This window comes from Mucilaginibacter gotjawali (assembly GCF_002355435.1).
Classification (GTDB): Bacteria; Bacteroidota; Bacteroidia; order Sphingobacteriales; family Sphingobacteriaceae; genus Mucilaginibacter; species Mucilaginibacter gotjawali.
On sequence record NZ_AP017313.1, the window covers coordinates 2,128,675 to 2,186,345 of the forward strand.

A 57,671-nucleotide genomic window follows, 5' to 3' on the forward strand; every position below is an offset into this window, starting at 1 on the left:
TTTGGATGGTCGAATTCAGATCGCTTCCGAACAAACCATCATCGTCCGGATTAAATGCCCGGGCACCCATCAGGATCATTTCAACATGATGCTTCTGTATAATACCGGGAATGATAATACCGAGCTTGCCTTCCCCATTATCGCAGTAAATGACAGGTTTATGGTCTTCGGACCCTAGTTTTTCAACATCGGTCTTAAGGGCGGTGGCGAGTTTATTTAAATTATCCTTACTGTCATCATCTCCCCAAAAAATGTCTTCCGCAACCCATGGCTCAGCTACATAGGCCTCGGCTGAATTGGTAACATAAGTATTAAACAATAGCAGGTTGGTGTTAAGTTTTGCGCAAAGCTTAACACCCAATTCCGCGGCGTTTTCTGAGTTGTCGGAAAAGTCTGTTAGAACAAGGATGGATTTCATATCGGGTCGTCAATTTAAATAATATGTAAATTTTAAAATACCGGGCGGATTAAAGAATGATCAGCATCACATATAAAAAGTTAAGAATCACACTTTAGAGTGAGTAATATCATTATTTTATGTTTTTGTTTTAGTGAATTTTACATAGGAAATATTATACAGTTAAATAAAAAAACGACAATGAAAACTTTACTTATAGCGACTGATTTCTCAGCCAGGGCCAGGCATGCTGCTGAATATGCAAATAAGCTGGCGGTTCAATTGAGAGCCAACCTTGTTTTGTGTAATGCTTTTATTGTACCTGCGGAAGTGCCTGAAGCCGGGCTGGTTACCTGGCCGATGATGGAATACGAAGAGATGCTAAAAGACAGTGAGGAAGAGTTAAAGGTACTTAGGGCTGCTCTTGAAAAACAAAATAATGATACTGATTTCAGGCCATCCATTCAATGTGAAAATGACGTTGGTGCTGTAACAGCTGTTATAAATGATATTGTAGAACATCAAAGCATTCAACTGGTGGTTATGGCTACCCATGGAAACAACGGTTTAAGCCAATTTTTGGTAGGCAACCATACCAGGAGGATGATTGACGAGACCATTTGCCCGTTGTTGCTTGTTCCGGAAACCGCGCAGATAAAATCAGTAAAAAAGATTGCTTTCGCAACCGACTTTCTGCATCATGAAAAAGACCTGGAAACAATTTATAAATTAATTGAACTGATCAGGCCGTTAAATGCCGAATTGCTGATTACGCATATCCTGGATGAAAAGGAGCATAGCCCTGAATTTAAACAGTGGCTCGATCATTTCCTGGTTGAATTATCCAACAAAGCCGATTATCCGAATATTTATTACAGGGTAGTAAAAAACGATAATCCCGAACGCGGGCTCGAGTGGTTGTGTGAACATGGACATGTGGATATGCTCGCCATGGTACACAGAGGGCATAATATTTTGGAAAAGATATTTACCGGCAGCCATACCCAAAAAATGGCAGGGCATTCAACCATACCCTTGCTGGTGATTCCGGAACGGAAATAATGATCCTAAAAAAGGAAGTGTTCCTAATGGGATGTTACGGGGATTTGAATCAATAAATTTGCACCCGGTTTAATCTACATATAAATAAAGCTGCCCCATTTACGGGGCAGCTTCTTTTTGGTTATAATATTCAGGTGATTGGCGCTAGAGAGAAATGCCGCTCAGTTTTTTTTCTGCCGAGTACAGGTCCTCCAAAATGGTGGCCAGGCTTTGCGCCTGGGATGTTATTTGAGGGAAAAGCTGTTTATAGTAGTCGATCCCCGTTTCCAGTTCGGTTTTAAATTTGAGCAGGTATTTTTGTTTTTTATCAGTAAAATTTTTAACCTGGGCCGAAATCTCTTTTTGAAAATGATCAATATACAGGTTAAGTTCATTGATAAATACATGTGGGCGTTTTACATTTTGTAACAGATCAATTGACCCATAGATATGCTTCACCATTTCATCCAGGGAGTATGATCTTGAAAAATAGGCCAGGTTTGGACCCGGGCAGATCGTTACCGCTTTGTTTTCCTTTGGTTTACTGATGCCGTATTTTAAATAGGAAGATGAGCAAAGGCCTTCGCAAAGGCAAATCTTTTCCGTTACTGCTTCCACCTGCTCTTCATATTGTTCAGGGCTCAGGTCAAGTGTTTTTAATTGTTTTATTTTTAAGTTCTGATACTCTCTTGAGGCGGTACAGATAGGTTCGGTGGTAAATTCCGTATTGGTAACCAGGTATTTCTTCGTACACGGGCTCCCCGGTCTGCCTTTACTTATACGTTCCAGTCGTTGTTTTTCACTGGTGGTACCTTTGAAATTATTAAACAATATGCCTAACGGAGAGGAGTTGCTTACATAAAAAGCGTCCTCGCCGGCATTTTCGAGAATTTTTAAAGTGTCTTCATCAACATTTGTAGCTTCCGGAACCAGCAAAAAAGGGCTGCCCCAACCAGTAACATCCAATTGATAATAGGTGAGTAAAAAGTTATTCTCATCCGCAGTGCCAATTCCACCCTGTACACTAATGCGCTGTTGGGGGATATGGGTAATAGTAATTCCTTTGGTTAGTAACGCCGCCTTATACATTTCAAATAATTCAAGGTGCAGCGCTTCTCTTTTATTTTTAAACTCTTCCAAAACCGGGCCCAGCAAATAGCCATCAGATGCAAATGCATGGCCACCGCAATTAAGTCCTGATTCTATCCTGAATTCAGAAATCCACAGCCCTTTTTTTGCCAAAAACTTAGCCTGAATGAGCCCGGAACGAAAGTCGCTTACTTTTAAAATAACTTTTTTGCGGGTTGAGCCGCTTTCATCCGGCAGGAAATCAGCAAAAGACTCAATATAGCTGTAAAGCCGCGGGTTCATGCCGGCAGATAAGATGACAGATGAGCGTAAGCTACTGTGCGCAAATCCGCGCAGGGCGGTTAATGCGTCTGTATTTTCCTCCCCGGTTGATTCGTGGTTTGCAGTATAATTCGTTTTATCAACTTTCGACATGATATTTACATCGATCTCGCCTTTTTTTAGCTCATTTCGCAGCCTGTTTTGGAAAACCCGGCGGGTTTCTTCGTCAGTATATTCCTGCATCAGGTCGTATCCCTGTTTTAGCGGCGAAGCCTCAGGCAGCAGCTCAAAATACCGGCATATATCACTGCCAGGCTCAAATGGCTCATTTTTCAATTGCTCAAATTGCTGATTCACCAGCTTTTCGAGCAAATTGAGATAGGAAGTAATACGCTTTTCCCTGAAACCGGGCTCAGCTTTGGTTATGGCCTCGTAGGGTTCGTTGTTCTTTTTCGCATGGTATTCGCGCATGCGCTCAATGAGTTCGTCATCAACAACCGATACAACTGATGATATTCCGTAACGGGCAACTTTTAGTGGAGTATCAACTGAATAACCTAATCCTAATACGGGTATATGAAATTTATGGATCATGAATAATTAATAATAGAGTGCAAAACAGTAATAGTTATGTTTTCCCCCAAAGCTACGGGTTGTTATAAATCCAAAAACTGACGAAGGTCACTTTTTTATAAATTTTAGATCATTATTTACCCCGTTTCGAGGTGGCATCTTTGGAATAATAAAATTAAACTATGAAAGAAAGCGCCATAGAGGGGCAAACCTTGTGCTATCATTGCGGTAATGAATGTATTGAAGAACTCCATCTTGTTGATGCGAAACCGTTTTGTTGCCAGGGATGTAAAAGCGTTTATGAAGTATTAAATGCAAATAATCTTTGTAATTATTACAACTATAACCAACACCCCGGGGCAAACAGGGCAATTGTTGATGCACGTTTTGAATACCTTGATAATCTGACCATTATCAGCGACCTGGTTGACTATTCGGATGATAAGATAACTATTGTAAGTTTTTATATTCCTGCTATTCATTGCAGTTCCTGCATCTGGCTGCTTGAACAGCTTAACAGGATAAACCCTTCAATTCATTACAGCAGGATTGATTTTTTAAAAAAGCAGGTAACAATAAGGTTCAGTAATGCCGGAATAAGTTTAAGGCAGGTAGTTGAATTGTTATTTAATATTGGATACGAACCGGTGATCAGCCTGCAGGACGTTATTAAGAAGCAGGAAAAGAGCAGTAAAGATAACCTGGTTCAAAAAATTGCCGTAGCAGGTTTTTGTTTTGGCAACGTTATGCTGCTAAGCTTTCCTGAATACTTTGGCCTTTCGGGCGTAGAGCAAACGTTTAAACATTTTTTTGGATGGTTAAATGTTTTGTTTTGTTTGCCGGTGGTTTTTTATAGCGGAACCGAATACTTTGTTTCGGCCTGGAACAACCTCCGCAATAAAGTATTAAACATTGATTTTCCGCTGGCGTTAGGGATTGCTGTGCTGTTTATCCGCACAGTAACTGAAGTATACACCCGTACGGGCGCCGGTTTTGGCGACACTCTGTGCGGGCTGGTGTTCTTTTTGCTGATCGGTAAATTTGTTCAGCGAAAAACATATCATCACATTTCATTCGAGCGTGATTACCGGTCATTTTTTCCCGTAGCCGTATCAGTAATTGAAAATGACGCGGAAATACAGCTTCCGCTGTCACAGCTACAAACCGGGCATCGCATCGTCATCCGGCATAATGAGATCATTCCGGCAGACGCCATTTTACTGAAAGGGGAAGCTTTAATTGATTTTAGTTTTGTAACGGGCGAGGCAAATCCTGTAAGTAAAATACTGGGCGAAATCATTTATGCAGGCGGCAGGCAAACGGGGCAAGCTGTAGAGATGGAAGTAATAAAACCTGTTTCGCAAAGCTACTTAACGCAATTGTGGAATAATGAAGCTTTTGCACGCAGCCGCGGAAAAGATATGCAAACCTTTAGCCAGAAAGTGAGCAAATACTTTACCGTGGTACTACTGGTTATCGCCTTCGGCACATTATTATATTGGTTGCCGGTTGATTATAAAAAAGGGCTTGCAGCTTTTACAGCAGTGCTTATTGTAGCTTGCCCGTGTGCTTTGGCTTTAAGCACCCCGTTCACCATGTCAGCAGCGCTGAGCGTTTTTGACAAGAACTTTTTCTACCTGAAAAATACAGCGATTGTAGAACACCTGGCCAGGATAAATGCCATTGTTTTAGACAAAACGGGTACGATTACAACAGGCGACAGCAAAACAATAAAATTTGAAGGCGCTTTAACCGGGCGGGAGAAACAGCTGATCTATAGCGCTTGTATCAATTCCAGCCATCCGCTTAGCCGTATGATCTACACTCACCTAAGCGGGCATGAGCGTTTAAAAACAGAAGAATATGCCGAAATTCCGGGGCAGGGGATCCTGGCGGTAGTTGACGGGCATTACCTGAGGATTGGCAATGCCAAATTGGTGCTTGGCCAAAATGAAGATGAAACGCAACTAACAAGGGTGCATATTTTGCTTGACAATGTTTACCTGGGATATTTTGCATTTATCCATCAATACCGCCAGGGGCTCGATAATATCAGTGAACTGGCGCCGCAGTACAAACTTTTTTTACTATCGGGTGACAAGGATCATGAAAAGTACGAATTGCTCAGGTTTTTCAAAAACCAGGGAGCTATGCATTTTAATCAATCGCCACAGGAAAAACTCGATTTTATAAATTCCCTGCAGCAGTCAGGAGCTACGGTAATGATGATAGGGGATGGGCTGAATGATGCCGGCGCGTTAAAACAAAGTGACCTGGGTGTTGCCCTTACCGATAATGTAAATAACTTTTCGCCCGGCAGCGATGCCATTTTAGACGGGCGCTCACTGATAAAGCTGCCGGTTTTTCTTAAATTCTCAAAAGACACAGTACATATTATCTATTTATCCTTCCTGATATCATTAACCTATAATGTAATAGGTTTAAGCTACGCGGTAACAGGAAATTTATCGCCGCTGGTTGCGGCTATTTTAATGCCATTAAGCACAGCCACCATTATTTCATTCACCAGTATAGCCACACGCCTGGCTGCCAAAAGGCGAAAATTGATATGACAATAATATTTTTCCTCATCGGGTGCAGTATTTTGCTTGCCCTTGTTTTTTTGGGAGCGTTTTTCTGGGCGCAAAAAAGCGGACAGAATGATGACCTGTACACGCCATCGGTAAGAATATTATTGGATGATGATGAAAAAACCAACGGGAATAAAACAAAAAGTGACGAAGGTCACCTTTTTGAGTAATTGTCATCATTCTGTCACCACAGGCACAAAACTAATTTTACGCCATTAAAAACAACTAATTAATTACTTTATGCAACCCGAAAAATTTTACTATGACAACAAAATAGTCCGGAATTTTGGTATTGCCACCATTATTTGGGGTATTGTTGGGATGACAGTGGGGCTGTTTATAGCTATACAGCTATATCATCCGGCCGCAAACCTTGACACCCAATACACTACCTTCGGCCGGATCAGGCCATTACACACCAATGCGGTTATTTTTGCATTTGTGGGTAATGCTATCTTTATGGGTGTATACTATTCATTACAACGCTTGTTAAAAGCGCGTATGTTTAGTGATGTACTCAGCAATATCCATTTTTGGGGCTGGCAGCTCATTATTGTTTCAGCTGCTATTACCCTTCCGCTTGGATTTACCACCTCGCATGAATATGCTGAACTGGAATGGCCTATTGATATCCTGATTACCGTCATTTGGGTGGTTTTTGGTATTAATATGTTTGGCACTATTATCAAAAGGCGCGAGCGCCATTTGTATGTAGCTATCTGGTTTTACATTGCCACCTTTGTTACCATCGCAGTATTGCACATTGTTAACTCTATTGAATTGCCGGTGTCATTAACAAAAAGTTACATGATATATGCAGGCGTTCAGGACGCACTTGTTCAGTGGTGGTACGGACATAACGCGGTTGCCTTCTTCCTAACAACACCTTACCTGGGTATGATGTATTACTTTTTGCCTAAAATGGCAAACCGCCCGGTGTATTCATATAAATTAAGTATCCTCCATTTTTGGGCGCTTATCTTCATTTATATCTGGGCCGGCCCTCACCATTTGTTATATACCACTTTACCCGGTTGGGCACAATCATTGGGCGTAGCCTTTTCAATTATGCTGATCGCTCCAAGCTGGGGTGGCATGATCAATGGTTTGCTAACATTGCGCGGTGCATGGGATAAAGTGAGGGATGATGTTACTTTGAAATTTATGGTTGTGGGCTTAACCGCCTATGGTATGGCCACTTTCGAAGGTCCTATGCTTTCGTTGAAACAAGTGAACGGTTTCGCACACTTTACCGACTGGATCATTGCCCACGTACACGTTGGCGCTATGGGCTGGAACGGTTTCCTTACCTTTGCTATTTTGTATTGGTTAATACCGCGAATCTACAAAACCGAGCTGTTTTCCAAAAAATTGGCTTCCATCCACTTCTGGATCGGAACACTCGGTATCTTATTTTATGTGATCCCTATTTATTGGGCAGGTTTCACCCAGTCATTAATGCTTAAGGAGTTCACACCTGAAGGTTTATTAAAATATCCAAATTTCCTGGAAACTACTTTGCGGATTTTACCAATGTACGTAATGCGCTCAATTGGCGGTACGCTATATTTAGGTGGTGTTATTTTAATGGCCTATAACCTGTTTAAAACAATGGCACAGGGAAGCCTGGTTGCCAATGAAGCTGCACAAGCTATGCCGCTTGAACCATTGCCACAGCACGTAAACGAGCATTCATGGCACCGCGCATTGGAACGCAAGCCAATTCAATTTATGATAATTGCGTTATTGGTAATTTTGGTAGGCTCATTTGTTGAACTGATGCCAACCTTAACTATCAAATCAAACATCCCTACTATAGCCAGTGTAAAACCTTACACACCGTTGGAACTGCAGGGAAGAGATTTGTATATAAGGGAGGGTTGTCTGGCTTGCCACTCGCAAACCATCAGGCCATTCAGGTCAGAAACTGAACGTTATGGCGAATACAGCAAAGCTGGTGAGTTTGTATACGACCATCCATTCCTGTGGGGGTCAAAACGTATCGGTCCGGATCTTGCCCGCGAAGGTGGTAAATACCCTAACGCATGGCATTATAATCACCTGATGGACCCCCGATTAATGTCTCCCGGAAGTATCATGCCGAATTACGATTGGTTTATTACCCAAACGCTGGATACTTCACTAACAGCTAAAAAAATCAATGCGATGCGAACTTTGGGCGTTCCTTATCCGGCAGGCTACGATAAAATAGCCAACCGCGACCTGGACATACAAGCCAAAGGCATAGCGGCTGACCTTGCTAAAAACCACGTTAAGGTGAGCAGCGACAAAGAAGTGATAGCCATTATCGCCTATTTGCAACGCCTTGGTACCGATATTAAAGCAGACAAATCAGCTAACAATAATTAATATTTTCAAATCATGTTTAGCCAGTATTTAGATAAATTTTCAGGAGGTCAGATCTATCTGATCTCCTCATTAGGGATATTCTTCGTGTTTTTCATTGTTGTTACTATCCTTATGTTCAGGCTTAAAAAAGCTCATGTAAACTATATGAGCGATTTACCACTGGAAGAAGACAATACATCAAACACATTTAAACCATTACAGTCATGAAATATTTCCGTATATTTTTATTGTTGACTTTAACAACATTCGGCGTGCCGGCATTTGCCCAGGACGACCATAGTTTACTGACTCCGGAAACGGAGAATTTTATAGGATATGGCATTGTAGTGGTTGCGCTGCTGCTTTTCATTGTAGTAATGCTGGTTTTGCTCCGTACTTTCAAAGTACTTACCAAAATCATCATGAAATATGAAGGCCAATCGGATGAGCAGATAGAGGCTGAATTAAAACCAGGCAAACAAAAAGAAAGTAAACTCTGGCTTAAACTGCTCTCATTAAAGCCAATGTCCGAAGAAAGCAATTTGCTGCTTGAAGACGAATATGACGGTATAAGGGAGTTGGATAACCCAACACCCGCCTGGTTTATGTATTTGTTTTATGGTACTATACTTTTCGCGGTAGGTTACCTGCTTAATTACCACGTATTTGGCACAGGGCAGCTTCAATATGCTGAGTATAAAACTGAAATGGCACAGGCTGACGCTGCTAAAAAAGTTTACTTAAGCCACCAGGCCAGCCAGGTTGATGAAAACACAGTTAAACTGGTGACAGATCCAACTGTTCTTGCTTCCGGGAAGACGGTTTTCATGACAACCTGCTCTCCGTGTCATGGGGCACAGGGACAAGGCGTGGTTGGGCCAAACCTAACCGATGATTACTGGTTGCACGGCGGAAAGATCAATGATATTTTTAAAACGATAAAATACGGCGTACTTGCAAAGGGAATGCCTACATGGGAAAAGCAATTATCGCCAAAACAAATATCTGACGTTGCTAATTATATCAAATCGTTGCACGGGACCAACCCTCCGGGAGCAAAGGAACCTCAGGGAACTAAAGAAACAGAAAGTGTAACAGCACCGGCACCAAAAGGATAAAATCTCAACTAAAAATATATTATACCAGGATGGATGGACTATTAGAGGGTGCGAAAAGTGGTAAGCGGCAGTGGATATATCCGTTGATACGTAAAGGGCCATTTTACAAATGGCGCAGCTGGATAAGTTATTTTTATCTTATCTTCCTGTTCTCGGGGCCATTTATACGGATTAACGGGCAGCCCCTGCTGCTGCTTAATTTTATCGATCGGCAGTTTGTATTGTTGGGACAGGTTTTTTGGCCCCAGGATATTTTTCTTTTCGTGATTGCAACGCTGATATTTATTATTTGTATTGTATTGTTCACCATTGCGTTTGGCCGCGTGTTTTGCGGCTGGATCTGCCCTCAAACCATTTTTATGGAAATGGTATTTCGCAAAGTGGAAGAATGGATTGAAGGTGACGCAAGGAAAAGAAAAAAACTTGATGCCGGCCCATGGACAAGAGAGAAAATTATAAGAAAAACAAGTAAGACGGCTGCTTTTATTATCATTTCTTTTTTGATTGCCAATACCTTCCTGGCCTACATTATAGGTAGCGAAAGTTTAATAAAAATTATTACTGAACCCATAGCAACACATGTAGTTGGTTTTATAAGTATTTGGGTTTTTACAATAGTTTTTTACACTGTATATAGCAGGATACGTGAACAGGTTTGTACCCTGTTTTGCCCCTATGGCAGGCTGCAGGGCGTTATGATAGATGAGCATACACTGGTAGTTGCTTATGATGATGTAAGGGGCGAACCCCGTGGTAAGATTGATAAGAAACACGATATACCCGGCCAGAAGGGTGATTGCATTGACTGCGGCCTGTGTGTTGATGTTTGCCCTACCGGGATAGATATCAGGAAAGGGACACAACTTGAATGCATTAACTGCACTGCATGTATTGATGTATGCGACGAGGTGATGGATAAAATCCACAAACCGAAAAAGCTGATAGGCTATTTTTCAGAAAACATGATCCACATGAAAGAGAAGCCGTCGTTTACAATCAGGATGAAGGCCTATACCGGGGTGATTGTTGTTTTGCTATCGGTGCTGTGCTATTTCATATTTACGCGCAGTGACCTTGATGTAACAGTGATGCGCAGCGCTGGAATGCTGTACCAGGAACAACCCGGGGGATACATCAGTAATATTTATAACGCGGAATTTATAAACAAAACAAATCAGCAGAAGAAATTTACACTTCAGGCTGATGATCCATCAATAAAAATTAAATATATACAGGCGCCGGGTATAATGGGCAAAGAGGGGTCAGTTAAGGCTATATTTTTTGTAATGATACCAGCTTCAAAAATACATGAAGCTAAAACAGATGTGCATTTACAACTGGTTGTTGGAAATAGAGTAGTAAAAACGGTTGAAACCGAATTTGTGGGACCAATAAATTAATTAAAACGATGAACTGGGGAAAAGGAATTGTATTGACAATGGTGGCTTTTATGCTGTTTATTGTTACGATGGTGTATTTTATGTTTACAGCGCCTGTTGATGATTACGACCATCAGTATTATGAAAAAGGACTCACTTTTGATAAAGATTATAACCAGGAAAAACAGGTGTATAAAGATCATGCGGTCCCTTTGATAAAAACGGATGCTGATAACTTAAAAATAACTTTTGCACAACAAGTTACCAGCGGAAAGGTGACATTGGGCCGCCCTTCCGACTATACGATGGACAGGGTTTATAATGTGAAAGTGAATGCGCAAAACGAATTTATTATCCCGCTTGAAAAAGTTAGCAGGGGCCACTGGTTATTGGTTTTTAATTGGGAGAGCAATCATAAAAAATATTTATACCAGCAGGGTATAAACCTGAAATGAACAGCAGCGAAATTGCATTTTTTATAGGTTTATTTGGCAGTGCACATTGCGTTGGCATGTGCGGGCCGCTTGCCCTTGCCGTGCCTTCTTTTCAAACCCGATGGTGGCTTGTAGTTGCCGACAAGTTGGTTTATAATTTAGGCCGTGTAATTACTTACACTTTTTTAGGTTTCCTCATAGGCTTTATCGGGCGGCAGCTATGGCTTTCGGGCCTGCAGCAGGGCATAAGCCTGCTGAGTGGCATTTTTATCCTGATGGCTGGCTTTTCAAGAATATTTAAGTTAAGGCTATCCGATGGTGAATTTATGGCGAAAATGTTAGCCCCTTTTAATCGTTTGTTAAATTACGCGTTGCGGCATCGTGCGGGCAACCTGGTTGTAGGTTTGCTTAACGGATTTTTGCCATGCGGGTTTGTGTACCTTGCCCTTGCGGGAGCAATTAACGCAGGTTCGCCGTTAACGTCGGCGCAGTTTATGTTTTGGTTTGGTATGGGTACGTTTCCATTGATGCTCATTGCCACGGTAAGTACCGGGTTTATGGGGCCTGCAATACGCCGGCGCATCAACAAAACAATACCATATTTTATGATATTTCTTGGCTTTTGGTTTTTACTGCGCGGCCTTCAGCTCAATATTCCTTACCTGAGCCCGGCGGTATTCAACCCTGCCACCGGCGTTTGCCGGTAAAACAGCTACCGTTCGATTTTGAAAAAGATAAAAGCCGTTTCTGCTCTCCGCGTTACAGCTTTTGAAATGGATGTAAAAGCCTGTAATGATTTAACAATGTGACAATGATCATATTTTAACCTGAGGTGCGTCATGTGTTAACGTTGTAAAATAGCCCAACTTTACGTTAGTAAAATAAATCAGAAGATGAGAGCAATTAAGATGCAAAAGCCGGTTTTTTGGCAACATAAGGCAGCGCCAGGTTCCTGGAATTCCGGTATTTTAGAGGATTTGATTTTTTCAGTTAATGAAAGTTCAATAAGCAAAACTGCCTGGGTATATATCCGGATTGTTGTTCAATGTGTGCTTTTTATTCCATTGCTGGCATTATTGGTAACGTACTATCACGCTCATTTTAGCATTGTTGCCGTTAGCTGCCTGGCATTTTTTACCAATATTATAGCTTGTTTGGATAGGCCCGCACGTGCCCTTACTTCGATAGTAGCCTTTTGTGTAATTGATGCCTTTGTGCTCGTCATCTTTTTAATTTGATTGTTTTTTTAGTTCTAATAAGGTTAATTTTTAATGTTGATTTGAAGCTGTTGCCAGTAACGCAACAGCTTTATTTATACCAGCCGTTTTTCTAAAGATAATGTGGTCAAAAATAGTTGGTAAAACATTTGTAACTATATTGATTATCAAATAAATGTATTAAGTCAATTGAAAGTGGTTTCAATTGACTTTTTTCGTTTATGAAAAAGTGCTTCAAATCATGTTTTGCCTGTTTAAGGTCATGTTTTTGGCAGCAACGGTATGTTATATTTGAATTGTAATAATTGATTTAGGTAAAAGGCAGCATATAGCGATGCTGTTAATTTTTAATCGGTTTTTTTAACATTAATTGTTTAGTTAATTTTTAGCTGTTGCCTGGCAGGGTAACAGCTTTTTTTATGGTATCACATGTTGATAGCGATGCATACCAAAACCTGATTACTGTAAATACGGATAGCTATAGTTCCTCAAAAAACCTTTGGGACAATTCAACTACTGTTTCAGGTTTAAGCGGTTTATGTAAAAAACAGGCAATTTCGGCGATCGACTTTGCATGTGCTTCATCTGCGGGATTAAGTGAAGTGGTGAGCATTATAATAATCACATGGATTTTAAATCGGCTATCGAGTTTCCGATATTCTTCAATAAAATCCCAGCCACTTAGCCCCGGCATGTTAATGTCTAAAAAAATGATGCCCGGCTGCATCATTTTGTCGGGTGTATGCTCGTACGCGCCGGTATGGGTAATATAATCAAGGGCCTCCTGGGCGCTCGTTACTGCTTTAATCGCTACATCAACACCCGATTTTTGTATCATTTTAGTATGAATAAAATTGGTCGGGGCATCGTCATCAACTAATAGTATACACTCAAGATCTTTAAATTTTTTCATAAAGCTTTGTTTTTTCACTCCGAAGGGATGGTAAAATAAAAAGTGCTGCCTTTACCGGGTTCGGAATCAGCAAAAATTTCACCCCCATGGGTTTGCACAATTTTTTTGCAGTAGGCCAATCCGATACCATTTCCCTCAAAAATGTCCCGGTTATTTAAGCGTTGAAATATCAAAAATATTTTATTTTTAAATTTAAGGTCAAAGCCTATACCATTATCCGTTATAGAGAACTTCCAAAATCTGCCCTCCAGAGCGGCATGAATGTTTATAATAGGAGACGCATCTGATTTTCTAAACTTTATTGCATTGGACAACAGGTTTTGAAATAACTGTTTAAGCTCGTTTGGATAACCATTTACGGAAGGTAAATTATGATAAATAATTTGGGCGCCGGATTTTTGCATACTTGCGTCAATGTCATGGCGCACCTCATCTATCAATTGGTTGCAATCTATAAGTGACATTTTTTTTTCAATGCCGATCCGCGAATAATCCAGCAGACCTTTTATCAGGTTTTTCATCCGCACAGCTGCCTGGGTAATAAATTCAAAGTATAGCTTTGTTTCTTTGTCGATCTTTTCGCGCCATTCTTCCTGTGCTAATTCCAGGAAATTGGTTATTGTTAACAAAGGCTCCTGTAAATCGTGCGAGGCGATGTACACGAATTGCTCAAGTTCCTGGTTTTTCATTTCGAGTTCGTGCGCGTGCTTTATTGCCGCTTCTTCCGCAATCTTTCTTTCCGTTAAATCGCGGGTAATTTTTGCATACCCAATCACATTGTCACTTTCGTCAAATAGCGCATTGATTGTTATCGATCCCCAAAAAAATGTCTTGTCTTTCCTTACTCTCCAGCTTTCATTATATACGCTGCCCTTTTGCGCCGCTTCACTTAATAACCTGCCAGGTAAATCTGCGTCCTGATCTTCTTTGGTGTAAAAAATGCTAAAGTGTTCTCCGATAATTTCATCGGCATTATATCCTTTGATGTTTTCGGCTCCTTTATTCCATGTCTCAATATTTCCCTGGCTGTCCAAAAGCAAAATTGCATAGCCTTCAATTTCCTCCATCATTTTTAACAGACGCAATTGGTTTGTTTTAACCTGCATCTTTTTGCTGTTGGTTGGAACTGAGCCAATCACAATTTTGTTTTGCTGCATATTTTTTCCGATTTATAATAAGCGTTGCAATGTTAAATCTACACTACTTATTTATTTAATAGAAATATTTATCAATATCATCGTGGTTATCAAAAAATGATAATTATTTGAAAATAATATTCCACTATCCTCATTTTTGTTGATTATATGTAAAATAACCTTAAAATGGAGGGTTTAAATCTTTACCGAGCAGTTTTAAAAAACGTGTTAACCTGCCATGCTGAAGAGCTGCGAAGTAGGTTGATTTTTCCACAGTCTGGCATCCAGCGCCATACAAATATTCCGCAGGTAACGTTTGCCTTCCGGGGTTACTTTAAGGCTCCACGAATTTAGTTCAATAAGGCCGTCATGCGCAAGTGTTTGCAGCCGGCCGATGCCGGCGAATATGGATTCAAAAGGTTCATTATGGTAATTCCACGTGGTTTCGCCTTTACACATTATATCCAAAATATGTCTGCGGATTACCAGGTCCTCCTTTGTCAAAATATGCCCTTTAAAAACCGGTAGCTTGTCCTGGTTTACCAATTCGATATAGTCTTCTACCTTTTTTACGTTTTGTGCAAAAGCATACCACGAATCGCTGATAGACGATACGCCAAGCCCAATCATAAGTTTGGTGTACTGGTGGGTATAGCCCATAAAATTGCGATGCAATTTGCCGGTAACTGATGCCTGGTATAAACTGTCTGCGGGTAAAGCAAAATGATCCATTCCAATTTCATAGTATCCATAACTTTTCAGCAGGCTCCTGCCGGTTTCGTACAGCTTTTGTTTTGCTGCTGCATCCGGCAGATCATTTTCGGTATAATGACGCTGGCCGGGCTTTAACCATGGCACATGTGCATAACTATAAAAGGCTATCCTGTCGGGCATTAATTGGCCCACCAGCCTTATTGTTTCTGCAAGCCCGCCCTCTGTTTGCAAGGGCAAACCGTATATAAGATCGAAATTAACAGAAGTGTAGCCAATTGCGCGGGCGGTATTGGTTGCCTGTTCAACCTGTTCAAAGCTTTGGATCCTGTTGATGATAAATTGAACTTTCGGGTCAAAGTCCTGTATGCCCAGGCTTAATCTCCTGAATCCAAGATCATAAAGTGTTGTTAAATGTAATTCGGTCGTATTTCCGGGGTGAGCCTCAAAACTAAACTCAGCGTCCTGATGAATTTCGGCATCCTTTAACACACCATTTATCAGCAGCTGTAAATTTTCTGCGCTGAAAAAAGTTGGCGTGCCTCCACCTAAATGAATTTCGCGTATAACCGGTTTTGCGCCGAAGATCTTTAAATACTGCTTCCATTCTTTTAAAACAGCATGTATATAGGGCTCTTCAACTTTATGGTTTTTTGTAATGCGGGTATTACAGCCGCAATAGGTACATAAGCTTTCGCAAAACGGCAAATGTATATAGATGCTTATACCATCTTCTGTGTTGCTTTCATTAAATGAGCGCTTGACAGAATTTTTCCATTGTTCTGCCGAAAATATCTCATTATCCCAATACGGAACAGTTGGATAGCTGGTATAACGGGGGGCGGCTACGTTATACTTTTCTGCCTTATCGGTATGCAGTTGTTTAGTTAACATGGGCTTTCTTTAACTGAGTCTGGTTTACTTCATGATCCTGGCATTTTTTGATACCTGTACAGGCATTGCCAACGCAAGTGTTGTTTTGCCATTGATCAAGATTTTTTATGGTTTGGTTGGCAATTTCCTGCAGGGCTTCCCTGGTAAGATAAGCCTGGTGCGGGGTTACCAGCACGTTGGGATGATCCATTAACCGTGAAAGAATGGGATCTTTGTCAATGTCATTTTTGTGGTCTTCAAAAAACAGGCCTTTTTCATATTCATATACATCGATACCTAAATAACCAATTTTACCGTTATCCAGCGCTACCACAACATCTTTGGTATTAATAAGTTCACCTCTCGACGTGTTGATCAGCATTACACCGTGCTTCATTTTTTCAAGGGCTGCTTTATTGATAATGTGCTTCGTGCCCGGGGTTAGAGGCAAATGGAGCGAGATGATATCTGCCGAGGCAAATAAAGTATCCAGGTCAACTTCCCTGATATTGTTGGTGTTTTCTGGAAAAGCAGGGTCGTACCCGATGACAACGCAACCCATACCATTAAAAATATTGGCCACTGCAAGCCCGCTTTTACCCAGCCCAACCAGGCCAACAGTTTTGCCATAAAAATTGAAACCGATTAATTCATCGTTTCTGAAATCAAAATGCTTGCTCTGTTCTTCGGCTTTAACGATATGCCTGTTTAATGCGAATGCAAGGGCCATTGTAAGTTCAGCAACGGCCTGCGGCGAGTAATATGGAACATTTGCGAGTTTTATGCCGAATTTATCGGCGGCCGCAACATTAATCTGATCGACGCTGGAAGACCGGGTAGTGATGTATTTTATACCAAATCCGGCAAGACGTTCAATAACAGGGGCTGAAACATCATCATTGGTGAAAACAATTACCGCATCCTTTCCTTCAGCATAAATTGCTGTTTCAAGGCTTAAACTGTTAGATATTAGGGTTATATCATGTTTTTTTTGATTGGCTTTGGCCAGGAATTCTTTTTCAAAAGGTTTTATACTATAAGCTACGGCCTTCATTCAGCTATTGTTTTATATTACAAAGCTATTTAAAGGGCAATTTTTATTGTGTGAGCAATATCAGGGAAAAAAGTGACATTGGTCAGTTTTTCATTTTTGTTAAACGGGGCAGGTCAAGTAAACGGATGGTGCTTCCCTTTTTTTCAATCAGCCCCTCATCCTTAAAGTCAGATAGCGTACGGCTAACCGTTTCGGTGGCCATGCCTGCCATAGCGGCCAGATCTTCACGTGTAATTTTAAAGCCATCCTCGTCATCATGGCCGGGCTGTTTGTGTAAACGTAGTATTGAATCTGCCAGTCTTTTCCGTACAGAGTTATAAGCAAGTTGCAATAGCTGTTCTTCTTTTTCGCGGATATCGTTTGATAACAGTTTGATAAACTCCTTGGCAACATCGGGGTATAAATTTAACAATTTCTCGAGGCTGTCTTTCGGGATGAGACATACGGATGTGTCTTCCAGTGCAGTTGCAGTATCGCTATACGGCTCATTGGCAAGCAGGGCCTGTATGCCTAAATAATTATCTGCAGTAAATATGCCGGTCATTAATTCGCGCCCGTCTTCGGCAAGTTTAACTGTTTTTACACGCCCCGCAAGCATCAGGTAAAGGCCGTTGCCGCGGTCGCCTTCGTAATAAATCACCTGGTTCTTTTTAAATTGCCTGGTTTTGCGTTCGCTAATTATTTTTTTCAGTTCAGAAAGCCCATCGTTCTTGGAGATCAGGCTATCCAAACGATCAAGTGATTTACTGTAAAAGGTTTGCTGTATTTCTTTTTTCTTCAACCTGCTTTCGATGGCATTAAGCAATTCAATATCATCAAAAGGCTTTGTCAGGTAATCATCTGCGCCCATTTCCATCCCTTTTCTCAGGTCAACTTTTTCAGCTTTTGCTGTTAAAAATATAAAAGGGATAGCAGCGGCTTCTGTGTTTTTACTCAACAGATATAAAACGCCGTAACCGTCAAGTTCGGGCATCATAATGTCGCATAAGATAATATCCGGCAAATGCTTTAGCGCAAGTTCAACGCCTATTTTGCCATTATCGGCTTCAAAAACGGTAAAATCTGCCAGTTGTAAAATTTCAACAACATTTTCTCTGATATCGGTATTGTCTTCAATTACAAGTACTTTTTTCTTCATGACATTGGAAATGATAGGGTAAATATAGTCCCATGGTTAACACTGCTCTTAAAATCAATATGACCATACATCAGGTTGGTATAGCGGGCCACAATATTAAGCCCTAAACCGGTACCCGGAATGTTGCCGGTGTTGTGTGCTCTGAAAAAAGCCTCGAACAAATGTTTCTGGTCATTTTCAGGTATGCCTATGCCGTCATCTTTAATTATTATGGTACAGTATTGGTCGTTTATTTCGGTATTAAATTCGATAAAAGTATTTTCACCCGAATATTTTATGGCGTTGCCAATGAGGTTAAATATACAGTTTTTTAATAAATTAGGGTCGAGGGTGACAATATTATTGATACCGGTATGTTGGTAAATAATATTCTGGTTTTGTTTGGCAACCATTTGCATCTCTTCCGTAATATCTTCCGCCAGTTTAACAAGGTCGAATCTGATAAATGTCGGTTCCACCTTTCCTGCTTCCAGCTTTTCGAGCGATAAAAAATCATTCAAAATAGTGGTTAGGTTACCAACAGCATTTTTAATCTTTCCTACGTGTTTGGTAATATGGTCGTTTTCAAAAGGCTCGGCATATTTATCAATAAGTGATGCTGATAGTTGTACAGCACTTAAGGGTGTTCTGAATTCATGCGAAGCCATCGAAACAAACCTGCTTTTTAACTGGCTTAATTCTTTTTCTTTTTCTAATGATACGCTCACCTCTTCTTTTGCCCGGTGCAATTCAGTAACCGTATTCTTTAAAGATAGCGTACGTTCTTCCACAAGTTCTTCCAGGTGGGAGGCATAATCCTTTAGCTGTTCTTCCGCTTCCTTTTGTCTGCTAAGGTCATGAATAAACCCGGTAAATATTTTCCGCCCGGAATACTGCACCTCGCTAACACCCAGCCTGAACGGGAATTTGGTTCCGTCTTTTCGTAACCCTGTAACTTCGCGCCCGATTCCAATAATATGCGGCACACGTGTTTGCTGGTACCTGCTGATATAATTATCGTGGTTGGTTCTGTCGGGGGGCGGCATCAATACAGATATATTTTTCCCAATAACCTCCTCGGGCGTATAATCAAATAATTTACAGGCCGAAGGATTGATCAGTTCAATGATTCCCCGGTCACTTATGGTTATTATGCCGTCAATAGCGTTTTGTATTATAGCATTCAGCAAGGCCGCATTCTCCATATTGTTCAAATTAACACAAACTTATCTTAAGATAAAAAGGTTAATTTAAAGTGTAAAAATATTATAGCCGAAGGTATATCAGCAAAGGGCCTAAAAAAGTGATATTTATCACCTTTTTAAATGAGTTTGATTGGTGTTTGAAATGGATTTTGCGTGTATTGTTTTAGCTTTTATTTTGTTGTTCTTCCCTTTCAACGGTAATGGTACACTCGCCTACCAGGGCGGCCAGTGCGCCAATTGCAGCTAACACAGGGGCAACTAACACGCCTACTACGCCAATAGTAAGGGGGAAGGACATCAGTTCTTTTCCGGATTTATCGGTGATGGTTATTTTTCGGATGTTGCCTTCAGCAATGAGCTCTTTTATTTTATTCAGCAGGTTTTCCCCGTGAATTGAAAATGATTCTTTTGTCATAACCGTTGTTTGTTTTATGACTTAAAAGTGGCCCGATTGTTACAAAAAACTGCCGGTTAAAAGTATAGCCCGTTTATACGCTCATTGCTGGTTGTTCACTAACAACAAGACTGGCGTAAGATTGCATAAAGGTTTGTCCGGATGTTTGACCCGGAATAAGGCTTTTAGATTTGATATTGCTTTTCTGTTTTCCGTTTTCAAAGCTAAAAATCGTTTTACCTACCATCAGCCCATTATAAGCTGCGGGGCTGATCAATACCTCGTGCTTTAACTTGTTCATTTTAATGATCGTACCTCTTACCAGAAAACGATTGTGGCCGCTAATGATCATGTCAATTTGAGAGGAATGTTGCGCCAGTTTTTGGTCATCCGGCTGATCACCGGGCTGGTTGTACCCGAGGTGTGAAAGGCAAATAACCAGGTCGCACTTTTCTTTTTCTTTCAGAATTTTTGCTGTATTGTTGGCACACTCAATGGCATCGGCATAAGCAACCCCTTTTAGTTGATGCCCGACGCCGGTAATGCCAACTTTAAATTTACCCGTGCTGATGGTAATGTAAGGTTTTACTAATTTACCCAGTTTGCCCTCCAGTCCGTAGTTACAGTTTACGAGGCTGAAATTCATCAGAGGTACAAGCGAGGCGAGTTGATCCTGCCCCATTTCGAGTTCTTCATTACCAATAGCAGCCGCATGATAACCCATTTTATTCATTGTATCAATTACCTTTAACCGGGTGCCGCTGCTTTGTGAATGGCCCAAAAAATCACCACCATCCAATAATAATCCACTAGTATCCTGGTTGTTTAAAACCTTTTGAATGTTGGTAAGGCCACCCAACTTTCCATCGAAAGGCGTTAGATTTCCATGCAGGTCGCAGGTGTGATAAATAGTTACCTGGTTACGCGAAGAATGCAGGGAATTGATCTTTTTACTTACCCTGGCAAATGTCATAGTTGGCTTACTCAATGTGCCCAGGGCAGAGAGAACTGAAAATTGGTTAATAAATAACCTACGCTCCTTATTCATAAGTGATTGTTAAGTGCATAAATATATAAATAAATAGTACGTAAATAAACAATTTTTTTGTTAGTAAAACTAAGCAGGCTATTTATTATTTGAGCCGCTAATATTGATTTATATTGCCAACAGGCTAACAATTAGTTTTGCAGGTAGCTCCTTGTTTAATAAATTGTTAACACGTTAATTCCTGGTTTTTCATCCATTCTGTTTGAATGGTTTTATTTTTTTAAATTATAACTAAAAATCCTAAAAAAATCTTATTATTGGTGTATAATTCATAAAGTAATTTTTCAACTAATCTTTCTGCCTTATGACTCCAGATTTAGCAATGATTTTTTTGTTCGCCGGCAATTTTGCTCCCAAGGGCTATGCTACATGCGATGGACAGATTTTATCAATTAGTCAAAATACAGCATTATTTTCGCTAATCGGCACCTATTATGGGGGGAATGGCCAAAATACTTTTGGCTTGCCTGACCTGCGTGGCCGCGTACCTAATCATCAGGGCCAGGGTCCGGGCCTTTCGCCATATACCGTGGGACAGATGGGCGGAACTGAAACAACTACCTTATTGGTTAATCAAATGCCCTCGCATTCGCACGCAGTTAATGTAAATAATGCAGCTGGTACAACAGCTACGCCCGGCAGCACCACCTACCTGGCAGCAGGTCCGTCAACAGGTTCAGGCCCCAATGCGTCTGCTTTAAAAACATATACTACCGTTGCCAATAATGCATCGCTCATTCCCAATACAATTGGGGCAACAGGCGGTGGGCAGCCATTTAATATCCTTTCGCCGTATTTAACCATTACCTATGTTATAGCCTTACAAGGTGTATTCCCATCCAGAAACTAAGCTGATATGAATGGTCCGATAAAAATCGGTTTTTTAGCGCCCTATTCCGGCGTGTACCCATTTTATGGACATCATTTAATGGCCGGGATCCTCTTGGGTTTATACCCCGCTGTTACAAACCAGGCGGAGTTTCAGTTCATACCCGCCTATACGCAAATGGGCGACCCGAAAAGTACATTGGACGCAGTAAATAAGCTTGTTTTTTTTGACCAGGTGGATATGATCTCCGGTTTAATCAGTTATAAATCCATTCCTGATATTATTCCCGTTATTGAAACCTATAATAAACTGGCGTTCTTTTTTGATATGGGGGAGTTTATTCCGCATTTTGAAAATTTGAGCCCCCGGATATTTTATTCATCACAACAGATCTGGCAATCGCAATTTGCTTTGGGGCAATGGGCGCAAAAGGAGTTTGGTGGCGCAGGGATGATGGTGATGCCGGTTTATGAAGCCGGGTACCATTTAAGCAGTGCTTTCCATAAAGGCGCAGGGGCAGGTGGTGCAACCCAGTTAGGATTGCATGTTTTGCCGAGGGACCCCGCGAACATTAAAAAACTGGATCTCGGTAAATTTTTTCACGATATTAAAAAAAACCCGCCTACTTACATACATGCCCTTTTTTCGGGAAATTTTGGAAGGGAGTTTTTAGTGCAATGGAAAAAGTCGGAATTTTATGACAGTATCCCTTTAACAGTTGTCGAGAATATGGTGTATGATGACTTATTTGATGATTTAGCTGAATTGGATATTGAATTATTTGCTGCCTTATCATGGAGCAGGCACGCCGAAAATGCCCGAAACAAAGAGTTTGTGAGCAGGTACGAGGGTAGCGGCGGGCAAATGGCAAATATCTATGGCTTACTTGGCTATGAGGCAGGCCTCGCACTTAGGGAGGTTAAGCCTTATCTTTTGAAACGGGACTGGCAGAGCACCATTTCACTTCTTCAGAAAGAATCAGTAAACGGGCCGCGCGGCGAAAGAAATTTTTATCCTTTGTCGGGCTTTTCACTACCGGTGATTGATATAGTACGTGTTAAGACATCTTCAAAAAAAGTTTATAAAACGGTTATAAGCCAGGGAAAAGGGTTAAAGTTCGACTCAGTGGATTTTAAGGAAATTCATGAGGGCAGCGTTAGCGGCTGGCAAAATCCATACTTGTGTATCTAAAACTACGCTTATGAAAAAATTATTTACAAAAGGTTTTTATGTGTTGCCTGCAATTATCTTTTTTTTGTGCGCCGCGCTATCGGCAAAGGCCCAATACAGCGGCACCAACCTTGAAACCGGCGGGCTATATACGGCATTGGCTAAAGATGGCAGTAATAATTTATATGTTACCAGGGTAACCAGCGGCACTGGCGGCGCTTTATACGAAGTGGATAAATATACAGGCGGCACAGGCACCCCCGTAAGCATATACAGCGGGCTTACGCACGAAACAGGCGATTACCCATGGGGACTGGCTGTTACCAGCACCGGGAATGTATTTATATCAACTGATTTTACAGCCGGCGGAGGTTCTATTATTAAATTAACATACAGCGGGGGAGTATATACCAGTTCAATAATTCAAACCGGCAGGTATTTCTCGGCACTTGCTGTAGATACCCATGACAATTTATACACGGCAGAATATGATGCAGGCAACAGTTCTTACGCTGTTGTTGAATATACAGCGAGCTCGTCCTATGCCACAGGCACGAAATTATATGACAATTTGAAAACAGGGGCAGGTTACACTTATCCAACTGGCCTGGCAGTTGCTTCAAATGGTAATGTTTACGTAGCTGATGCTTTTAGTAATGATCCATCGATAACAGACGGGGGGCATGTTTATAAATTAACAGCCGCTTCGGCATATGCCGTTTCAACGTTATCAAGCGGCAATTACGTTACCGCGTTAAACTTTAGCGCTTCCGGCAATCTTTTTAGCAGTGAAAACAGGGGAGCAGGGTATAGTTTAGTTGAATATGCCGGCGGCACTGGTAGTGGCGTGCCGATATCTACACCATTGCACACCAATGGCATCTACTATCCGTGGGGGATAGCTTTCATCAGCATTGGTAAAATTTTTGTGGCAGACGGGGATGACGGCGTAAATGGGGGGGCGGTCATCAAAATGGTTCCAAATCCGCCAACTGTTACTACAACAGCCGTTACATCTTCCACATCAACAGGCACTACGCTAAACGGCATCGTTAACGACAACGGCAATACGACCACAGTCAATTTTATTTATGGGACCTCGTCAACACTCACAGGGGCAACCACTACACCGGCTACAACAGGAGGAACCATCAGCGCCGGTTCCGGCAACACCAATGCTGCCCTCAATATATCAGGTCTTACAGCGTCAACAAAATATTACTATGCTGTATCTGCTACAAATTCCGGCGGTACCCGGCAAGGGGCAATATTGAATTTTTTTACAACGCCATCACTCAGCTATACCAGCCCGATAGTTTATAATTCGGGCACAAATATCCCGATTCTTTCACCGGTCAGCAGTGTGGTTCCATTACCCGCGTATGGCAATCCTGTTACCGTAGGTTCGGGTTTTTTAACCCCTTTTGGTGTTGCAGCTGATGTATCAGGCAATGTTTACGTGGCCGATTACGGCAATCATTCGTTAAAAGAAATTCCTGCCGGTGGAGGCGCGCCCATCACATTAGCAACGGGATATACTACACTGCTTGGAGTGGCCGTGGATGCAGCAAATAATGTTTATACATGCGATGCAGGGACAGCGACAGTACAAAAAATTCCGAACGGAGGAACAGGCACCCCCGTCACTATTGGTTCCGGTTTTTCTGCGCCATATGGTCTGACGGTAGATGCAGCCGGCAATGTTTATGTGGCAGATTACTCCAATAACGCCGTTTATAAAATTGCTGCTGCCGGAGGTGCCACCACAAGTATTGGTTCAGGCTTTGCTAGTCCGACAGGCGTAGCCGTTGATGCGGCTGGCAATGTGTATGTGGCAGATTATGGTAATAACGTGGTAAAGGAAATTCCTGTTGGTGGCGGCGCTCCGGTGACTATCGGTTCGGGTTTTAGTGCTCCTGTTGGCGTCGGGGTTGATCCTTCTGGTAATATTTTTGTCGCTGATTATGGTAACAGTACTTTGCAGGAGATTCCGACAGGAGGAGGCACCCAGGTCGCTCTTGGGGCAGGCTATGTAAACCCGACGGGTGTAGCTATTGATGGCTTTGGGAAATTATTTGTAGCAGGCTATTTAAGTGGCCTTATTAATCAGCTCACGCCAGTTGGTGGTTATTATATAAGCACTGCGTTGCCACTGGGTTTAGGTTTAAGTAACAAAACCGGAAAGATATCGGGCATTGCCAATGCCATTAGCCCTGCCAAAAATTATACCGTCACAGCATATAATACGGGTGGTGGCACATCAGCTGTTGTAAATATTAAAGTTGTTGCAAATGCCAGACTTAGTAATTTAACAATTAGTCAGGGCACATTAACGCCGGTTTTTGCCATAGCAACTACCAGTTATACGGCAACGGTGCCAAATGATGTGAGCTCAATAACCTTAACGCCCACAACAAACGATGCCATGGCAACCGTAACGGTAAACGGCACAGCCGTAACCTCTGGTACGGCCTCGGCAAATATCCCATTAAATTTTGGCACCAATGCTATTACAACGGTCGTAACGGCCCGTGACGGAACAACTACGAAAACTTATACAGTAACGATTACCCGGGTAGCATTAACAAATGCCGACCTTGCAAACTTAGCTGTAAGCGCAGGAACATTAACCCCGGCATTTACCACCGCAACCACCAGCTATACGGCATCGGTACCCAATTCGGTAACTTCGGTAACCGTAACGCCAACTACCGCCGATGCTACTGCAACGGTTACGGTAAATGGTATACCCGTAAATTCGGGGATAGCCTCAGGTGCCATTCCTTTAAGTGTTGGCCCTAATACCATTACAACTGTTTCTACTGCGCAGGACGGGGTAACCACCAAAACCTATACAATCACCATAACGCGGTCATTGCCTGCCAATCCCAATCTTTCCAATTTAACCCTAAGCGCCGGTACATTAACACCTGCATTTGCAACGGCAACAATTAACTACACGGCATCTGTAGCTAATTCGGTAAGCTCAATAACCGTGACGCCAAAAGCCAGTGATGCGCTGGCAACAATAACAGTTAATGGTACTGCGGTAAGTAACAACACCGCATCAGGCGCTATATCTTTAAACGTGGGTAGCAATGTTATTACCACAGTGGTAACAGCTCAGAACGGTACAACCACCAAAACCTATACGGTTACCGTAACGCGCGCCGCTTCAAGCAATGCTGATTTATCAAACTTAAGCTTGAGCAGCGGAACCTTAACACCCGTATTTGCATCAGGCACCACCAGTTATAACGGATCAGTGGTGAATTCGGTTACTTCGGTAACCGTAACGCCAACCACCAGTGACGCTACCGCAACCCTAACAGTAAATGGTACGGCCGTAAGCTCTGGTACCGCCTCAGGTGCTATTGCTTTAAATGTAGGGCCCAATACCATTACCACTGTAGTTACAGCACAGGATGGGGTAACCACCAAAACCTATACGGTAACGCTAACACGGATGCTGCCCGCCAATGCCAATCTTTCCGGTTTAAGCCTCAGCGCAGGGGCATTAACGCCTGCCTTTGCAACCGCTACTACCAGTTATACCCTATCAGTTGCCAATGCGGTAACATCAACTACGGTGACGCCCAAAGCAAGCGATGCCCTGGCAACCATAACAGTGAACGGTGTGGCGGTAAATTCAGGCACGGCCTCGGGTGCAATTGCTTTAAATGTGGGTACCAATGTGATCACGACCATCGTTACGGCCCAAAACGGAACGACCACCAAAACCTATACGGTAACGGTAACCCGTGCAGCGGGCTCATTGAACAGCGTTTATGAACCGATAAGCGTAACAAACCCGGCCGGAAAGGCACAAATGATGGGCGAGGAGCTTGTAGTACGCCAGGGATTATCGCCCAATGGTGATGGTATCAATGACTTTTTGCAGATAGACGGGATCACCAATTACCCGGATAACAAACTGACGATAATGAACCGCAGCGGGCAATTGATCTTCGAAGCCAAAGGGTATGACAACAGCACGAAGGTGTTTGACGGGCACTCCAACAAAACCGGCGCTATGCAATTGCCGGGTACTTATTTTTATTCGCTTGATTTTACCGTAAACGGCACAGCAAAGCATAAAACAGGGTTTATTGTGCTAAAATATTGATGTGGTGACGGGAATTTGCGATTAAAGGTTAGCCGATCATTGAATTGGTTGCTAAAAAAACAATTGCTATACTAAACCAAACCGTTTTCAATGGCGTATTTAATAAGCATTGCGGTGTTTTTGGTGTTTAATTTTGTCATGATACTTTTTCTGTGACTATCAATTGTCCATTGGCTCACAAATAGTTTCTCAGCCATTTCAGCATTGGTAAGGCCTTCAGCAATTAATATCAGTATTTCTTTTTCACGGCGGGTGAGTATCGGCTTGCCGGTTTCACTGTTATACATGTGTTTCACTACTTCAAGGGCTTCCAGGCATAGATGCGTTTTTCCGGCTGCAACGTCCTTAATAGCAACTAATAATTCTTCCTTATCTGCATTTTTTAAAATATAACCGCCCGCGCCGTTCTCAATCATTTTACGGATATAGGAAGGTTGGTTCAGGGTGCTAAGCGCTAATATTTGAATATCCGGTTTGTTCTTTTTGATTTCGGCACACAGCTCTATCCCGCTCTTGTCGGGTAAGTTAATGTCCATTAATATAACGTCAACGGTAATTTTTTCCAAATAAGAAATGCAGGATGCCGCGTTCAATGCATGCCCGGCCCAGAAAATCCCTTCTTCGTTAATTAATAATGAACGAATGCCTTCAACCACTACAGGGTGGTCGTCCACAATAAAAACGCTGATCATGTTTTTGGAATTTGTATTTCAATGTTTACCGAAGTGCCCGTGCCCTCCTGCGATTTAAGATCAATATTCCCTTTAAGATAGTCTACACGGCTTTTGATATTACCCCAACCCGCACCTGTTGAATCTTTCAGCGCATTTACATCGAAACCCTTACCATTATCTTCAACACTCAACGTTATCCAGTCATCTCCTTTTACCAGTTGTACCATTAATTGAGTTGCGTGGGCATGCTTAAGTGCATTGTTCACCAACTCTTGTATAATCCGGTAAATAATGATCTCTGCTGCATTTTCAATCTGCAGGTCATTGCCAAACGATTGGAAAATAACTTTAAATGATGTTGTACTTGATGACGCGCAATAATCTTTCAAAGCTTCTTCCAGTCCAAATTTTGCCAGCGCTTCCGGCATCATGTTCTGGGCCACTCTGCGCAGCTCCTTCATGGCGGTGTCTATCATATTGAGCGATTTTTCAAATACCTCAACATGGCCGCTACTGATTACAATGTTTTCTTTCATATTTATAATGGAATGTTTAACTCCTGATAATAATCCGCCAAGGCCATCGTGAAGGTCTTTTGCCAGGCGGCTTCTTTCATCTTCCTGCCCTTTTAATACACCCTGCGATGCTAAAATTTGTTTTTCGTTTTCAAGCTCCCTTATTTTTTGTTCCTGCATGGTGGAATTTTGCAATGCCACGATGTTCTTTTTCTCCAAAAGCTTGCTCCGGCTATACCAGATAACTGACAGTAAGACCGCCGCTAATAACAGCAGTATAGATACATAAAGTCTGTTCCTGGACGCAGTGGCTTTTTCTTCGCTCGCATTGATGTGCGACTGAAATACCAGGCTGTCTTTTAATGTCTTTTGTTTATATTCATATTCCAGCGCAATTTTCTCGTTTTGTATATTAATTTTCTCCTTAAAAATAGAATCATTTGCCGCATTTAGTTTTTCAAGAAAATCAAATGCCTTTGCTGTATTGCCTTTTTGCTTATAATACTGGTACATCAGTTTAAAATGTTCCTGTAAAAATGCATAGTCGGTAATTTGCGAAACGAAGGCATCTGCTAATGAAAGATATTTCCAGGCGTTTTTCAGATCGCGCTTTAGCATATAGCTTTCAGCCAGTTCGTCCTCAATGTTGGCAGTGTTCTCCGCGTTACTTAATTTTTGCGCAATGATTACAGCCCGCAACGAGTAATTAATGGACGAGTCGAGCATTTTTTTCATTTTGTATATATTGCCAATATCGCCCAAAGCAATGGCCATACCCTCTCTGTCATGCACTGACGTGTATAACTTGTATGACCGCAGTTCATAAAATAATGCACTGTCGGGCATTTCCTTGTTAGTGAACGCATCGCCGATATTGCCGTAAGTACGGGCTAACGAAAGCAGGTCTTTTGATTTCATTTTAAAATACAAAGACCTTTTTTCGTATAAAATTGCATTGTCGGGATCACCTATACTCTCATAAACCAATCCAATGTTATTTAAGACCTTGCCGGTAAGATTTTTATTGTGCAACTCATTGGTGATGTTCAGGCATTCAAAAAAAGCCAGTAACGCTTTATGATATTCAGAATTGTACATTAAAGCATTTGCCTTATCATTCAACGATTTGAAATAATTTAACCGGTTTGTTTTTTTCCATAGTTGAGCAGCACTGTCAAACACCATTGCTGATCTTTTGTAATTTCCGGCATAAAAGTTACAAAACCCCTCTGCATCATAGGCTTTCGCGGTTAATGTGTCAATCTTTAGCCTCGCGCATATATCCTTTAGGTGCTTTATTAATATCAAAGCAGTTTTGGTATCCGTGTCTTCAATAGTGTTAATTTGTTTCAGTAATTGGCTAATCTCCCTGTTATCACCGGATGTTTTTTGTGATTGCGCCAGTGATGGGTTTATCGCAAAAAGCAGCAGCATCGCTATTGTTGAAATCGTATGTAGGAGTTTATTTGAATAATATTTCATAAAAAAGATAGCATAGGCCAATTTCCTGATCATCTAAAGTTGCCCTTTTATTTAACAGGATAAAATTTTATTTTAAAAATCACTGTTTTAGGGGATTATGCTATTATATCGGTGGACATAAATTTATATGCTAAGGCTAAGCCTGTGAATTACTTTTTATTAATATTTATATGTTTTATTAAACATTATTTTTTATTTTTAACGTAATAATACGTATCGGATTCAGTACAACTACGCTTGAGATAATCAGGTCGCCGTGATAGTTTTGCCTGGTGAAAGGTTGTGATTAATTATACACTTTTTTTATTAAGAATTAAAAATCACTGTTTTAGGGGATTGTGCCATCAGGCCGCTTAATGTAATTTTACAAGTACAACCTGTAAATCGCCGGGAGTGCACATTTAATATATTACATAGTTTAATTATACATACCGATACTTTTAATATTGATGATTTTTGGAACTCTTGCCGGACGAGAAAAAAAACAAGTTTCTTTTATAAAGTCAATTATTTTGAATACATAAAACCTGTCAAATTCAACGAATCAATAAAACCATTGTCATGAGATTAACACTACCTTTTTCAAGCAGATCTTTTTTCCAATTAATTACCGGCAACATATTTTTGCTGATCATCTCGATTTTGTTTTTTGTCCCCAATAATTTATCCGCAGGAGTGAAACCTGTAAATAAATCGGGCAACAACGTTAAGGAAGAACTAAGAAACAAAAAGGTTGCCGACCCGGTTGTTAAGCCGGAAAAAAATGAACCGGGCGCAAAATTCAAAAGCGCTTATTTTTCCGGACCACCAACGGTAAGCTATGCGGGGCCGCAAACCTATTTAGCCGGAACAGCCATAACACCGCTTTCGCCCACCAGTCTTGGTGTTGCTACGCCTTCATACAGTAGTAGTACAACTACATTGGGGTCGGGGTTTAACATTCCTGCGGGCGTGGCTGTAGATGCGCAAGGAAATGTTTATATCGGTGACCAAAACAATAACGTGGTAAAGAAGATCCCGGCTGGTTCTAATACGCCGGTTGTAATTGCTAGCGGTTTTTCGACCCCTGACGGTGTGGCGGTAGATGCACAGGGGAATGTGTTCGTGGCTGACGATGGTAATAATCTTGTTAAAGAGGTTCCATTCTTCAATGGCAACTATGGCACGCCGATAGTGTTAGGCGTGGGTTTTAGTTTTCTGCAACCGTTTGATGTAGCAGTTGATACCAAGGGTAACGTTTATGTTGCTGATCGCGGAAATAATGCTGTGGAAGAGATCCCCGTGGGCGGCGGAACTCCGTTTGCAATCGGATCGGGATTTTCTACCCCCACCGGCGTAGCCGTTGATGCTTTTGGAAATGTATACGTAGCCGATAATGGCAATAGTGCTGTAAAAAAGATTCCCGTTGGAGGAGGTGCACCAATTACTTTAGGTTCTGGCTTCGCAAACCCTTTTACAGTGTCAGTTGATGGGTCAGGTAATGTATTTGTTGCCGACTACGGGCATAAACTAGTAAAGGAAATTCCGGCTGACGGAAGCCCGATAATCACTTTAGGCTCCGGATACAGCTTTATCTTTGGTACCGCTGTCGACATTTTTAATAATGTTTATGTAACCGATTACGGCAATAACGCAGTGAAAAAGATCCAGCCTACCGGCGGCTACTATATCAACCCTGCTTTGCCGGCAGGATTAACTTTTAACAATACTACCGGAGTAATCTCGGGTACTCCAATAGCATCATCACCGGCAACAAACTATACTATTACTGCCTATAATCAATATGGCGGCAATTCAACCATATTAAATATTACTGTTAACGCAGTAGCAATGAGTTATGCCGGCCCTAAAATATATAAGGCGGGTAATGCTATCGCCCCGTTAAGCCCTACCGGCGGCGGTGCAGCCGCGCCCGGGTATAGTACAAGCACTACAACATTAGGTTCAGGCTTTAACATCCCTGCCGGTGTTGCGGTAGATGCTGCAGGCAATGTTTATATTGGCGACCAAAATAACAACGTAGTAAAAAAGATTCCGGGGGGAACAGGTACGCCGATAGTTATAGCCAGTGGATTTTCTACACCGGATGGTGTAGCGGTTGACGCCCAGGGCAATATATACGTTGCAGATGATGGTAACAACCTGGTAAAAGAGATACCGTACAGCAATGGTATATATGGTACGCCAATAGTTTTAGGGGTAGGCTTTAGCTTCCTGCAGCCATTTGATGTGGCGGTGGATACCAAAGGAAATGTATACGTGGCAGATCGCGGCAATAATGCGGTTGAAGAGATCCCTGTAGGCGGCGGTACTCCGTTTGCCATTGGATCGGGCTTTTCAACACCAACAGGCGTAGCCGTAGATGCTTATGGCAATGTTTATGTTGCGGATAACGGTCACAGTGCAGTTAAAATGATACCGGTAGGAGGCGGAGCGCCAATCACTTTAGGTTCTGGTTTTGCGAATCCTTTTACAGTGAGTGTTGACGGTTCAGGTAATGTATTTGTGGCCGATTACGGCAATAAACTGGTAAAGGAGATTCCTGTTAATGGAGGACCTATTATTACGTTAGGCTCTGGTTACAGCTTTATATTTGGTACAGCTACAGATAATTTAAATAATGTTTATGTGACCGATTATGGCCATAATGCTGTAAAAAAGATACAGCCCACCGGCGGTTATTATATCAACCCCGCATTACCTTTAGGTTTAAGCTTCAATAACACAACCGGAACGATCAGTGGTACGCCAGTGCTTGCGTCCCCGGCAACTAATTATACCGTAACGGCATATAATCAATACGGTTATAATTCAACAACAATAAATATTACGGTGAATGCCGTGGCAATGAGTTACGGCAATTCCAGAATTTATAAGGCAGGGGTTGCAATTACCCCAACAACCCCTACCGGCAGTGGTGGCGTTGCGCCTCCTGGTTACAGCAGCAGTACAACAACATTAGGGTCGGGCTTTAATATCCCTGCCGGTGTTGCCGTTGATGCGGCCGGCAACGTGTACATAGGCGATCAGAATAATAACGTAGTAAAAAAGATTCCGGGCGGCACTGGTACACCGATAGTTATCGGCACTGGCTTTAATACGCCGGATGGAATAGCAATAGACGCACAGGGCAACGTTTTTGTAGCTGATGACGGCAATAACCTGGTAAAGGAGATCCCTGCTAACGGCGGTGCTATCATTACTTTAGGTTCTGGCTTTTTGCAGCCCTTTGATGTGGCTGTAGACACCAAAGGAAATGTTTACGTGGCAGACCGCGGCAACAATGCGGTAAAAGAGATTCCTGTGGGCGGTGGCGCTCCGTTCGCTATAGGCTCTGGCTTTACCACGCCGACGGGTGTAGCAGTTGATGCATATGGGAATGTTTATGTAGCTGATTTTGGCAATAGCGCGATCAAAAAGATTCCTGTGGGCGGCGGCGCACCGATAACCCTTGGTTCTGGTTTTAGCACGCCATTTGGCGTGGCTGTGGACGGCACAGGTAATGTATTTGTAACGGATTATGGCAACAAACTGGTAAAGGAAATACCGGCGAATGGGTTAGGGATTACTACGGTAGGCTCAGGGTATAGTTTTATCTTTGGCGTAGCAACAGATAATTTAAATAATGTATACGTAACCGATTACGGACACAATGCAGTTAAAAAGATCCAGCCAACCGGCGGCTTTTATATCAACCCGGCATTGCCATTAGGCTTAAGCTTCGACAATACTACCGGAACGATCAGCGGAACGCCATTGGTTGCATCTCCTTCAACTGACTATAAAATAACAGCGTATAATCAATACGGTGGCAATTCATACACACTCAATATTACAGTTACAGCGGTAACGATGAGTTATGCCGGCCCAAAGACATATGTGGCGGGAACAACCATCACACCGTTAAACCCTGCAGGCAGCGGTGGCGCCGCAGCGCCAGCGTACAGCAGCAGCACAACGACATTGGGGTCGGGCTTTAATATCCCGGCCGGGGTGGCGGTAGATGCGGCAGGCAATGTTTATATAGGTGATCAGAATAATAACGTAGTAAAAAAGATTCCGGGCGGAACCGGTACGCCAATCGTTATCGGCACTGGCTTTAATACGCCGGATGGAATAGCAATCGATGCACAGGGCAACGTCTTTGTGGCTGATGACGGCAATAACCTGGTAAAAGAGATCCCGGCCAATGGCGGTGCGATCATTACTTTAGGTTCAGGGTTTTTGCAGCCATTCAACGTGGCTGTAGATACCAAAGGTAATGTGTATGTGGCCGACCGCGGCAACAACGCTGTAAAAGTAATCCCTGTTGGCGGAGGCGCTACATATGCTATAGGTTCCGGCTTTACCACCCCAACAGGCGTAGCGGTAGACGCATATGGAAATGTTTACGTAGCTGATTTTGGCAACAGTGCGATCAAAAAGATCCCAGTTGGAGGCGGCGCACCAATAACCCTTGGCTCTGGTTTTAGTACCCCTTTCGGTGTTGCGGTTGACGGCTCGGGTAATGTATTTGTGACAGATTACGGCAATAAGCTTGTAAAGGAGATCGCTGCTAACGGTGGTGCGATCACCACCGTAGGTTCAGGCTACAGCTTTTTGTTTGGGGTTACAACAGATGTGTATAATAATGTATTTGTGACCGATTATGGCAATAACGCGGTAAAAAAGATCCAGCCAACCGGCGGCTATTATATTAACCCGGCGCTGCCATTGGGTCTTGTATTTAACAATACTACAGGATCCATCACAGGTACACCTGTTGCGGCATCTCCGGCAACTAATTACACGATAACTGCCTACAATCAATATGGCTATAATTCAACCACGGTAAATATTGCGGTTAATGCCGTATCAATGAGTTATGCCAGTCCACAAACTTTTTTTGCGGGCACAGCAATTACGCCGGTCAGCCCTACAGGAGGCGGCGCAGCAGCACCGGCTTATAGCAGCAGCACAACAACATTAGGATCGGGCTTTAATATCCCGGCCGGGGTGGCGGTTGATGCGGCAGGCAATGTATATATCGGTGATCAGAATAATAACGTAGTAAAAAAGATCCCCGGCGGTACCGGTACGCCAATAGTGGTTGGTACTGGCTTTAATACACCGGATGGAATCGCGATAGATGCACAGGGTAATATTTTTGTGGCTGATGACGGCAATAACCTGGTAAAAGAGATTCCTGCTAACGGCGGTGCTATCATTACTTTAGGTTCTGGTTTTTTGCAGCCCTTTGATGTTGCAGTAGACATCAAAGGAAATGTTTACGTGGCCGATCGTGGCAATAATGCTGTAAAAGAGATTCCTGTTGGCGGTGGCGCCGTTATTACCTTAGGGTCTGGTTTTACCACGCCGACCGGGGTAGCAGTAGATGCCTATGGAAATGTTTACGTTGCTGACTTTGGAAACAGCGCGATCAAAAAGATCCCTGTTGGCGGCGGCTTACCTATTACCCTTGGCTCTGGTTTTAGCACGCCATTCGGTGTGGCTGTTGACGGTACAGGTAATGTTTTTGTGACTGATTACGGGCATAAACTAGTAAAGGAGATCGCTGCCAATGGCGGTGCGATCACCACCGTTGGATCTGGCTACAGCTTTTTGTTCGGTGTAACAACAGATATTTATAATAATGTTTATGTGACCGATTATGGCAATAATGCGGTCAAAAAGATCCAGCCAACCGGCGGTTATTATATCAACCCTGCACTTCCTTTAGGTTTAAGCTTTAACAATACCACGGGCGCGATCAGCGGCACGCCTACGGTACTGACTCCGCCTGCAAATTATATGGTTACGTCTTATAACGGTTACGGAAGCAATTCCTCGGTTATAAATCTTCAGGTAATTGCGAATACATCGCTGTCAAGCCTGGCATTAAGCACAGGAACATTGCAACCTGTTTTCTCGGGTGCTGTCACCAACTACGCTGCGTCTGTCGTAAATTCGGTATCATCAATAACACTTACGCCAACCACAGCTGATCCATCAGCTACAGTAACTGTTAATGGTGTCTCAGTTGCCTCAGGTACAGCCTCAGGCGCTATTCCATTGAATGTGGGTTCGAACATCATTACTACCGTTGTAACAGCAACAGATAACTCAGCAACCAAAACCTATACGGTTACCGTCACACGCATGTTGCCCGCCAATGCAAATCTTTCAAGTTTGGCAATAAGCGCAGGTACGTTAACGCCGGCATTTGCAACGGCCACCACCAGTTACACCGCAACCGTAGCGAATGCGGTAACCTCGATGACAGTAACACCGAAATCAAGTGATGCACTGGCAACAATTACAGTGAACGGTACAGCGGTAAGTTCAGGTACCGCCTCGGGCGCTATTCCTTTAAATGTAGGTACTAATGTGATCACTACGATAGTAACAGCCCAAAACGGTACTACTACCAAAACGTATACGGTAACTGTTACCCGGATATCAAACAACGCAAACCTTGCCAATCTTCAATTAAGCACAGGCACGCTTAACCCGGTATTTGCATCCGGCACCGCCAGTTATACAGCTTCGGTACCCAATTCTGTCACCTCAGTAACGGTAACGCCTACCACCGCCGACGCCACCGCCACGGTTACGGTAAATGGCGTAGCCGTAAGTTCGGGTACAGCTTCAGGCGCCCTTCCTTTAGTTGTCGGTCCTAATACCATTACAACAATTGCAACGGCACAGGATGGGGTAACCACGCTAACCTATACGATAACGTTAACACGGTTACTGCCTGGTAATGCTAATCTTTCCAATTTAACCCTAAGCGCAGGGACGTTAACGCCTGCATTTGCAACAGCAACTACCAGTTATACTGTATCAGTAGCCAATTCGGTAACTTCGGTAACCGTGACTCCAAAAGCCAGTGATGCACTGGCAACGATAACAGTTAATGGTACTGCCGTAAGTAGCAATACGGCATCAGGCGCTATACCTTTAAATGTGGGTAATAATGTAATTACTACCATAGTAACCGCTCAGAACGGCACCACCACCAAAACCTATACGGTAACCGTAACACGGCCACCTTCAAGCAATGCTGATTTATCAAACTTGAGCTTGAGCAGCGGAACCTTAACACCCGTATTCGCATCCGGCACCAACAGTTATAACGGATCAGTGGTGAATTCAGTAACTTCGGTAACCGTAACGCCAACCACCAGTGACGCTACGGCAACCCTAACAGTAAATGGTGCGGCCGTAAGTTCGGGTACCGCCTCAGGTGCTATTGCTTTAAATGTAGGGCCAAACACCATTACCACTGTAGTTACAGCCCAGGATGGAGTAACCACCAAAACCTATACGGTAACGCTAACACGGATGCTGCCCGCCAATGCCAACCTTTCCAGTTTAGCAATAAGCGCAGGGGCATTAACGCCTGCATTTGCAACAGCAACTACCAGCTACACGGCATCAGTAGCCAATGCAGTTTCCTCGACAACGGTAACTCCAAAATGCAGCGATCCGCTTGCATCGGTAAGTGTAAATGGCACGGAAGTAAGTTCAGGCTTTGCATCGGGCCCAATTGCACTGAGTGTTGGTACTAACGTTATAACTGTAATCGTTACCGCCCAAAACGGTACCACCACCAAAACCTATACAGTAACGGTAACCCGTGCAGCGGGGGCAGCGAATTCGCTTTATGAACCAATAAGTGTAACCAATCCAACCGGAAAGCCACAAATGATAGGAGAGGAGCTTGTAGTACGCCAGGGATTATCGCCCAATGGTGATGGCATTAATGACTTCCTGCTGATAGACGGGATCGCCAATTATCCGGATAACAAACTGACGATAATGAACCGCAGCGGGCAATTGATCTTCGAAGCCAAAGGGTATGACAACAGCACGAAGGTGTTTGACGGACACTCCAACAAAACCGGCGCTATGCAATTGCCCGGTACCTATTTTTATTCACTTGATTTTACCGTAAACGGCACAATCAAACATAAAACAGGGTTTATCATATTGAAATATTAAAGCATAAAATAAAAGATGAGCAAGGGCCGGGGATTAAATATTCCCGGCTTTTGCTTTTTTTAAAGGCCCCCCTTTTGCATAAAAACATGTCTTAAACTCCGGGGGATTGCTGTTGGTTTTCTATTCGGCGAAGCTCTCCGCATAATCGCCTCATAAAGCCCTTAATCTAAGTTGTTAAAAGCGTCATTTTTTTATTTATTAAGTATGAAAAAAAAATGGCATAGGGTTTTTTTAGCGTCCATAAAGCTTTTTTACGGTAAATTGTCATTTTGGCAGTGTTTTTACCCTGCCAAATTACAGGCATTTTGTCAGTAAAATAGGGTTTGTCATGGTATATGACAAAATGGCAAATATTTTTATTTTGACTTAAGCAAGGCTTTTATGGTAAGAAACCAGGATGTTTTATTTGAAAAACACCTGATCGGATATTTATTTTTTGCCGAGATAAAAATTAAAGAATCTCAAATTTTTCAATTTTGTGTTTCCATGGATAAGATCTCATTTCGGGATGTTTTTTTGACAAATTATCTGTGTTTTATGATTTTGAAATGTTAATTGTATCAAAAAAGGCTATTTTTTTCCTCAAACCCCCAAAAAAATCGATAAAAATCAAAAAAAAGTCTTTTTTAATTTAGAAAATGACGAATAAATTAATTTCATTTTTTGCGGATTTTGCCCCTTTCTTGCTTCCAAAATGAATGGCACATTTTTAGTACATAATGTTCCAAAGGATAAAAACGCCCTTTAAGTTTTTAACTTCAAGTATTTGAAACACGAGAGCTTAAAGAGGGTAAGAATCCCGGTAAATAATTAATAAAATATTTTAAAATTTAAATCTTTAGTCATGTTAGTTGTATTAGAAGTTGCTGCATTAGTTGCTATCATTGTATTGCCATTATTTGCACCACAAAGAAGCGTTAAATAATTGTTCAACTACAATTAGTTAGGAAATACACTGGGCTGGTCTTTTTGACCGGCCCATTTTTTTTGCTGAATTTTAAAAAGCCGCCCCGCTGAACTTTCGGACCTATCAATATAAACAGCGGTTTAATCACCTTACCATCCCTGCACCTATTGTTTGAATGCTATTCTTATAAAAAATATGTTGTGTTTCCCGGTGCCTTCGTTGAATTTTAACAAATTTTAACAATTAAGCGGGTTATTTCAGTAGCAAAAAAATGATCAGGTGCTTAAGTTTGCAATCCAAAATAAAAAATGGATCTAATGGAAGATATAAATAGTAACGGCGGGCATCTTTCAACCGATGCATTGTCCGGTAGTTCATCGTATTCAACAGATATAAGGGCCATTAACGAAATGATACAGCGTGAAAGCGCCTTTGTTGATCTTTTGAAAATGGAGATGGATAAAGTGATCGTCGGCCAGAAGTATATGGTTGAGCGTTTACTGATTGGTTTGTTGGCTGACGGGCACATCCTTTTGGAAGGCGTGCCGGGTTTGGCAAAAACACTGGCGATTAATACCCTGTCAAAAGCCATACAGGCAGATTTCAGCCGCATTCAGTTCACACCTGATTTGTTACCCGCCGATTTGGTTGGAACGATGATCTACAATCAAAAAAAGGAGGAATTTATTGTACGCAAAGGGCCTGTATTTTCGAATTTTGTACTGGCAGACGAAATAAACCGTGCACCGGCTAAAGTACAAAGCGCTTTGCTGGAGGCCATGCAGGAGAGACAGGTTACCATTGGCGATAATACTTTCGCACTGCCAAACCCTTTCCTTGTACTTGCTACGCAAAACCCGATTGAGCAGGAAGGCACTTACCCGCTTCCCGAAGCGCAGGTTGACCGCTTTATGCTGAAAGTGGTTATTGGCTATCCCTCCAGGGAAGATGAGAAACTGATCATACGGGCTAACGTAAACCCGCAAGGTATGTTAAAGCCAAAACCTGTTGTTCATCCAGACGAAATTGTGAGGGCAAGAAAGGTAGTGCGTGAGGTTTACATGGATGAGAAAATTGAGCAATACATTATTGATATTGTTTTTGCAACGCGTTATCCGGAGCAATATAAATTAGCGAATTATAAAAACCTCATTAGTTTTGGCGCATCGCCAAGGGCAAGCATTAACCTTGCACTGGCAGCCAAGGCCTATGCCTTTATTAAACGCAGGGGGTATGTAATACCCGAAGACGTACGGGCAATTTGCCATGACGTGCTGCGGCACCGTATTGGCCTTACCTATGAGGCCGAAGCTGAAAACATGACCACCGAAAATATTATTACAGGGATTTTGAATGCGGTTATAGTACCGTAATAGTTGATTTGAGATGTGAGATATGAGATTTGAGACAGAAAAGTTAGTTGTTTCTTAATCTCACATCTCAAGTCTCAAATCTCACATCTGAAATAGCATGGCAAGAGACACCAAAGAACTGCTGAAAAAAGTAAGGAAGATCGAAATAAAAACCAGGGGGATGAGTAACCACATCTTTTCTGGCGAATACCACTCGGCTTTTAAAGGCAGGGGTATGGCTTTTAGCGAGGTGCGGGAATACCAGGTAGGAGATGAGATCAGGACGATTGACTGGAACGTTACGGCACGTTTTAATCATCCCTATGTTAAGGTTTTTGATGAAGAGCGCGAGCTTACTGTAATGCTGCTGATGGACGTAAGCGCTTCTGAAAATTTTGGTACCATCACCCAGCAAAAACAAGACCTTGCAACCGAGATTTGCGCCGTACTGGCATTTTCGGCCATACAAAACAATGATAAGGTGGGGGTGATCTTTTTCAGCGATAAAATTGAAAAGTTCATTCCGCCGAAAAAGGGGCGCAGTCATATTTTGATGATCATAAGAGAATTGATCGACTTTAAACCCGAAAATAAAGGCACCAATGTGGCCGAAGCGTTAAAGTATTTTACCAGTGCCATAAAAAAGAAGTGCACCGCCTTTATTATTTCGGATTTTATGAGCCCGGAATTTGAGAACGAACTTAAAATTGCAAATAAAAAGCATGATATTATTGCATTAAGGCTTTTTGATAAGCATGAAGAGGAATTCCCTGATCTGGGGCTGATCCCCGTAAAAGACGAAGAGACGGATGAAATATTCTGGGTGAATACCGGCGATAAAAAAGTGAGGGATGCTTTCAAAATAGATGCGCTAAAAAGAAACGCCCGGCTAAAAGAAGTTTTCAGCCACTCGGGCGTTGACGCGACAGAAATAGGCACGCACGAATCATATGTAAAACCATTAATGACATTATTTAAAAAACGGGAAAGAAGAAGGTGATAAATATGAATAACCGGTTTTTAAACTTTATCCTGGCTTTACTATTGTTAACTTGTTTAAGTTATAAAGCCAGCGCACAAAACATACAGGCGGAGGCTAAATTACAGCAATACACCATCAGGATAGGCGACCAAACCAAATTATTCCTGAGTGTACACCAGCCCGCTAAAGAACATGTAAATTTTCCGAAGCTTACTGATACTGTAACCGGTAAAATACAGGTGGTAAGTGCCAATAAGCCGGATACCACTTATGACCAGAACGATCATAGCTCATTAACCGTAACGCAAAGTTATACCATTACCTGTTTTGATGCCGGAACCTATACGATACCATCTTTTTCAATCAGAACAGCAGGCGGCGTTATAAAAACGAATGAATTAACACTGCAGGTGGAAACCGTTAAAGTAGATACCACCAAAGCTATTTATGATATTAAACAGCCCATAACCGTTAGCTATACTTTTGTAGACTGGCTAAAGGATAATTGGTATTGGATTGTTTTTCCTTTGCTTGTTGTTGGGTTAATTATAGGCCTGATATGGTATTTGCGCAGCAGGCCAAAAGCCGAACCGGTGGTACAAATATCCAAACCGGTTGTGCCTCCGCATGTAACTGCATTAAACCAGTTAAACCAGCTGAAAGATAAAAAGCTATGGCAGCAGGAAGAAGTAAAACAGTATTATATCGAACTAAGTGATATCATCCGCGAATATCTTGAGAAAAGATATGCCATTAAAACACATGAAAAAACGACCGACGAAATTTTTGACAGTTTAAAGCGCATCATTATAACAGATACAAACAGGAGTAAGTTAAAACATATACTGGTGCTGGCCGACCTGGTGAAGTTTGCCAAAGAAAAGCCATTGCCGGCAGAAAATGAGCAAAGTATAGAAATTGCTGTTGATTTTGTTGTTGCCACAAAGCAACAGGAACGGCCTGCAACGGAAGGAGGCAATCAGTATGTTTAGCGGAATTGAATTTGCGCATCCGGGTTTTTTCTGGCTTTTAATCATCATTCCCGGCATGATTGGCTGGTATATTTGGCGGGAGAACAAATTATATGGCAGTTTAAGTGTTTCAGCAGTAAAGGCATTTGCAATACCGGTAAAAAACAGCCTACCAAAGTTTCGCCATGCGGGTGTCGTATTACGGTTGCTGGCGGTAGGCGCGCTGATACTTGCATTAGCAAGGCCGCAATCCTCATTAAGCTGGCAAAATTCCACCACCGAGGGGATTGATATCATGATCGCTTCGGATATTTCGGGGAGTATGCTTGCCGAAGATTTCCAGCCTAACCGGTTGGAAGCGGGAAAGAATATCGCGATTGATTTTATCAAAAACCGCCCCGACGACCGTATCGGCCTGGTTATTTTTAGCGGAGAGAGCTTTACGCAGTGCCCTTTAACCATAGATCATGATGTTTTAGTAAATCTATATGCTGATGTTAAATATGGAATGATAGATGATGGTACAGCGATAGGCATGGGGCTGGCCACAGCTGTAAACCGCCTGAAAGAAAGTGAGGCTAAAAGCAAAGTGGTTATTCTGCTAACCGATGGTTCAAATAACATGGGCTCTATCCCCCCGCTTACCGCTGCCGAAATAGCAAAGGATTTTGGCATAAGGGTTTATACGGTGGGTATCGGCACCCACGGCTTTGCACCTTACCCGGTACAAACACAGTTTGGGGTGCAATACCAACGGATACCGGTTGACGTGGATGAAGGTACACTCACGAAGATCGCCAATATTACCGGAGGTAAATATTTCAGGGCCACAGACAATCAAACGCTAAAAAACATTTACGAACAGATAGACAGAATGGAAAAGGCAAAAATTGATGTTACCCAATTTCATAAAAAGACTGAATTGTTTTTGCCCTTTGCACTGATCGCGTTGTTTTTGCTGTCGCTGGAGTTTATTTTGAAAAATACATGGCTGAGGGGGGCTTTAACATAGTATGCTAAAATTTGCCAACCCGGAATTTTTATGGGGATTGTTGATCGTCCCTTTATTTGTATTGCTTTTTCTTGCGGTAACCCGGTGGAAAAAAAAGGCCGTTGGTGCATTGGGTGATAAAAAAGTGGTGGAGATGATGATTCCGCAGGTGTCTTTTTCGCGGCCATGGCTAAAATTTATTTTATTTATAGCAGCCTGGTCAATGCTGATCGTCGGAGCTGCTGATCCGCAAATCGGATCGAAAATGGAGGAGGAAAAAAAGAAGGGCGCCGACCTGATGATTCTGCTCGATGTTTCAAATAGTATGCTTTCGCAGGATATGGCCCCCAACCGGCTGGAAAATGCCAAAAGAGCTATTGCGCAACTGATCGACAACTTACATAATGATCGAATTGGCATCGTTGTTTTTGCCGGAGAGGCTTATGTACAACTACCAGTGACGACAGATTACTCGGCAGCAAAACTATTTTTAAATACCATTAATACCGGAATGGTTCCGACCCAGGGCACTGCCATTGGCGCCGCTATTGATATGGGCATGAAATCGTTTGATTTTAAAGATGGCACAGGCAAAGCAATGATCATTATCACAGATGGCGAAAATCACGAAGACGATGCCGTTGCGGCCGCAAAACATGCTGCAGAAAAAGATGTGATGGTAAATGTGATTGGTATGGGCTCAGAAAAAGGTGCGCCGATCCCTATTTTTCAAAACGGGAAACAGGTGGGGTTTCATACGGATAGCGCCGGGACTACCGTTGTTAGTAAACTGAATGAGGATATGTGCAAGGAGATTACAGCTGCAGGCCAGGGCGTTTATGTGCGGGCCACTGATGCCAATGCCGGGCTGAATATTGTGATGGGGCAGATAGCTAAAGTGCAACGGAAAACCTATGACAGTAAATCATTTAAGAATTTTGAGGACCGTTTCCAGTTCTTCCTGGCTGTTGCTTTTATTTTATTAGTTGTTGAATTCTTTATCTCGAACAGGAAAAGTTTAAGGCTAAGTGGTTTGAATTTATTTGAAGTGAAAAAAACATGAAGTATTTAATTATCATCATATTATTTTTACTGAGCGGAACCCGGTTGTTTGCGCAGGATAAAAGCTTGATCCATAAAGGTAATGAACTTTACAAGCAGCAGAAATACAAGGAGGCTGAGGAAAATTACCGTAAAGCCGCTGAAAAGAAAAATCAGGACGTGACAAGCAATTTTAACCTTGGTGATGCTCTTTACAAACAAAAGAAGTTTGCCGATGCCGGCGAACAGTTTAATAAACTGGCTTCGGCTCCACGTAATAATAAGGCTATAGCGGCACAAGCGTATCATAACCTGGGAAATTCGTTCCTGGAGAATAAAAAACTGGAGGAAAGTATTGATGCTTACAAAAAGGCGCTGTTGAATAACCCGAAAGACGATGAAACGCGCTATAACCTGGCTTATGCCCAGGAAAAGCTAAAGCAGCAGCAACAACAAAATAAGAAGAACCAGAATAATAAAAATCAGGACAACAAAAACCAGCAAAACAAGGATAATAAGAACCAGGACAATAAGAACAATAAAGATCAGAATAAGCAAAACCAGGATAAGCAAAATCAAAACCAGGATAAAAAAGATCAGCAAAACGGGCAGCAAAAGGATCAACTTTCAAAAGAAGATGCTGAACGGATGCTTGATGCGCTGAATAATGATGAAAAGCAAACCCAGGATAAATTGAAAAATAAAAAGCTGAAAGGCGCTAAATTAAATATTACGAAAGATTGGTAGTGGGGGAGTGAGTGGTTGATTGGGTTGATTAGGTTAGAAAAAAGAACTTAATCAACTTAATCAACTCAATCCAACCTAATCAACTAATTAAAATGAAACTAAGGTATTCCATATTAACATTTCTCCTTTTTTGTACCGGCACTTTATTTGGGCAGGGTATAAAATTTACAGCGTCGGTAAATAAAAATCCGGTGGCCACAGGAGATATTGTTGAAATTACTTTTGCGGTAAACGGGAATGCAGAGCGGTTTAGCCCGCCACAGTTTACCGGTTTCCAGGTTGCGGGCGGCCCTAATGAATCGCAAAGTATGGAAATTATTAACGGCAACTCGTCAGTTAGTATGTCTTACAGTTATGAACTGATGGCTGTAAAGGAAGGAGATTTTACCATTGGCCCCGCCACAACTATTGTTAATGGACATAGTTATACAACAAATCCCATCAGGATAAAAGTTATAAAAGGGCGGTCTGTTCCCCAAAACAGTTCGGCGCAAACACAAAACGGCCCTGATAATAGCATTACCTCGGCTAAAACCTCCAACCTGGCAAAGTCCATATTTATAAAAGCTGTTGTTGACAAAAGCAATGTGTACATGGGGCAGCAAATCACGCTAAGTTACCGGCTATATGTACGGGGGGTAGGCATCGAACAAAACCAGCCTGATGCAATCCCTGAATTAAACGGTTTTTGGAGCGAAGACATCAAGCACACGCAACAGCAGGTGCAATGGCATACGGAAACTTACAAAGGGGAGCGATACAATGTAGCCGACCTGAAGCAAACCATTTTGTTTCCGGAAAGGGAGGGTAATTTGACGATTGATCCGCTCGGGATGAAGTTCGTTTTACGGGTACAGGCGCCTTCAGAAGATATCATGGACCAATTCTTCGGCTCATATAAGCAAGTTCCCTATACTACTAAAAGCGCACCGGTAACCATTCATGTAAAACCATTGCCGCAAGCTGGTAAACCTGATAGTTTTACCGGCGCCGTGGGGGAATTTCAAATAGAAAGTTCGGTCGATAAAACAACGCTCAAAGCGAATGATGCGCTGAACTATAAAGTTAAAGTTTCAGGCCGGGGTAATATAAAGTTGCTTAAAACATTAAGTACCAATTTTCCGGCTGATTTTGACAAGTACGATCCAAAAATAACAGATTCGGTAATTGAAAATGAAAATGGTGTTGCAGGCGACCGCTATTATAATTACCTGCTGATCCCGCGGCATCAGGGCGATTATACGATTGACCCACTTAAATTTTCTTATTTTAATCCGGCTGCCAACCGGTATGTAACTTTAACCACCAAAGCATTTCATATAAAGGTTGATAAAGGCAATTCACAAAGTAACGTTACTGCCTTTTCGGACGGCGATAAACAGGACATTAAAATGCTGGATAAAGACATCAGGTATATCAAAACTGATGACAGCAGTCTGAGTAACAGCGGTGATTTGTTTTTTGGCTCATTTGGATATTATATATTGTTGTTGCTGGGCCCTTGTTTATGTTTTGCCGCCTATTTGTATCGTAACTGGCTTATCAAAAACAACAGCGACATTGTTAAAGTAAAAAGCAGGCAGGCTGGTAAAATTGCAGCCAAACATTTGGCTAATGCGCAAAATCAATTGCAGGCAGGTAATGCAAAAGCATTTTATGAAGATGTTTTTAAGGGTTTGTATGGTTATTTAAGCGATAAGCTGAATATTCAATACGCCAACCTTAATAAAGAAACCATTGCCTCGGCAATGAAGGAGAAAAAAGTAAGCAGCCGTTTGCTCGATCAGCTACAGGATACGCTTGATCTTTGCGAAATGGCCCGGTATGCGCCGGTTACCCATATTTCTGAAAGGGAAGTATTTGAGAAGGCAAAAAGCATTATTAATGAGATAGAAAATGAAATATAGTATGCTAAAGCGCTTGTTTTATTTACTGGTTATTGTTTTCCCGTTGCTGTCTTTTGGCAATGACGATGCGGCTATGCTTTTTAAAAAAGCGAATGATTTGTATGCGAAATCTCAATATAAAGAGGCGTTAAATACCTACCAGCAAATAATTGACGATGATCATCAATCAGCTGCGGTATTTTTTAATATGGGAAATGCTGCATATAAAACGGGCGATATCCCTTCAGCCTTGCTTTACTTTGAAAAAGCCCATAAGCTTTCGCCTGGTGATGAAGATATTAACTTCAATCTGAAGTATGCCAATTTAAAGACTACGGATAAAATTGATGCTGCACCCGAGTTTTTTTTGAGCAGGTGGTGGCGGGCATTTATATTAAGTATTTCGGCAAAGGTTTTATCCGTTTGGAGTGTGCTATTTGTTTTAGCGGCTTCCGGCGCTCTGGCACTTTACTTTTTCGGTAATTCCGTTTCAGTAAAGAAAGCTTCTTTTTATGGTGCACTCGCTCTTTTCTTTTTAGGCGGTCTTTCAATTTTCATGGCTAACAGGCAACTAAGCTATTTTGACGACCATAAACAGGCCATTGTTTTTAGCAATTCAGTAAATGTAAAAAGTGGCCCGGTTGATAAATCCGGAACTTTGTTTGTAATTCATGAAGGCACTAAAGTAAATATCATGGATAGCAATAACGGATGGATGAAGGTGAGCCTTGCAAATGGTAATGAAGGCTGGATAAAGACGACCAACGTAAAAGAAATATAGGCAGCCGGGCATAAGCATTTAATATATTTTTAAGATAATGGGTTGTTGTTTTTGTAAACTCTAAAATTTCTATATTTTTAGAGCCGGTATGAAAGCAAAAAACGACAAAAAAACGATATGGGCATGGTGCATGTTCGATTGGGCTAACCAATCTTATAATATGGTGATCACTACGACTATATTCCCAATATATTATGTTTATTTTACCACTAACCAGAAAACTCATTATGACAAAGTTTTCTTCTTCGGTCATCAATTTAAAAATACTGTACTTCAAAGTTATGTGTTGGGGACATCATATTTGCTTATCGTATTGATGCTGCCCATATTAACATCTATTGCTGACTATAAGGGGAATAAAAAACGATATCTTCAATTTTTTACATGGATGGGCGCTCTTTCTTGTGCTGGTTTATTTTGGTTTAAACCGGTAGCCAATGGAGTTCCTCCACTTGAACTTCCCCTAATATTCTATGGACTTGCTTGTATTGGATATTGTGGAGGATTTGTTTTTTATAATTCTTATCTCCCACAAATAGCGACTCTCGAAAAGCAAGACGATGTTAGTGCAAAAGGTTTTATGTATGGATATGTAGGAAGTTTGGTACTACAGTTGTTATGCTTATTGGTGATTCAAAAACCCACGTGGTTTGGTTTGATAAATGATGACCTGCCATCTCGAATTTCTTTCCTAATGGTATTTGTATGGTGGATGGGTTTTTCGATCATACCTTTTAGAATTTTGCCAAAAGGAGAGCCTAATGCAGGCAAACATAACTATAACGTACTGACTGGTGGGTTTAAAGAACTTGCCAGGGTATTTAAAAAAGTGCGAACTATGCCTTTATTAAAACGTTTTCTTTCTTCATTCTTCTTTTATTCAGTTGGCGTTCAAACCATAATGTTAGTCGCCGCTCAATTTGCGTCAAAAGAATTAAATATTGGAGAGGATACTCTTATTCCAATTATTCTAGTGATTCAAGTAGTTGGAGTTATAGGTGCATATGCTACTGCCAAATTATCTGACAAGTATGGCAATGTGAAAACGCTTGTTGGCTTGGTCTCTATTTGGACGGTGCTTTGCTTGCTTGTATATTTCGTTTCAAATACACCTCAATTTTTTGCGGCAGCGGTAGTGGTAGGGGCAGTTATGGGCGGAGTACAATCTATTTCCCGTTCTACTTATTCCAAATACCTTCCGCCAAATATACCTGATACTGCTTCCTATTTTAGTTTTTATGATGTTACTGAAAAGTCATCGATTGTAGTGGGCTTGTTTGTTTTCGGGCTTGTCGAGGCATTGAGCGGAAAAATGCGCAATTCTGCGCTCGTTTTGGACGGCTTTTTTGCAGTGGGTTTGATTTTGATGGTCGCTTTATTGGTTGCCGAAAACAAATCAAAAAAACAGGCATTGGTTGCAGCGTAAATTTGGTTTTGATTGGAAAGTATTGTTACTTTTGGTTGGATTTTAACCACCCCCGAAAATCCATCGATCCGATTATTTTAACCAATCAATAAACAATTATGAAACGAGTAAAATTATTATTTGCGTTGCTGGCATTAACTTTTGCCAGCAGTACGGTATTTGCGCAATTTACGCAAACACAACAAATTGCCGAGTGGCAGCGGGCCAAAGTATACACCAGGGCTTACCTTGATGCTATGCCGGAAGATGGCTACGGATTCAAGGCTACCCCTGAGATCCGTTCGTTTGCGCAGCAAATGCTTCACCTGGCGGATGCCAATTATTATTTTGCATCGTCAGCAAGCGGGGTAACCAGCCCAATGAAGGGGTCTGCAGAAAAAACAGTTGCCCAAACAAAAGAAGCCACTACAAAAGCGGTAATGGACAGTTATGATTTTGTGATTGCCTCACTGCAGGGGATGACAGCGGCACAATTGGATGAAATGGGCAGTGTTGAGGGTAAATCTGTTTCAAAAGCGAATATTTTCGGTAAGGCATTTGAGCACCAAACCCACCACCGTGGGCAATGTGTGATTTACCTGCGCCTGAAAGGCGTAACGCCTCCGGGCGAGATGTTGTTTTAAACGTTAAAGTTGTCTGTATTCTAAAAAAGCGATGGATTTCAAATCCATCGCTTTTTTACTTTTATATTTAAGATAATGCTGCTGCCGGAACCAGCATCGTGTCAACCATAAATTAATCAATCGTCAATCTGCACGTTCATTGACTGCAAAAAGCAAAAAAAAGGGTTTACAAAGGGTTTACACATTTAAGAATTTTGCTTTTGTAAATAGCTAATAATAAGCTATTTATACGTTTATACATTAAAATGGGGTTTACACTATTTTACATAACCTTCTCCCGGAATTTTAAGCTGTTCTGATAAAGCCTGATCGTCAATTTATGAATGACATGAAATTAGTCGAGATCAACTTTTTTCATTTTTGGGGAAAGCAGATGCATTAGCACCCAGGCCAGCAGGTATGCGCTGCCGCATATTAAAAAGATAATGTTGTATCCGGTTACGATATGCCCGGCTTTTTTACTGGCATCCAGGATATAACCGATAAACTGCGGGAAGAAAAAGCCGCCAACCGCCCCGGCCATGCTGCCGATACCAACCACCGAGCTTATCGCCTTTTTCGGAAAAACATCGGATGCGGTTGTGAAAATATTGGCACTCCATGCCTGGTGGGCGGCTGCAGCAAGGCCGATCAACCCTACCGCCTGCCAGATATTTGTGGCAAAACGGGCTGTCATAATCGGTACAACACACAAGGCAAACAATAACATGGCTGTTTTACGGGCTTTAAATACCGGCCAGCCCTTTTTTATCAGCCACGAAGATAAGTGACCGCCCCCGATGCTGCCTATGGTGGTGGCGGTATAAATAATTACCAGGGGCAAGCTGGGTTTGGTGAGATTGATATGAAAAGTGCTGGAAAAATAGGAAGGAAGCCAAAAAAGCAAAAAGTACCAGATGGGGTCGGTCAGGAATTTGCCGGTCACGAAGGTCCATGTTTGGCGGATACCTAACAGTTTTATCCATTTAACCTGGTTTTCCCCGCTGGTTTTGATATATACTTCATCCAGGTCGCTTTGTATAAATTCATACTCACTTGCTGTCAGTTTTTTATGTTTCGATGGCATTTCATAAAAAAGCAGCCAAAAAATGAGCCAGATAAAGCCGATGGCGCCGGTGATGATAAAGGCCATCTGCCATCCGTAAATACCCAATATCCAGGGAACGAGGATGGGAGCAACCACTGCGCCAATATTGGCGCCTGAATTAAAAATACCTGTAGCAAGGGCCCTTTCCTTTTTTGGAAACCATTCGGCAACTGTTTTTATTGCTGCCGGGAAATTGCCGCCTTCGCCAATGCCCAAAGCGGACCGGGCCACGCCGAAACCAAAAGTCGACCTCGCGACAGCATGTCCTATCGCTGCCAGGCTCCAGATAATTAATGAAAATGTATAACCCAGTTTAGTTCCGATCTTGTCGATAATGCTACCAAAAAGCACTAAGCCTAACGCATAAAATGCAGTAAATGCCATTACGATATGGCTATAATCAGTTTCTGTCCAATGAAGTTGCGCTGATAAAGTGGGTTTTAATAAGCCGATAATTTGCCGGTCGAGGTAGTTGATGGTTGTTGCAAAAAATAGGAGCGCCACAATACCCCATCTGTAATTTCCGACCTTGTTTTTATTCATTATGCAGGTTTTTGATTGTGTAAATTACATGGCCGTTTTTACCAGCTCCAATGCCGTAATGGTATCAGTTACTACCTTGTCATAAAGCCGACTGTCCAAAACCTCCCTGCTGATAAGTTTGCTGCCCATACCAACCGCGCTTACGCCGGAGTGGAACCAGGCATTAATGTTTTCAGAAGTGAGATCCACTCCGCCGGTAGGCATAAATAACTGCCCCGGAAATAATTCCTTAATTGAACTTACAAAGGCCGGACCGAGTATATTTGCCGGGAATATCTTGATCAGCTCGGCGCCGTGTTTCTGAGCAGCATAAATCTCAGTAGGGGTCATACAGCCCGGTATCCACAGTAATTTGTGTTTGTGAGCAGCTTTGGCTACTTCGCCGTTTACGATGGGTGATACGATGAAATCAGCCCCGGCATCAATAAACGTTTCCGCTTCGGATACGTTTTTTATCGTCCCTATGCCCAAATACAGGTCAGCCATTTCCTTGTCAACGGCTTTCCGCAATACTTTAAAATTATCCAACGCCTGTTTACCCCTGTTGGTATATTCAAATACCCTGATCCCGGCTTTATACAACGAACGGGTAATTTGCAGGCTTACTTCCGGGTCCTCATAAAAAAATAAAGGCAGCATTCCTTGTGTGAGGATGCTGTTGAGGACCGCTTTTTTTATTTTCATGGCAGGTTTATTTAATTAATCGCTTTTTTAATTTCGGCGACAGTACGGGTTGTCGCATCCCCCTTTATAAACAATTTTTCAAATGCGGCTGCGGTGGCGTAATTAAGTATTTCAGGCATTTTCAGCTGGTGATAAAAGCCATAAATCAGTCCGGCCATAAAACAGTCGCCGCTGCCCGCTTTATCCATCACCTGCCCCGTTTCATATTCGCCCGAATTATACAATTGGTTATCGATATACAAAGTTGAATAATATTTTATATCGTTTGTAGCATCGAAACGAAAAGTATTGGCTACCGCCTTGCATTTGGAATATTGATGCAAAATAGTTTCGGAGGTTCTTAATGATTCTTTTAAGTAAATGCTTTTTTGCCCGGATTCATGGATGTTTGGTGTTACTTCGATACCAAGCATTGTTTCGGCCGCCCAAATATTACCCATCACCAAATCACAGTGTTTTACAAGGCCGGGCATTACCTGTACTGGCGACTTGCCATATTGCCATAATTTAGACCGGTAATTAAGATCGACTGAAATGGTGATCCCTTTTTTTTCAGCGGCTTCCAGCGCCTCTTTACAAACGTCGGCTATATTTTGGCCTATGGCCGGGCATATGGCGCTGAAGTGAAACCAGGTAACTCCCTGCAAAACCTTATCCCAGTCAATAACGCCTGTCTTTAAATTCGCGAAGGCGGAACCGGCACGATCGTAAATTAACGCGTTGTGTTTAAGGTCCTGCCCGGTAGTTAAAAAATAAAGACCGACACGCCCTTCCCCATAATGGATAGGAGAGGTATCTATTCCTTTTTTATCCAGGTATGTTATTATTTGTGCTGATAAACCATTTGGCGGTAAGGCTGTAAAATATTTTACAGGTACAGCCCACAAGGCAAGCGCGTTGGCCACATTCAGTTCGGCGCCGCCAATGTAAAAAGGGATTTGGTTCATGTTCAACCAGTCGCCGTCCGCATCGGGACAAAGGCGGATGAGCAATTCGCCAAATGAAAGTATAGACCCGTTTTTTTCTTGTTTTAGCAGTGCGCTCATTTTACCTGGTCAAAACCGAAATATGTTTTTGCATTATAATAACTTATATCCTGTACGATCTTTCCTGTCCATTCCAGGTCGTTGGGCAATTCGCCGTTTTCAATATCATTTCCCAGGAGGTTGCACAATATCCTTCTGAAATATTCGTGCCTTGGGAAAGATAAGAAGCTGCGCGAGTCAGTTAACATACCTGCCATCCGGCTTAAAAGACCCATGTTTGAGAGCGCATTCAATTGTTTGATCATGCCATCTTTTTGATCCAAAAACCACCAGGCCGAGCCAAACTGTATCTTTCCGGCGATTGAGCCGTCGTTAAAGTTCCCGGCCATGGTTGCAAATAACTCGTTATCGCCGGGATTGAGGTTATAGAGGATAGTTTTTGCCAGTTTATTTTCCGCTTGTAATTTGTTCATGAATTTTGACAATGACCTCCCCTGGGCAAAATCGCCAATAGAATCATATCCCGTGTCGGCGCCAATTTCAGCTAATGCCCTGGTATTATTATTTCTTAATGCGCCAAGGTGAAATTGCTGCACCCAGCCCTTTTCATCATCCCATTTTGCAAAATGATATAACATTGCCGATTTGAACTTTACAACCTCATCATGGGTTAATTCTCTTTGAGCCAATATTTTCAGAAAAATCGTCCTGATCTCCTGGTCTGTATAGTTGGCTGCATAGAGTTGCTCAAGGCCATGGTCAGACAAGCGGCAGCCATTTGCGGCAAAATAGTCGTGGCGTTTTTTTAAAGCGCCGAGATAAGTATCAAAATCGCAGATATCGGTACCTATGAGTGTTTCAAGCTGATGGATATACCGGGCAAGCGCTTCAATATTATCAGCCTGCATGGCTTTATCCGGCCGGAATGCGGGCAGTACCTTAACGGTATAATTATCAGTCTTTATTTTTTGATGGTAGGTTAAATTGTCAATGGGGTCATCTGTAGTACAGATAACTTCTACATTCCGGTTTTTGATAATGTTTTTAACGCTGTACTCAGGCGACTGTAATTTTTCAGTGCATTCATCATATATTTTTTTTGCTGTTTGCGGCGATAATATTTCGTGGATATCAAAATACCGCTGTAATTCAAGATGTGTCCAGTGAAAGAGCGGATTGCGCAGTGTATAGGGAACAGTTGCGGCCCAGGCCTCAAACTTTTCACGGTCAGTTTTGTCTCCTGTAATGTAAGCTTCGTTTATGCCATTGGCACGCAAAGCCCGCCATTTGTAATGGTCGCCATAAAGCCAGGCGCGGGTAATATTTTCAAAATTGATGTCGTTGGCAATCTGGTCGGGGGGCAGGTGGCAGTGGTAGTCGATAATAGGTAGCCCCGCAGCATAATCATGATATAAGCGCCGGGCGGTTTTGGTATCAAGTAGAAAATCTTCGTCTAAAAAAGGTTTCATTTTAAAAATTATATACAGGTAGAGTTAGTTTAACCTGGTTTAATTAGTTTTTAATTTTCGGAACCAATATACTTTATATGTTATACATTATAACAACGTATTAGTTAATTTACAAAACTATTGAGCTGATGATTGTTAAGCTGATAATTCGTTATCAACGAACACTTTATCTCCACAATGTTGTTGTTTAAATTGTAAAACATGATTAAGTTATGGAAAAGCATATCGTTAAAGTGTTAAAAACTGAATTTGTAACACACAATGTAAAAAGATTTACGCTGCAACGGCCGGCGGGCTATACGTTTACATCGGGCCAGGCTACAGATGTGTCTATTAATAAACCCGGGCTCGAAAATGAACTCCGGCCGTTTACTTTTACCAGCCTTAACAGTGATGACCATCTTGAGTTTACCATTAAAATTTATACGGGACATAATGGCGTTACCGAAAAGTTACTCGGTATTAACGGGGGAGATGAATTGATAGTGCATGAAGTATTTGGCGCTATTAACTACCAGGGAGCCGGCCTTTTTATTGCTGGTGGCGCCGGCATAACACCGTTTATCTCTATCCTTCGCCAACTGAAAGAGGACGATAAACTTGACGATAATATTTTACTTTTTGCTAATCACACGGAAGATGATATCATTATAAAAGACGAGCTGGACGAGATGCTGGGTAAAAATCACGTTGATTTTATTGCAAATCCTTTATCAGGTAAACAGGGCAGACGCATTGATAAAGCTGCTCTTAAGCAATATTTAAACCCGGCAATAAAATATAGCTATATCTGCGGCCCGGATGAGTTTGTTGCACAAATAAAAAATAGTTTAATAGAATTGGGCGTTGCAGCAGACAGGATAGTTATGGAGCAATAGGCAAAGGCTCCCACATTCATTATTAAATAAACGAACTGCTGCTTTTATCAAGGAAGAGCACGGCATTTGGGTGCTTGCGTAAAATAGTTGACGGATATTCTTCAATAATGTCGCAATATAAGGTGTTATAAACTGCGTTAGCCTTGTTTTTTCCGGGTACTACGCAATAAATATATTTGCCAGCCATTAGCGCAGGGATGGTTAAGGTAAGTGCGTATGCGGGCACGCTGCTGAGTTCGGCAAAACAGCCATCGTTCACCTGTTGCTGCCGGCATGCTGCATCCAGTTTTACCATTTTTACCATTGATTGGTCGTTGAAATAAGCCACATGCGGATCATTAAAAGCCAGGTGGCCGTTTTCGCCGATGCCCAAACAAACAATATCGGGCGGAAATTGGGCTAAAAGTTTAGTATATCGTTTGCATTCGGCTCCAATATCAGAAGCATTGCCATTGATATAGTTAACCGAGTGGAACGGCAAGAGGTTGAAGATTTTGCTATTAAGAAACGATGCAAATGAATGGGTATCTTTTTCGGGCAATTCGATATATTCATCCATATGAAAAGCGTTTACGCGCCGCCAGTCCACAGTTGAGGATTCAACTATCGCATCCAAAAATTCATTTTGAGAGGGCGCTGCCGCAAAAATTACATTTACATAATCCTGTTGCGTTAGCAAGTAATTTATTTTTGCGCATACCATCAATGCGGCCTCTGCACCAAGCAGCATCCTGTTCTTATGGATCTTTATGATCAGGTTATCAACTACCTGCAGTTTCATTGTAAGCTAACGTTTTTCTGTACACAACTCTTCCTTTAACGATGGTCATTTCAATATTTATTTCGTCGTCGAAAATTACAATATCTGCATCCATTCCAGCCGCTAATGTCCCCTTTTTATTCTCAATTTTCATAATTTTCGCAGGAGTTGCTGTAGCCATTTTAACTGCCTCGGGTAAAGGTACACCGGCTATAGTTATCATGTTGTACACCAGTCTATTGGTTGTTGCAACGCTGCCGGCAAAGGCGCTCCGGTCGGGGAGTTTAGCTACACCATCTTCAACAATTACATTTAAACCATTTTTTAAACTGCCCAAAATACTTTCTCCTTCGGGCATTCCGGCGGCCCGCATGGCGTCGGTTATCAGTGCAGTTTTATCTGCGCCTTTTATTTTATAAACCAGTTTCAATAAAGGAGGCGGCAAGTGGATACCATCGGCAATGATCTCCACATCCATTTCATCTAGTAAAAGCGCACTTTCAATTACGCCGGCGTACCTGTATGCGTTGCGTCTCGTAACGCCCGACATACCCGAATAAAGGTGCGTGGCCAGCGAGTAGCCGTTTTCCATTGCGATCAAAACTTCCTCATAAATGGCATCGGTATGTGCAATAGACGCCAAAACTCCCTTTGATGTTACATACTTCCCAAATTCAATTGCGCCTTTCAATTCCGGGGCGGCGCTCCATCGTTTGATAACGGAAGTATTGCTTAAAATTTCCATGTATTCTTCGGGGTCAGGATCGCGGATATACCTTGGGTCCTGCGCCCCGCACTGTTTAACCGAAAAATATGGCCCCTCCAGGTGCATACCTATAAATTGCGAACCGTTTTTGTTTTGTTTATCGGCTGTTTCGTATATCCTCAGTGTTTCCAGCAATTCTTCTTTACTGCTGGTGAGTGTGGTTGGCAGCATGGCGGTTGTTCCGTACCGGGCATGTGTATTGGCTATAGCCAGAAACGCCCCAACGGTATTGTCCATAAAATCGTGTCCGCCGCCGCCATGTACGTGGATATCAATAAAACCAGGTGAAACATATTTTCCGCAAGCATCAATTTCAAGCGCATCCGGAGCATCAATATTCCGATCACTAATAGCTGTTATAGCACCGTCAGCCATCAACATACAGCCATTATCAACAATGCCTGATGGTGTTATGAGTTTTCCGTTAAATATTTTTAAACGCTGGTCCACAATGGTATATTAAGCTTACTTATTTCCTGATAAACGGTCGTACAAAAGTTTAAGTCGTATACTTCTTAATTCGTTCTCCTCTGCCAGCTCAGCCGGATAGAGGAAGTTTTTGTTGAGGTGCGAAAAATGCAGGTCCAATAGCGTTTCATTTATCATCAGGTTTTTCAATTTATCCAATACGCCGGGTTTTTGCAGGGCGGTAAACTCCGGTGAGTTAACCGTTTGCAAAATATAATGGAATTCAAGATAGTTTACCCGGATGCCGGCCATTAGCCTGTAATGCTCAAATTCATCTTTGTTTTTTTCGGGTTGAAGATCGTAAAGGGTTTCCAAAGCTACCTTAGCACTATCAAGCAACTGTTTTACCGTTAAATGCAGGGAGGATTTAACTTCGCTATGAACTATTTCAAATGGCGCAGTTTTTAATGTTTTCCAAAACGTTGCCGACTGTTCCGCAGTAAAACCATATTGTTCTTTACAATAAGCGGGTATAAAATCATCAATATTCAGCGGTGTCGCAGATTTTATACTTTCGGCGTAAGCAGCTAATAATATATTAAACCCGCTGAGCGGATACACGTGCCTGATCGCATATTCTTCTGTCAATTCGTTTTCTGATTCAAAAACCTGGGAGTATTGGCCTGATGTAGACCACGAAGTCA

General features: G+C 42.1%; 43 protein-coding genes (2 of these 43 only partly in view). 24 read left to right on the top strand and 19 right to left on the bottom strand.

The genetic code is table 11. The features are described from left to right. Positions 1-418 carry the start of a universal stress protein gene (locus tag MgSA37_RS09725; protein WP_096351544.1) on the bottom strand. The gene continues 443 nt to the left of window position 1, outside the view, so the window shows 418 of its 861 coding nt (coding positions 1-418); it begins with the start codon at positions 416-418; its stop codon lies beyond the left edge, outside the window. Positions 419-598: 180 nt separating this feature from the next. On the opposite strand from MgSA37_RS09725, the gene MgSA37_RS09730 reads away from it, so the two are divergent. Further along, a complete protein-coding gene (locus MgSA37_RS09730; protein WP_096351545.1) occupies positions 599-1,459 on the top strand; it encodes a universal stress protein in 861 nt (286 codons plus the stop codon). 144 nt (positions 1,460-1,603) lie between these two features. Here the strand turns inward: MgSA37_RS09730 and MgSA37_RS09735 are convergent, their stop codons facing one another. Then, positions 1,604-3,382 (bottom strand): hypothetical protein, encoded by a 1,779-nt coding sequence (locus tag MgSA37_RS09735; protein WP_096351547.1) that lies wholly within the window; start codon positions 3,380-3,382, stop codon positions 1,604-1,606. A gap of 161 nt (positions 3,383-3,543) precedes the next feature. On the opposite strand from MgSA37_RS09735, the gene MgSA37_RS09740 reads away from it, so the two are divergent. The 8 genes from MgSA37_RS09740 (at position 3,544) to MgSA37_RS09780 (ending at position 12,470) form a co-directional block, all read left to right on the top strand. Continuing rightward, positions 3,544-5,934, top strand: a complete 2,391-nt coding sequence (locus tag MgSA37_RS09740; protein ID WP_096351548.1) for a heavy metal translocating P-type ATPase — start codon at positions 3,544-3,546, stop codon at positions 5,932-5,934. Continuing rightward, a complete protein-coding gene (gene ccoS, locus MgSA37_RS09745) occupies positions 5,931-6,122 on the top strand; it encodes a cbb3-type cytochrome oxidase assembly protein CcoS (protein ID WP_096351550.1) in 192 nt (63 codons plus the stop codon). The genes MgSA37_RS09740 and ccoS overlap by 4 nt, the downstream gene beginning before the upstream one ends. Positions 6,123-6,192: 70 nt before the next feature. Then, on the top strand, positions 6,193-8,322 hold the full coding sequence (gene ccoN, locus MgSA37_RS09750; RefSeq protein WP_096351551.1) for a cytochrome-c oxidase, cbb3-type subunit I: 2,130 nt from the start codon (positions 6,193-6,195) through the stop codon (positions 8,320-8,322). Positions 8,323-8,525: 203 nt separating this feature from the next. After that, entirely contained in the window at positions 8,526-9,419 is an 894-nt protein-coding gene (locus MgSA37_RS09760; protein WP_096351554.1) for a cbb3-type cytochrome c oxidase N-terminal domain-containing protein, read from the top strand. Positions 9,420-9,448: 29 nt separating this feature from the next. Further along, a complete protein-coding gene (gene ccoG / locus MgSA37_RS09765; RefSeq protein ID WP_096351556.1) occupies positions 9,449-10,819 on the top strand; it encodes a cytochrome c oxidase accessory protein CcoG in 1,371 nt (456 codons plus the stop codon). Positions 10,820-10,827: 8 nt separating this feature from the next. Continuing rightward, the gene (locus MgSA37_RS09770) at positions 10,828-11,253 is read left to right on the top strand and encodes a FixH family protein (protein WP_096351557.1); all 426 of its coding nucleotides are present in this window, start codon (positions 10,828-10,830) and stop codon (positions 11,251-11,253) included. Further along, on the top strand, positions 11,250-11,939 hold the full coding sequence (locus MgSA37_RS09775) for a sulfite exporter TauE/SafE family protein (RefSeq protein WP_096351559.1): 690 nt from the start codon (positions 11,250-11,252) through the stop codon (positions 11,937-11,939). Before MgSA37_RS09770 ends, MgSA37_RS09775 begins: the two co-directional genes overlap by 4 nt. Before the next feature lie 186 nt (positions 11,940-12,125). Further along, positions 12,126-12,470 (top strand): hypothetical protein, encoded by a 345-nt coding sequence (locus MgSA37_RS09780; protein WP_096351560.1) that lies wholly within the window; start codon positions 12,126-12,128, stop codon positions 12,468-12,470. A gap of 457 nt (positions 12,471-12,927) precedes the next feature. Here the strand turns inward: MgSA37_RS09780 and MgSA37_RS09785 are convergent, their stop codons facing one another. The 8 genes from MgSA37_RS09785 to MgSA37_RS09820 all read right to left on the bottom strand — a co-directional run bounded on the left by MgSA37_RS09785 (position 12,928) and on the right by MgSA37_RS09820 (position 20,900). After that, complete coding sequence (locus MgSA37_RS09785) at positions 12,928-13,362, bottom strand: response regulator (protein WP_096357379.1); 435 nt, start codon at positions 13,360-13,362, stop codon at positions 12,928-12,930. Positions 13,363-13,376: 14 nt separating this feature from the next. Further along, complete coding sequence (locus tag MgSA37_RS09790; protein ID WP_232010832.1) at positions 13,377-14,519, bottom strand: sensor histidine kinase; 1,143 nt, start codon at positions 14,517-14,519, stop codon at positions 13,377-13,379. A gap of 207 nt (positions 14,520-14,726) precedes the next feature. Beyond that, positions 14,727-16,103 (bottom strand): oxygen-independent coproporphyrinogen III oxidase, encoded by a 1,377-nt coding sequence (hemN, locus tag MgSA37_RS09795; RefSeq protein WP_096351562.1) that lies wholly within the window; start codon positions 16,101-16,103, stop codon positions 14,727-14,729. Beyond that, the gene (locus MgSA37_RS09800; RefSeq protein ID WP_096351563.1) at positions 16,093-17,136 is read right to left on the bottom strand and encodes a 2-hydroxyacid dehydrogenase; all 1,044 of its coding nucleotides are present in this window, start codon (positions 17,134-17,136) and stop codon (positions 16,093-16,095) included. The genes hemN and MgSA37_RS09800 overlap by 11 nt, the downstream gene beginning before the upstream one ends. Before the next feature lie 82 nt (positions 17,137-17,218). Beyond that, entirely contained in the window at positions 17,219-18,274 is a 1,056-nt protein-coding gene (locus MgSA37_RS09805; RefSeq protein WP_096351565.1) for a response regulator, read from the bottom strand. Next, positions 18,271-19,458 (bottom strand): PAS domain-containing sensor histidine kinase, encoded by a 1,188-nt coding sequence (locus MgSA37_RS09810; RefSeq protein ID WP_096351566.1) that lies wholly within the window; start codon positions 19,456-19,458, stop codon positions 18,271-18,273. Before MgSA37_RS09810 ends, MgSA37_RS09805 begins: the two co-directional genes overlap by 4 nt. A 163-nt stretch (positions 19,459-19,621) precedes the next feature. Next, complete coding sequence (locus MgSA37_RS09815; RefSeq protein ID WP_096351568.1) at positions 19,622-19,873, bottom strand: DUF4342 domain-containing protein; 252 nt, start codon at positions 19,871-19,873, stop codon at positions 19,622-19,624. A 73-nt stretch (positions 19,874-19,946) separates the two neighbouring features. Further along, a complete protein-coding gene (locus MgSA37_RS09820) occupies positions 19,947-20,900 on the bottom strand; it encodes a metallophosphoesterase (protein WP_096351569.1) in 954 nt (317 codons plus the stop codon). 304 nt (positions 20,901-21,204) lie between these two features. On the opposite strand from MgSA37_RS09820, the gene MgSA37_RS09825 reads away from it, so the two are divergent. From MgSA37_RS09825 to MgSA37_RS09835, 3 genes are read left to right on the top strand one after another with little or no spacing between them, the layout of a single operon-like run. Continuing rightward, a complete protein-coding gene (locus MgSA37_RS09825) occupies positions 21,205-21,750 on the top strand; it encodes a phage tail protein (protein ID WP_096351571.1) in 546 nt (181 codons plus the stop codon). A gap of 6 nt (positions 21,751-21,756) precedes the next feature. Next, positions 21,757-22,920 carry an ABC transporter substrate-binding protein gene (locus MgSA37_RS09830; RefSeq protein ID WP_096351572.1) on the top strand — a complete coding sequence of 388 codons (1,164 nt, stop codon included), beginning with the start codon at positions 21,757-21,759 and terminating at the stop codon, positions 22,918-22,920. Positions 22,921-22,930: 10 nt separating this feature from the next. Beyond that, entirely contained in the window at positions 22,931-27,025 is a 4,095-nt protein-coding gene (locus tag MgSA37_RS09835) for a cadherin-like beta sandwich domain-containing protein (RefSeq protein ID WP_172885308.1), read from the top strand. 71 nt (positions 27,026-27,096) lie between these two features. Here MgSA37_RS09835 and MgSA37_RS09840 read toward each other — a convergent pair whose 3' ends face one another. Both MgSA37_RS09840 and MgSA37_RS09845 read right to left on the bottom strand, forming a co-directional pair. Further along, the gene (locus MgSA37_RS09840; RefSeq protein WP_096351575.1) at positions 27,097-27,717 is read right to left on the bottom strand and encodes a response regulator; all 621 of its coding nucleotides are present in this window, start codon (positions 27,715-27,717) and stop codon (positions 27,097-27,099) included. Next, positions 27,714-29,729, bottom strand: coding sequence for a tetratricopeptide repeat-containing sensor histidine kinase (locus MgSA37_RS09845; protein WP_096351577.1), 2,016 nt, complete (start codon positions 29,727-29,729; stop codon positions 27,714-27,716). The genes MgSA37_RS09840 and MgSA37_RS09845 overlap by 4 nt, the downstream gene beginning before the upstream one ends. Positions 29,730-30,257: 528 nt before the next feature. Here MgSA37_RS09845 and MgSA37_RS09850 point away from each other — a divergent pair. The 11 genes from MgSA37_RS09850 to MgSA37_RS09900 all read left to right on the top strand — a co-directional run bounded on the left by MgSA37_RS09850 (position 30,258) and on the right by MgSA37_RS09900 (position 49,386). Further along, positions 30,258-37,679 (top strand): cadherin-like beta sandwich domain-containing protein, encoded by a 7,422-nt coding sequence (locus MgSA37_RS09850; RefSeq protein WP_096351578.1) that lies wholly within the window; start codon positions 30,258-30,260, stop codon positions 37,677-37,679. Between the two features lie 1,224 nt (positions 37,680-38,903). Beyond that, complete coding sequence (locus MgSA37_RS09855) at positions 38,904-39,959, top strand: AAA family ATPase (protein WP_096351580.1); 1,056 nt, start codon at positions 38,904-38,906, stop codon at positions 39,957-39,959. A gap of 97 nt (positions 39,960-40,056) precedes the next feature. Then, complete coding sequence (locus MgSA37_RS09860) at positions 40,057-40,938, top strand: DUF58 domain-containing protein (RefSeq protein ID WP_096351581.1); 882 nt, start codon at positions 40,057-40,059, stop codon at positions 40,936-40,938. A 5-nt stretch (positions 40,939-40,943) separates the two neighbouring features. Further along, on the top strand, positions 40,944-41,912 hold the full coding sequence (locus MgSA37_RS09865) for a BatD family protein (protein ID WP_096351583.1): 969 nt from the start codon (positions 40,944-40,946) through the stop codon (positions 41,910-41,912). Then, positions 41,905-42,903, top strand: a complete 999-nt coding sequence (locus tag MgSA37_RS09870; RefSeq protein ID WP_197706115.1) for a vWA domain-containing protein — start codon at positions 41,905-41,907, stop codon at positions 42,901-42,903. Before MgSA37_RS09865 ends, MgSA37_RS09870 begins: the two co-directional genes overlap by 8 nt. Before the next feature lies 1 nt (position 42,904). Then, complete coding sequence (locus MgSA37_RS09875) at positions 42,905-43,945, top strand: vWA domain-containing protein (protein WP_096351584.1); 1,041 nt, start codon at positions 42,905-42,907, stop codon at positions 43,943-43,945. Next, positions 43,942-44,670 (top strand): tetratricopeptide repeat protein, encoded by a 729-nt coding sequence (locus MgSA37_RS09880; protein ID WP_096351586.1) that lies wholly within the window; start codon positions 43,942-43,944, stop codon positions 44,668-44,670. Before MgSA37_RS09875 ends, MgSA37_RS09880 begins: the two co-directional genes overlap by 4 nt. A gap of 92 nt (positions 44,671-44,762) precedes the next feature. Continuing rightward, complete coding sequence (locus MgSA37_RS09885) at positions 44,763-46,577, top strand: BatD family protein (RefSeq protein WP_096351587.1); 1,815 nt, start codon at positions 44,763-44,765, stop codon at positions 46,575-46,577. Next, on the top strand, positions 46,567-47,337 hold the full coding sequence (locus MgSA37_RS09890) for a tetratricopeptide repeat protein (RefSeq protein WP_232010833.1): 771 nt from the start codon (positions 46,567-46,569) through the stop codon (positions 47,335-47,337). Before MgSA37_RS09885 ends, MgSA37_RS09890 begins: the two co-directional genes overlap by 11 nt. An 88-nt stretch (positions 47,338-47,425) precedes the next feature. Then, complete coding sequence (locus MgSA37_RS09895; protein WP_096351589.1) at positions 47,426-48,763, top strand: MFS transporter; 1,338 nt, start codon at positions 47,426-47,428, stop codon at positions 48,761-48,763. 98 nt (positions 48,764-48,861) lie between these two features. Next, a complete protein-coding gene (locus MgSA37_RS09900) occupies positions 48,862-49,386 on the top strand; it encodes a DinB family protein (protein WP_096351591.1) in 525 nt (174 codons plus the stop codon). A gap of 334 nt (positions 49,387-49,720) precedes the next feature. Here the strand turns inward: MgSA37_RS09900 and MgSA37_RS09905 are convergent, their stop codons facing one another. From MgSA37_RS09905 to uxaC, 4 genes are read right to left on the bottom strand one after another with little or no spacing between them, the layout of a single operon-like run. After that, positions 49,721-51,016, bottom strand: a complete 1,296-nt coding sequence (locus MgSA37_RS09905; RefSeq protein WP_096351593.1) for an MFS transporter — start codon at positions 51,014-51,016, stop codon at positions 49,721-49,723. Positions 51,017-51,040: 24 nt separating this feature from the next. Beyond that, positions 51,041-51,700: a beta/alpha barrel domain-containing protein gene (locus MgSA37_RS09910; protein WP_096351595.1), complete on the bottom strand. Its 660-nt coding sequence runs from the start codon at positions 51,698-51,700 to the stop codon at positions 51,041-51,043. An 11-nt stretch (positions 51,701-51,711) separates the two neighbouring features. Beyond that, positions 51,712-52,746 carry a sugar kinase gene (locus MgSA37_RS09915; RefSeq protein ID WP_096351597.1) on the bottom strand — a complete coding sequence of 345 codons (1,035 nt, stop codon included), beginning with the start codon at positions 52,744-52,746 and terminating at the stop codon, positions 51,712-51,714. Then, on the bottom strand, positions 52,743-54,155 hold the full coding sequence (gene uxaC / locus MgSA37_RS09920) for a glucuronate isomerase (RefSeq protein WP_096351599.1): 1,413 nt from the start codon (positions 54,153-54,155) through the stop codon (positions 52,743-52,745). The genes MgSA37_RS09915 and uxaC overlap by 4 nt, the downstream gene beginning before the upstream one ends. 212 nt (positions 54,156-54,367) lie before the next feature. Here uxaC and MgSA37_RS09925 point away from each other — a divergent pair, with 212 nt between their 5' ends. Further along, positions 54,368-55,033: an FAD-binding oxidoreductase gene (locus MgSA37_RS09925; RefSeq protein ID WP_096351601.1), complete on the top strand. Its 666-nt coding sequence runs from the start codon at positions 54,368-54,370 to the stop codon at positions 55,031-55,033. A 22-nt stretch (positions 55,034-55,055) separates the two neighbouring features. Here the strand turns inward: MgSA37_RS09925 and MgSA37_RS09930 are convergent, their stop codons facing one another. The 3 genes in view from MgSA37_RS09930 to MgSA37_RS09940 are tightly spaced (at most 12 nt apart) and all read right to left on the bottom strand, a layout consistent with a single transcriptional unit that may run on beyond the window. Then, positions 55,056-55,814 (bottom strand): 6-phosphogluconolactonase, encoded by a 759-nt coding sequence (locus MgSA37_RS09930; RefSeq protein WP_096351603.1) that lies wholly within the window; start codon positions 55,812-55,814, stop codon positions 55,056-55,058. Then, positions 55,795-57,012, bottom strand: coding sequence for an N-acetylglucosamine-6-phosphate deacetylase (gene nagA, locus MgSA37_RS09935; protein WP_096351604.1), 1,218 nt, complete (start codon positions 57,010-57,012; stop codon positions 55,795-55,797). The genes MgSA37_RS09930 and nagA overlap by 20 nt, the downstream gene beginning before the upstream one ends. Positions 57,013-57,024: 12 nt before the next feature. After that, positions 57,025-57,671, bottom strand: partial view of a beta-N-acetylhexosaminidase gene (locus tag MgSA37_RS09940; RefSeq protein WP_096351606.1) — the end only. The gene runs 904 nt beyond the window's last position; 647 of the gene's 1,551 nt are visible here — the last part of the coding sequence; its start codon lies off the right edge, out of view — the gene reads right to left on this strand; it ends in the stop codon at positions 57,025-57,027.

What these genes read in the sequence shown, in the direction of transcription:
- MgSA37_RS09730 (WP_096351545.1), top strand. Translation starts at nt 599, where the DNA reads ATGAAAACTTTACTTATAGCGACTGATTTCTCAGCCAGGGCCAGGCAT.
- MgSA37_RS09735 (WP_096351547.1), bottom strand. Translation starts at nt 3,382, where the DNA reads ATGATCCATAAATTTCATATACCCGTATTAGGATTAGGTTATTCAGTT.
- MgSA37_RS09740 (WP_096351548.1), top strand. Translation starts at nt 3,544, where the DNA reads ATGAAAGAAAGCGCCATAGAGGGGCAAACCTTGTGCTATCATTGCGGT.
- ccoS (WP_096351550.1), top strand. Translation starts at nt 5,931, where the DNA reads ATGACAATAATATTTTTCCTCATCGGGTGCAGTATTTTGCTTGCCCTT.
- ccoN (WP_096351551.1), top strand. Translation starts at nt 6,193, where the DNA reads ATGCAACCCGAAAAATTTTACTATGACAACAAAATAGTCCGGAATTTT.
- MgSA37_RS09760 (WP_096351554.1), top strand. Translation starts at nt 8,526, where the DNA reads ATGAAATATTTCCGTATATTTTTATTGTTGACTTTAACAACATTCGGC.
- ccoG (WP_096351556.1), top strand. Translation starts at nt 9,449, where the DNA reads ATGGATGGACTATTAGAGGGTGCGAAAAGTGGTAAGCGGCAGTGGATA.
- MgSA37_RS09770 (WP_096351557.1), top strand. Translation starts at nt 10,828, where the DNA reads ATGAACTGGGGAAAAGGAATTGTATTGACAATGGTGGCTTTTATGCTG.
- MgSA37_RS09775 (WP_096351559.1), top strand. Translation starts at nt 11,250, where the DNA reads ATGAACAGCAGCGAAATTGCATTTTTTATAGGTTTATTTGGCAGTGCA.
- MgSA37_RS09780 (WP_096351560.1), top strand. Translation starts at nt 12,126, where the DNA reads ATGAGAGCAATTAAGATGCAAAAGCCGGTTTTTTGGCAACATAAGGCA.
- MgSA37_RS09785 (WP_096357379.1), bottom strand. Translation starts at nt 13,362, where the DNA reads ATGAAAAAATTTAAAGATCTTGAGTGTATACTATTAGTTGATGACGAT.
- MgSA37_RS09790 (WP_232010832.1), bottom strand. Translation starts at nt 14,519, where the DNA reads ATGCAGCAAAACAAAATTGTGATTGGCTCAGTTCCAACCAACAGCAAA.
- hemN (WP_096351562.1), bottom strand. Translation starts at nt 16,103, where the DNA reads ATGTTAACTAAACAACTGCATACCGATAAGGCAGAAAAGTATAACGTA.
- MgSA37_RS09800 (WP_096351563.1), bottom strand. Translation starts at nt 17,136, where the DNA reads ATGAAGGCCGTAGCTTATAGTATAAAACCTTTTGAAAAAGAATTCCTG.
- MgSA37_RS09805 (WP_096351565.1), bottom strand. Translation starts at nt 18,274, where the DNA reads ATGAAGAAAAAAGTACTTGTAATTGAAGACAATACCGATATCAGAGAA.
- MgSA37_RS09810 (WP_096351566.1), bottom strand. Translation starts at nt 19,458, where the DNA reads ATGGAGAATGCGGCCTTGCTGAATGCTATAATACAAAACGCTATTGAC.
- MgSA37_RS09815 (WP_096351568.1), bottom strand. Translation starts at nt 19,873, where the DNA reads ATGACAAAAGAATCATTTTCAATTCACGGGGAAAACCTGCTGAATAAA.
- MgSA37_RS09820 (WP_096351569.1), bottom strand. Translation starts at nt 20,900, where the DNA reads ATGAATAAGGAGCGTAGGTTATTTATTAACCAATTTTCAGTTCTCTCT.
- MgSA37_RS09825 (WP_096351571.1), top strand. Translation starts at nt 21,205, where the DNA reads ATGACTCCAGATTTAGCAATGATTTTTTTGTTCGCCGGCAATTTTGCT.
- MgSA37_RS09830 (WP_096351572.1), top strand. Translation starts at nt 21,757, where the DNA reads ATGAATGGTCCGATAAAAATCGGTTTTTTAGCGCCCTATTCCGGCGTG.
- MgSA37_RS09835 (WP_172885308.1), top strand. Translation starts at nt 22,931, where the DNA reads ATGAAAAAATTATTTACAAAAGGTTTTTATGTGTTGCCTGCAATTATC.
- MgSA37_RS09840 (WP_096351575.1), bottom strand. Translation starts at nt 27,717, where the DNA reads ATGATCAGCGTTTTTATTGTGGACGACCACCCTGTAGTGGTTGAAGGC.
- MgSA37_RS09845 (WP_096351577.1), bottom strand. Translation starts at nt 29,729, where the DNA reads ATGATCAGGAAATTGGCCTATGCTATCTTTTTTATGAAATATTATTCA.
- MgSA37_RS09850 (WP_096351578.1), top strand. Translation starts at nt 30,258, where the DNA reads ATGAGATTAACACTACCTTTTTCAAGCAGATCTTTTTTCCAATTAATT.
- MgSA37_RS09855 (WP_096351580.1), top strand. Translation starts at nt 38,904, where the DNA reads ATGGAAGATATAAATAGTAACGGCGGGCATCTTTCAACCGATGCATTG.
- MgSA37_RS09860 (WP_096351581.1), top strand. Translation starts at nt 40,057, where the DNA reads ATGGCAAGAGACACCAAAGAACTGCTGAAAAAAGTAAGGAAGATCGAA.
- MgSA37_RS09865 (WP_096351583.1), top strand. Translation starts at nt 40,944, where the DNA reads ATGAATAACCGGTTTTTAAACTTTATCCTGGCTTTACTATTGTTAACT.
- MgSA37_RS09870 (WP_197706115.1), top strand. Translation starts at nt 41,905, where the DNA reads ATGTTTAGCGGAATTGAATTTGCGCATCCGGGTTTTTTCTGGCTTTTA.
- MgSA37_RS09875 (WP_096351584.1), top strand. Translation starts at nt 42,905, where the DNA reads ATGCTAAAATTTGCCAACCCGGAATTTTTATGGGGATTGTTGATCGTC.
- MgSA37_RS09880 (WP_096351586.1), top strand. Translation starts at nt 43,942, where the DNA reads ATGAAGTATTTAATTATCATCATATTATTTTTACTGAGCGGAACCCGG.
- MgSA37_RS09885 (WP_096351587.1), top strand. Translation starts at nt 44,763, where the DNA reads ATGAAACTAAGGTATTCCATATTAACATTTCTCCTTTTTTGTACCGGC.
- MgSA37_RS09890 (WP_232010833.1), top strand. Translation starts at nt 46,567, where the DNA reads ATGAAATATAGTATGCTAAAGCGCTTGTTTTATTTACTGGTTATTGTT.
- MgSA37_RS09895 (WP_096351589.1), top strand. Translation starts at nt 47,426, where the DNA reads ATGAAAGCAAAAAACGACAAAAAAACGATATGGGCATGGTGCATGTTC.
- MgSA37_RS09900 (WP_096351591.1), top strand. Translation starts at nt 48,862, where the DNA reads ATGAAACGAGTAAAATTATTATTTGCGTTGCTGGCATTAACTTTTGCC.
- MgSA37_RS09905 (WP_096351593.1), bottom strand. Translation starts at nt 51,016, where the DNA reads ATGAATAAAAACAAGGTCGGAAATTACAGATGGGGTATTGTGGCGCTC.
- MgSA37_RS09910 (WP_096351595.1), bottom strand. Translation starts at nt 51,700, where the DNA reads ATGAAAATAAAAAAAGCGGTCCTCAACAGCATCCTCACACAAGGAATG.
- MgSA37_RS09915 (WP_096351597.1), bottom strand. Translation starts at nt 52,746, where the DNA reads ATGAGCGCACTGCTAAAACAAGAAAAAAACGGGTCTATACTTTCATTT.
- uxaC (WP_096351599.1), bottom strand. Translation starts at nt 54,155, where the DNA reads ATGAAACCTTTTTTAGACGAAGATTTTCTACTTGATACCAAAACCGCC.
- MgSA37_RS09925 (WP_096351601.1), top strand. Translation starts at nt 54,368, where the DNA reads ATGGAAAAGCATATCGTTAAAGTGTTAAAAACTGAATTTGTAACACAC.
- MgSA37_RS09930 (WP_096351603.1), bottom strand. Translation starts at nt 55,814, where the DNA reads ATGAAACTGCAGGTAGTTGATAACCTGATCATAAAGATCCATAAGAAC.